The organism is Pseudomonas sp. DP-17 (genome assembly GCF_022380625.1).
Classification (GTDB): domain Bacteria; phylum Pseudomonadota; class Gammaproteobacteria; order Pseudomonadales; family Pseudomonadaceae; genus Pseudomonas; species Pseudomonas nitroreducens_A.
Window position 1 is genome coordinate 1 of the sequence record NZ_JAKSXG010000020.1, and the last position, 55,490, is coordinate 55,490.

49 protein-coding genes, 1 tRNA gene and 1 pseudogene (1 of these 51 running past the window's edge) are annotated in these 55,490 nt (G+C 65.1%); 23 read left to right on the plus strand and 28 right to left on the minus strand.

All coding sequences use genetic code 11. The features are described 5' to 3' along the window. Positions 1-109, plus strand: a 109-nt coding sequence (locus tag MJ122_RS28655; RefSeq protein ID WP_143972353.1) for an IS3 family transposase, incomplete at its 5' end; no start/stop codon positions are given. A 2-nt stretch (positions 110-111) separates the two neighbouring features. Here the strand turns inward: MJ122_RS28655 and MJ122_RS28660 are convergent. The 3 genes and pseudogenes from MJ122_RS28660 to MJ122_RS28670 form a co-directional block, all read right to left on the minus strand. Further along, positions 112-447: pseudogene (locus MJ122_RS28660) on the minus strand (restriction endonuclease); the annotation flags it as partial. 335 nt (positions 448-782) lie between these two features. Next, the gene (locus MJ122_RS28665; RefSeq protein ID WP_017516338.1) at positions 783-2,030 is read right to left on the minus strand and encodes a ribonucleotide-diphosphate reductase subunit beta; all 1,248 of its coding nucleotides are present in this window, start codon (positions 2,028-2,030) and stop codon (positions 783-785) included. A gap of 323 nt (positions 2,031-2,353) precedes the next feature. Next, on the minus strand, positions 2,354-5,242 hold the full coding sequence (locus MJ122_RS28670; RefSeq protein WP_088418110.1) for a ribonucleoside-diphosphate reductase subunit alpha: 2,889 nt from the start codon (positions 5,240-5,242) through the stop codon (positions 2,354-2,356). A gap of 797 nt (positions 5,243-6,039) precedes the next feature. Here MJ122_RS28670 and MJ122_RS28675 point away from each other — a divergent pair. The 6 genes from MJ122_RS28675 to modC all read left to right on the plus strand — a co-directional run bounded on the left by MJ122_RS28675 (position 6,040) and on the right by modC (position 11,706). Then, on the plus strand, positions 6,040-6,744 hold the full coding sequence (locus MJ122_RS28675; RefSeq protein WP_017516341.1) for a response regulator: 705 nt from the start codon (positions 6,040-6,042) through the stop codon (positions 6,742-6,744). A 3-nt stretch (positions 6,745-6,747) separates the two neighbouring features. After that, positions 6,748-7,308 (plus strand): GNAT family protein, encoded by a 561-nt coding sequence (locus MJ122_RS28680; RefSeq protein ID WP_088418112.1) that lies wholly within the window; start codon positions 6,748-6,750, stop codon positions 7,306-7,308. Next, the gene (locus MJ122_RS28685) at positions 7,305-8,930 is read left to right on the plus strand and encodes an ATP-binding protein (RefSeq protein ID WP_198771943.1); all 1,626 of its coding nucleotides are present in this window, start codon (positions 7,305-7,307) and stop codon (positions 8,928-8,930) included. Before MJ122_RS28680 ends, MJ122_RS28685 begins: the two co-directional genes overlap by 4 nt. 209 nt (positions 8,931-9,139) lie before the next feature. Beyond that, a complete protein-coding gene (modA, locus tag MJ122_RS28690) occupies positions 9,140-9,895 on the plus strand; it encodes a molybdate ABC transporter substrate-binding protein (protein ID WP_239747037.1) in 756 nt (251 codons plus the stop codon). A gap of 19 nt (positions 9,896-9,914) precedes the next feature. Beyond that, positions 9,915-10,595, plus strand: a complete 681-nt coding sequence (gene modB / locus MJ122_RS28695) for a molybdate ABC transporter permease subunit (protein WP_239747038.1) — start codon at positions 9,915-9,917, stop codon at positions 10,593-10,595. Positions 10,596-10,602: 7 nt separating this feature from the next. Then, positions 10,603-11,706 carry a molybdenum ABC transporter ATP-binding protein gene (modC, locus tag MJ122_RS28700; RefSeq protein ID WP_239747039.1) on the plus strand — a complete coding sequence of 368 codons (1,104 nt, stop codon included), beginning with the start codon at positions 10,603-10,605 and terminating at the stop codon, positions 11,704-11,706. A 161-nt stretch (positions 11,707-11,867) separates the two neighbouring features. Here the strand turns inward: modC and MJ122_RS28705 are convergent, their stop codons facing one another. Next, on the minus strand, positions 11,868-12,599 hold the full coding sequence (locus MJ122_RS28705; RefSeq protein ID WP_088418120.1) for a 4'-phosphopantetheinyl transferase superfamily protein: 732 nt from the start codon (positions 12,597-12,599) through the stop codon (positions 11,868-11,870). Positions 12,600-12,837: 238 nt separating this feature from the next. After that, positions 12,838-13,638, minus strand: coding sequence for a dienelactone hydrolase family protein (locus MJ122_RS28710; protein WP_088418122.1), 801 nt, complete (start codon positions 13,636-13,638; stop codon positions 12,838-12,840). Positions 13,639-13,837: 199 nt separating this feature from the next. Between MJ122_RS28710 and MJ122_RS28715 the strand changes: the two genes are divergently transcribed. Together MJ122_RS28715 and MJ122_RS28720 are read left to right on the plus strand one after the other, a co-directional pair. Next, a complete protein-coding gene (locus MJ122_RS28715; RefSeq protein WP_088418124.1) occupies positions 13,838-14,509 on the plus strand; it encodes a polysaccharide lyase family 7 protein in 672 nt (223 codons plus the stop codon). Then, positions 14,506-15,717 carry a lytic murein transglycosylase gene (locus tag MJ122_RS28720; protein ID WP_239747040.1) on the plus strand — a complete coding sequence of 404 codons (1,212 nt, stop codon included), beginning with the start codon at positions 14,506-14,508 and terminating at the stop codon, positions 15,715-15,717. Before MJ122_RS28715 ends, MJ122_RS28720 begins: the two co-directional genes overlap by 4 nt. A 249-nt stretch (positions 15,718-15,966) precedes the next feature. Here the strand turns inward: MJ122_RS28720 and MJ122_RS28725 are convergent, their stop codons facing one another. Genes MJ122_RS28725 through napE form a run of 6 tightly spaced genes read right to left on the minus strand, consistent with a single transcriptional unit; the run spans position 15,967 to position 20,546 of the window. Then, positions 15,967-16,566, minus strand: a complete 600-nt coding sequence (locus MJ122_RS28725; protein ID WP_239747041.1) for a cytochrome c3 family protein — start codon at positions 16,564-16,566, stop codon at positions 15,967-15,969. Positions 16,567-16,575: 9 nt separating this feature from the next. Beyond that, complete coding sequence (locus MJ122_RS28730; protein ID WP_017516462.1) at positions 16,576-17,070, minus strand: nitrate reductase cytochrome c-type subunit; 495 nt, start codon at positions 17,068-17,070, stop codon at positions 16,576-16,578. A gap of 10 nt (positions 17,071-17,080) precedes the next feature. Further along, positions 17,081-19,585 carry a nitrate reductase catalytic subunit NapA gene (gene napA / locus MJ122_RS28735; protein WP_141099347.1) on the minus strand — a complete coding sequence of 835 codons (2,505 nt, stop codon included), beginning with the start codon at positions 19,583-19,585 and terminating at the stop codon, positions 17,081-17,083. Further along, positions 19,582-19,890, minus strand: coding sequence for a chaperone NapD (locus MJ122_RS28740; protein ID WP_239747042.1), 309 nt, complete (start codon positions 19,888-19,890; stop codon positions 19,582-19,584). The genes napA and MJ122_RS28740 overlap by 4 nt, the downstream gene beginning before the upstream one ends. Then, positions 19,883-20,368 (minus strand): ferredoxin-type protein NapF, encoded by a 486-nt coding sequence (gene napF, locus MJ122_RS28745; protein WP_239747043.1) that lies wholly within the window; start codon positions 20,366-20,368, stop codon positions 19,883-19,885. Before napF ends, MJ122_RS28740 begins: the two co-directional genes overlap by 8 nt. A gap of 10 nt (positions 20,369-20,378) precedes the next feature. Continuing rightward, a complete protein-coding gene (gene napE, locus MJ122_RS28750; protein ID WP_026078721.1) occupies positions 20,379-20,546 on the minus strand; it encodes a periplasmic nitrate reductase, NapE protein in 168 nt (55 codons plus the stop codon). Positions 20,547-20,746: 200 nt separating this feature from the next. On the opposite strand from napE, the gene MJ122_RS28755 reads away from it, so the two are divergent. The 3 genes from MJ122_RS28755 to MJ122_RS28765 are packed head-to-tail and all read left to right on the plus strand — an operon-like array spanning position 20,747 to position 23,431. Then, positions 20,747-21,358: a hypothetical protein gene (locus MJ122_RS28755; protein WP_239747044.1), complete on the plus strand. Its 612-nt coding sequence runs from the start codon at positions 20,747-20,749 to the stop codon at positions 21,356-21,358. Between the two features lie 55 nt (positions 21,359-21,413). Then, on the plus strand, positions 21,414-22,091 hold the full coding sequence (locus MJ122_RS28760) for a response regulator (protein WP_088418136.1): 678 nt from the start codon (positions 21,414-21,416) through the stop codon (positions 22,089-22,091). Beyond that, positions 22,088-23,431, plus strand: coding sequence for an ATP-binding protein (locus tag MJ122_RS28765; protein ID WP_088418138.1), 1,344 nt, complete (start codon positions 22,088-22,090; stop codon positions 23,429-23,431). The genes MJ122_RS28760 and MJ122_RS28765 overlap by 4 nt, the downstream gene beginning before the upstream one ends. 119 nt (positions 23,432-23,550) lie before the next feature. Here the strand turns inward: MJ122_RS28765 and MJ122_RS28770 are convergent, their stop codons facing one another. Beyond that, positions 23,551-24,552, minus strand: a complete 1,002-nt coding sequence (locus MJ122_RS28770; RefSeq protein WP_088418140.1) for an AraC family transcriptional regulator — start codon at positions 24,550-24,552, stop codon at positions 23,551-23,553. Positions 24,553-24,917: 365 nt separating this feature from the next. Here MJ122_RS28770 and MJ122_RS28775 point away from each other — a divergent pair, with 365 nt between their 5' ends. After that, positions 24,918-26,219, plus strand: coding sequence for a dicarboxylate/amino acid:cation symporter (locus MJ122_RS28775; protein WP_017516453.1), 1,302 nt, complete (start codon positions 24,918-24,920; stop codon positions 26,217-26,219). A gap of 346 nt (positions 26,220-26,565) precedes the next feature. Here MJ122_RS28775 and MJ122_RS28780 read toward each other — a convergent pair whose 3' ends face one another. The 3 genes from MJ122_RS28780 to MJ122_RS28790 all read right to left on the minus strand — a co-directional run bounded on the left by MJ122_RS28780 (position 26,566) and on the right by MJ122_RS28790 (position 29,636). Beyond that, positions 26,566-27,957, minus strand: a complete 1,392-nt coding sequence (locus tag MJ122_RS28780) for an adenylate/guanylate cyclase domain-containing protein (RefSeq protein WP_017516705.1) — start codon at positions 27,955-27,957, stop codon at positions 26,566-26,568. A gap of 141 nt (positions 27,958-28,098) precedes the next feature. Beyond that, a complete protein-coding gene (locus MJ122_RS28785; protein WP_017516704.1) occupies positions 28,099-28,683 on the minus strand; it encodes an HD domain-containing protein in 585 nt (194 codons plus the stop codon). 149 nt (positions 28,684-28,832) lie between these two features. Further along, positions 28,833-29,636, minus strand: a complete 804-nt coding sequence (locus MJ122_RS28790; protein ID WP_088418146.1) for a helix-turn-helix transcriptional regulator — start codon at positions 29,634-29,636, stop codon at positions 28,833-28,835. Between the two features lie 213 nt (positions 29,637-29,849). Here MJ122_RS28790 and MJ122_RS28795 point away from each other — a divergent pair, with 213 nt between their 5' ends. Together MJ122_RS28795 and MJ122_RS28800 are read left to right on the plus strand one after the other, a co-directional pair. After that, positions 29,850-31,214 carry an APC family permease gene (locus tag MJ122_RS28795; RefSeq protein ID WP_088418148.1) on the plus strand — a complete coding sequence of 455 codons (1,365 nt, stop codon included), beginning with the start codon at positions 29,850-29,852 and terminating at the stop codon, positions 31,212-31,214. A gap of 15 nt (positions 31,215-31,229) precedes the next feature. Next, on the plus strand, positions 31,230-32,327 hold the full coding sequence (locus MJ122_RS28800; protein WP_239747045.1) for a P1 family peptidase: 1,098 nt from the start codon (positions 31,230-31,232) through the stop codon (positions 32,325-32,327). 238 nt (positions 32,328-32,565) lie between these two features. Here the strand turns inward: MJ122_RS28800 and MJ122_RS28805 are convergent, their stop codons facing one another. The 10 genes from MJ122_RS28805 to gcl all read right to left on the minus strand — a co-directional run bounded on the left by MJ122_RS28805 (position 32,566) and on the right by gcl (position 46,062). Next, positions 32,566-33,564, minus strand: coding sequence for a sulfate ABC transporter substrate-binding protein (locus MJ122_RS28805; protein ID WP_239747046.1), 999 nt, complete (start codon positions 33,562-33,564; stop codon positions 32,566-32,568). A 181-nt stretch (positions 33,565-33,745) separates the two neighbouring features. Then, entirely contained in the window at positions 33,746-35,410 is a 1,665-nt protein-coding gene (locus tag MJ122_RS28810; protein ID WP_239747047.1) for a mucoidy inhibitor MuiA family protein, read from the minus strand. A 184-nt stretch (positions 35,411-35,594) separates the two neighbouring features. Next, positions 35,595-36,842, minus strand: coding sequence for a serine/threonine transporter SstT (gene sstT / locus MJ122_RS28815; protein WP_088418156.1), 1,248 nt, complete (start codon positions 36,840-36,842; stop codon positions 35,595-35,597). 195 nt (positions 36,843-37,037) lie between these two features. After that, entirely contained in the window at positions 37,038-37,874 is an 837-nt protein-coding gene (gene dapF, locus MJ122_RS28820) for a diaminopimelate epimerase (protein WP_239747048.1), read from the minus strand. A 33-nt stretch (positions 37,875-37,907) separates the two neighbouring features. Then, a complete protein-coding gene (locus tag MJ122_RS28825; RefSeq protein WP_239747049.1) occupies positions 37,908-38,810 on the minus strand; it encodes an urea transporter in 903 nt (300 codons plus the stop codon). A 521-nt stretch (positions 38,811-39,331) separates the two neighbouring features. Beyond that, on the minus strand, positions 39,332-40,762 hold the full coding sequence (pyk, locus tag MJ122_RS28830) for a pyruvate kinase (protein WP_239747050.1): 1,431 nt from the start codon (positions 40,760-40,762) through the stop codon (positions 39,332-39,334). Continuing rightward, a complete protein-coding gene (locus tag MJ122_RS28835; protein WP_239747051.1) occupies positions 40,759-42,030 on the minus strand; it encodes a glycerate kinase in 1,272 nt (423 codons plus the stop codon). The genes pyk and MJ122_RS28835 overlap by 4 nt, the downstream gene beginning before the upstream one ends. Before the next feature lie 327 nt (positions 42,031-42,357). Then, positions 42,358-43,248, minus strand: a complete 891-nt coding sequence (locus tag MJ122_RS28840) for a 2-hydroxy-3-oxopropionate reductase (RefSeq protein ID WP_239747052.1) — start codon at positions 43,246-43,248, stop codon at positions 42,358-42,360. 119 nt (positions 43,249-43,367) lie between these two features. Beyond that, on the minus strand, positions 43,368-44,150 hold the full coding sequence (gene hyi, locus MJ122_RS28845) for a hydroxypyruvate isomerase (protein WP_239747053.1): 783 nt from the start codon (positions 44,148-44,150) through the stop codon (positions 43,368-43,370). Between the two features lie 136 nt (positions 44,151-44,286). Next, complete coding sequence (gene gcl, locus MJ122_RS28850; RefSeq protein WP_239747054.1) at positions 44,287-46,062, minus strand: glyoxylate carboligase; 1,776 nt, start codon at positions 46,060-46,062, stop codon at positions 44,287-44,289. Positions 46,063-46,419: 357 nt separating this feature from the next. On the opposite strand from gcl, the gene MJ122_RS28855 reads away from it, so the two are divergent. Next, positions 46,420-46,851: a heme-binding protein gene (locus MJ122_RS28855; RefSeq protein ID WP_017516475.1), complete on the plus strand. Its 432-nt coding sequence runs from the start codon at positions 46,420-46,422 to the stop codon at positions 46,849-46,851. Positions 46,852-46,962: 111 nt separating this feature from the next. On the opposite strand, the gene MJ122_RS28860 is transcribed toward MJ122_RS28855, so the two are convergent. Beyond that, positions 46,963-47,616, minus strand: coding sequence for a TetR/AcrR family transcriptional regulator (locus tag MJ122_RS28860; RefSeq protein ID WP_088418172.1), 654 nt, complete (start codon positions 47,614-47,616; stop codon positions 46,963-46,965). A 211-nt stretch (positions 47,617-47,827) separates the two neighbouring features. On the opposite strand from MJ122_RS28860, the gene moaA reads away from it, so the two are divergent. From moaA to MJ122_RS28890, 6 genes are all read left to right on the plus strand, one after another. Then, positions 47,828-48,823, plus strand: coding sequence for a GTP 3',8-cyclase MoaA (gene moaA / locus MJ122_RS28865; RefSeq protein WP_239747055.1), 996 nt, complete (start codon positions 47,828-47,830; stop codon positions 48,821-48,823). A 131-nt stretch (positions 48,824-48,954) separates the two neighbouring features. Beyond that, positions 48,955-49,719 (plus strand): transporter substrate-binding domain-containing protein, encoded by a 765-nt coding sequence (locus tag MJ122_RS28870; RefSeq protein ID WP_239747056.1) that lies wholly within the window; start codon positions 48,955-48,957, stop codon positions 49,717-49,719. Positions 49,720-49,828: 109 nt separating this feature from the next. Then, positions 49,829-50,314 carry a hypothetical protein gene (locus MJ122_RS28875; protein ID WP_088418176.1) on the plus strand — a complete coding sequence of 162 codons (486 nt, stop codon included), beginning with the start codon at positions 49,829-49,831 and terminating at the stop codon, positions 50,312-50,314. Between the two features lie 131 nt (positions 50,315-50,445). Then, positions 50,446-50,841, plus strand: a complete 396-nt coding sequence (locus MJ122_RS28880) for a PA2779 family protein (protein WP_239747057.1) — start codon at positions 50,446-50,448, stop codon at positions 50,839-50,841. An 11-nt stretch (positions 50,842-50,852) separates the two neighbouring features. Continuing rightward, positions 50,853-51,797: a PA2778 family cysteine peptidase gene (locus MJ122_RS28885; protein ID WP_239747058.1), complete on the plus strand. Its 945-nt coding sequence runs from the start codon at positions 50,853-50,855 to the stop codon at positions 51,795-51,797. 73 nt (positions 51,798-51,870) lie between these two features. After that, positions 51,871-52,848 carry a formate/nitrite transporter family protein gene (locus MJ122_RS28890; protein WP_239747059.1) on the plus strand — a complete coding sequence of 326 codons (978 nt, stop codon included), beginning with the start codon at positions 51,871-51,873 and terminating at the stop codon, positions 52,846-52,848. 34 nt (positions 52,849-52,882) lie between these two features. Here MJ122_RS28890 and MJ122_RS28895 read toward each other — a convergent pair whose 3' ends face one another. Further along, positions 52,883-54,166 carry an FAD-binding oxidoreductase gene (locus tag MJ122_RS28895; protein ID WP_088418182.1) on the minus strand — a complete coding sequence of 428 codons (1,284 nt, stop codon included), beginning with the start codon at positions 54,164-54,166 and terminating at the stop codon, positions 52,883-52,885. Positions 54,167-54,351: 185 nt separating this feature from the next. On the opposite strand from MJ122_RS28895, the gene MJ122_RS28900 reads away from it, so the two are divergent. Beyond that, positions 54,352-54,428, plus strand: a tRNA-Val gene (locus tag MJ122_RS28900). Between the two features lie 102 nt (positions 54,429-54,530). On the opposite strand, the gene MJ122_RS28905 is transcribed toward MJ122_RS28900, so the two are convergent. Beyond that, positions 54,531-55,490, minus strand: the 3' portion of a protein-coding gene (locus MJ122_RS28905) for a tyrosine-type recombinase/integrase (protein ID WP_239747060.1). The gene runs 183 nt beyond the window's last position; the window shows 960 of its 1,143 coding nt (coding positions 184-1,143); the start codon falls outside the window, past its right edge — the gene reads right to left on this strand; it ends in the stop codon at positions 54,531-54,533.

The following is a 55,490-nucleotide window of genomic DNA, read 5'->3' on the forward strand; positions in this document are numbered from 1 at the left end:
CGATTACATCGAGATGTTTTATAACCCCAAACGCCGGCACAGCAGCGCTATGCAGCTATCGCCAGTGGAGTTTGAAAAGCGCTATTTCCAAAGCTTGGAGAGTGTCTAGGAAAGCCGGGGCGATTCAGGCGCCTTGCCTGAGGCAGTGAAGAAGCTGTCGATGTCCTTCTTCTGGACTTTGTAGCCCTCGGCGTAGAGCTTGCACTGGATGGCATGGAACTCGCTCGTGCCCTGGGTGCGCGCGACCAGATCGATACCGGTGTCGCGACCGTCCAACCCCTGCTCCTTGGCCCAGTCGGCATACATCCATACCTTGTCGTAGAGATCTCTGTAAGTGGACTCGTTACGCAGATAGGTGACGATCAGCTCTTCGAAGTAGGTGCCTTTTTCACGCTCAGTGAGGGATGCAGTGCGATAGGTATCCAGTAGGAGATGGAGGGCGGTCATTTGAGAAAAATTCCTTTTACGATAGGCGTTGCTCTGACGCCAAATCGCAGCAGTCTAACAATCGTGGCAGATTGCTTCAGCCCAATGTGGGGCAAGAGTGGCGAGGGGCAGTGATTCTCATAAAAAAGGCCGGCGGGCTTTAGCCCGCCGGCCATTCGACTGCACCCTTTCACTCCATCCTTGGTAGCTACAAGGCTCTTGCTTGTTACACTCCAAACTCGTTTTGTAATCGCTTCGCCGTGAAGTGACTCAGTGCGTGCGCCTCGGGTGAGTGGCGACGTTTCACAATAAGTGAGTCAGTTTTACGCCTGAGTGAGATTGAGCGACTACTTCCGTCAGTCCCAGCTCAGCGCGCCGCCGGTCTGGTACTCGATCACGCGGGTCTCGAAGAAGTTCTTTTCCTTCTTCAGGTCCATGATTTCGCTCATCCACGGGAACGGGTTGCTGGTGCCCGGGTATTCCTCTTTCAGGCCGATCTGGGTCAGGCGGCGGTTGGCGATGAACTTGAGGTAGTCCTCCATCATCGCCGCATTCATGCCCAGTACGCCGCGCGGCATGGTGTCGCGTGCGTATTCGATCTCCAGCTGGGTGCCCTGGAGGATCATCTGGGTGGCCTCGTCCTTCATCTGGGCATCCCACAGGTGCGGGTTTTCGATCTTGATCTGGTTGATCACGTCGATGCCGAAGTTCAGGTGCATGGATTCGTCGCGCAGGATGTACTGGAACTGCTCGGCGGTGCCGGTCATCTTGTTGCGGCGGCCCATGGAAAGGATCTGGGTGAAGCCGCAGTAGAAGAAGATGCCTTCCAGTACGCAGTAGTAGGCGATCAGGTTGCGCAGGAACTGGCGGTCGGTCTCCGGGGTGCCGGTCTTGAACTCGGGGTCGGAAATCGAGCGGGTGTACTTCAGGCCCCAGGAGGCTTTCTTCGCGACCGAAGGAATCTCGTGGTACATGTTGAAGATTTCGCCTTCATCCATGCCCAGCGACTCGATGCAGTACTGGTAGGCGTGGGTGTGGATCGCTTCCTCGAAGGCCTGGCGCAGGATGTACTGGCGGCACTCGGGGTTGGTGATCAGGCGGTACACGGCCAGCACCAGGTTGTTGGCCACCAGGGAGTCGGCGGTGGAGAAGAAGCCGAGGTTGCGCATGACGATGCGGCGCTCGTCTTCGCTGAGGCCGTCCTTGCTCTTCCACAGGGCAATGTCGGCGTTCATGTTCACTTCCTGGGGCATCCAGTGGTTGGCGCAACCATCCAGATACTTCTGCCAGGCCCAGTCGTACTTGAAGGGTACGAGCTGGTTGAGGTCGGCGCGGGCGTTGATCATCTGCTTGTCGCCGACCTGTACGCGGGCGGCGGAGCCTTCCAGATCGTCCAGGCCTTCCTGGATGTCCAGGGCGTCGAGGGCCTGCTTGGCGCGGGCGACGGCGTCGGAGTCGTCGGCGGATACGGCGCGTGCTTCCTCGACGGAGCCTGCGGCGTCGGCGTCGAGTTTGTCAGCGTTCTGCGCGGCGGCCTGGGCGACGGCCGGGGCGGCCTTGGCTTCGGTGGCGTCTTCTTTGTCGAATTCGTCCCAGCTCAGCATGGGCTTCCTCTCCTGGTTCTGTGGGCTGCTCTGTGGCGGCCTGATGTCTGATGGCGTGGTGTGCACGCTAAGAGCTTGTGCGTCTTCCGTTCACGACGGAGGAGGCTGTTGTTCTTAGGGAGCAGGGGCCCTGAAGAGCCCCTCACCCTAGCCCTCTCCCAGAGGGAGAGGGGACTGTGAAACTGCGGAGTTCTGGCGGTGCCTCGGAGCGAGGCCGCGCTAGGCGCCGGGTAGGTCGGAGCCCCTGAGCGTACGACTGTACGTGATGGGGGCCGACCTGCCGGGCAACGACGCGCGGACCGTTCCGAGGACCGCTTACTCTTTTACTGGCAGGCTTCGCAGTCCGGGTTGTCGATGGAGCAGGCTTGCGGCACCGGAGCCGGTTGCGGCTCGGCGGCGGCGGCTTGCAGGCCATCGTTGCCACCCGCGGACACGGCGTTGAGCTTGCCGGTGTTGATGGTGGACTTCTCGGTGCTGGTGGCGGCCAGGGCACGGAGGTAGTAGGTGGTCTTCAGGCCACGGTACCAGGCCATGCGGTAGGTCACGTCCAGCTTCTTGCCCGAGGCGCCGGCGATGTAGAGGTTCAGGGACTGGGCCTGATCGATCCACTTCTGGCGGCGGCTGGCGGCGTCGACGATCCACTTGGTCTCGACTTCGAAGGCGGTGGCGTACAGGTCCTTCAGGTCTTGCGGGATGCGCTCGATCTGCTGCACGGAGCCGTCGTAGTACTTCAGGTCGTTGACCATGACCGGGTCCCACAGGCCGCGCGCTTTCAGGTCGCGAACCAGGTAGGGGTTGATCACGGTGAACTCGCCGGAGAGGTTCGATTTCACGTACAGGTTCTGGTAGGTCGGCTCGATGGACTGCGATACGCCGGTGATGTTGGCGATGGTCGCGGTCGGCGCGATGGCCATGATGTTCGAGTTACGGATGCCTTTCTGTACGCGGGCACGGACCGGAGCCCAGTCGAGGGATTCGGTGAGGTCGACGTCGATGTACTTCTGGCCACGGGCTTCGATGAGGATCTGCTGGGAGTCCAGCGGCAGGATGCCCTTGGACCACAGGGAGCCGTCGAAGGTCTCGTAGGCGCCGCGCTCGTCGGCCAGGTCACAGGAAGCCTGGATGGCGAAGTAGCTCACCGCTTCCATGGACTTGTCGGCGAACTCGATGGCCGCGTCGGAGCCGTAGGCGATGTGCTGCAGGTACAGCGCGTCCTGGAAGCCCATGATGCCCAGGCCGACCGGACGGTGCTTGAGGTTCGAGTTGCGAGCCTGCGGGACCGAGTAGTAGTTGATGTCGATAACGTTATCGAGCATGCGCACGGCGGTCTTCACGGTCTTCTCGAGCTTGGCGGTGTCCAGCTTGCCGTCGACGATGTGGTTGACCAGGTTGATCGAGCCCAGGTTGCAGACCGCGATCTCGTCCTTGTTGGTGTTCAGGGTGATCTCGGTGCACAGGTTCGAGCTGTGGACCACGCCCACGTGCTGCTGCGGGCTGCGCAGGTTGCACGGGTCCTTGAAGGTCAGCCACGGGTGGCCGGTCTCGAAGAGCATGGAGAGCATCTTGCGCCACAGGTCCTTGGCCTGGACGACCTTGAACACCTTGATCTTGTTGTACTCGGTCAGGGCTTCGTAATACTCGTAGCGCTCTTCGAAGGCCTTGCCGGTCAGATCGTGCAGGTCCGGTACTTCGGACGGGGAGAACAGGGTCCACTTGCCGTCGTCGAAGACGCGCTTCATGAACAGGTCCGGAATCCAGTTCGCGGTGTTCATGTCGTGGGTGCGGCGACGGTCGTCACCGGTGTTCTTGCGCAGCTCGAGGAATTCCTCGATGTCCAGGTGCCAGGTTTCCAGGTAGGCGCAGACGGCGCCCTTGCGCTTGCCACCCTGGTTCACGGCGACGGCGGTGTCGTTCACCACCTTCAGGAACGGAACCACGCCCTGGGACTTGCCGTTGGTGCCCTTGATGTAGGAGCCCAGCGCGCGCACCGGAGTCCAGTCGTTGCCCAGGCCACCGGCGAACTTCGACAGCATGGCGTTGTCGTGGATCGCGTTGTAGATGCCCGACAGGTCGTCCGGCACGGTGGTCAGGTAGCAGGAGGACAGCTGCGGACGCAGGGTGCCGGCGTTGAACAGGGTCGGGGTGGACGACATGTAGTCGAACGAGGAGAGCAGGTTGTAGAACTCGATGGCGCGAGCTTCACGGTCCTTCTCTTCGATGGCCAGGCCCATGGCCACGCGCATGAAGAAGACCTGCGGCAGTTCGAAACGGATGCCGTCCTTGTGGATGAAGTAGCGGTCGTACAGGGTCTGCAGGCCGAGGTAGGTGAACTGCTGGTCGCGCTCGTGGTTGATCGCGGCGCCCAGCTTGGCCAGGTCGAACTCTTTCAGCTTGCTGTCGATCAGCTCGAACTCGGCGCCTTTCTCGACGTAGGCGGCCAGGGCCTTGGCGTACAGGTCGGCCATCTCGTGGTGGGTGGCGCTGTCGGCCACGCCGAGGAAGCCCAGCGCTTCGGCGCGCAGGGTGTCCATCAGCAGGCGGGCGGTGACGTAGGAGTAGTTCGGCTCGCGCTCGACCAGGGTACGGGCGGTCATCACCAGGGCGGTGTTGACGTCCTTCTCGGCCACGCCGTCGTACAGGTTCTTCAGGGTCTCGCGTTCGATCAGGGCGCCATCGACTTCGGCCAGGCCTTCGCAGGCTTCGCGGATGATGGTCTGCAGGCGGCCCATGTCCAGCGGCTGGGTGCTGCCGTCGGCCTTGGTGATGCGGATGCTCGGGTGCGGCTGGGCGATGTCGCTGGCGCTGCCTGCGGTCTTGCGCTCGTTGGCACGGGCTTCGCGGTATATCACGTAGTCGCGGGCGACTTTCTGCTCGCCGGCGCGCATCAGGGACAGTTCGACCTGGTCCTGGATTTCTTCGATGTGGATGGTGCCACCGGAGGGCATGCGGCGCTTGAAGGTCGCGGTGACCTGTTCGGTCAGGCGGCGCACGGTCTCATGGATGCGCGACGAGGCGGCGGCGGTGCCGCCTTCCACGGCGAGGAACGCCTTGGTGATGGCTACGGTGATCTTGTCGTCGGTGTAGGGAACTACGGTGCCGTTGCGCTTGATCACGCGCAGCTGGCCGGGCGCGGTGGCAGCCAGATCCTGGGCGGATTCGGCGGCCTGCGGCGCGTTGGCCTGCGGGTTCTCGCGAGTGGTGTCGATTTGCATGGGTGGTTGTCTCCACGTTCTCGTAATGGGTTTGTTGCCGGCGCCAGGGGCGCCATCTCAAAAGCAAGGAGCGAAATAAAGAACAAAAAGAGCAGTCGCCCGCGGATGCAGCCGCAAGCTGGAATTCTTCTGGAACAGGGGGAGATGACCCGAAGCGCCTCCCTGGCCCGACTCGGGTGCCGGCTTTACGAGCCGGGACCACAATACCTAGTGGTGTTGAACGTTACGTTGCAACACCCGTACCGCATTTCCATCGACATGAATCGCTCCTTGCGGGCGGGGCCGCGTGGCACATCAGACCGTCTGGAATACGCTGTGGTGGAACCGGAGGAGCCGTGGAACAGGCTCGGGATTTCGACTTTCTTCTTGTGTCCGGTTCGCTGCTGTAACCCCAAGATGTAGGGGTCTACCGCAACGGGGATACAAGATAATGCGCTAAGGGGGTGTTTGCAAGGCGGGAGGTCGGGGAAAAGCTGTGGATAAAATGTGCATGGAATGTGGGTGAAGCGGGGTAACTCGCGCTATCCCTGATGCTGACTGCCTTTCACCGTTCGTCGTGGTTGGTGACAGATTTTTCACACGAGTCAGGGGCGCTGCGCGGGGAGGAACACTACCACAATATGTAGTGTTTCTATCGCAGCAACCCTTGACCTTTTTGCGCAATGCCGGTTTACGCCGCTGGCGTGCGGCCGCGCTGGCAATCTGGCTACAATGCCGGCCGCTTTTGCGGGCTCTCTACAGTCGCTCTCTATAGTAGGGTGGGGCCCGTGCTCGCTCATGGCGCATCAGGAGGCAAGGTGGAACAAGAAGCGCGCATTCTCATCGTCGAGGACGACCAGCGATTGGCCGAGCTGACCCAGGACTACCTGGAGAGCAACGGCCTGGCGGTGTCCATCGAGTCCCATGGCGGCAAGGCGGTGGAGCGGGTGCTGGCCGAGCGGCCGGATCTGGTCGTGCTCGACCTGATGCTGCCGGGCGAGGATGGGCTGTCCATCTGCAAGCGCCTGCGCCCGGATTACGACGGGCCGATCCTGATGCTCACCGCACGCACCGACGACATGGACCAGGTGCAGGGCCTTGAGATGGGCGCCGACGACTACGTGTGCAAGCCGGTGCGCCCGCGCGTGCTGCTGGCGCGAATTCGCGCCCTGCTGCGCCGCAGCGAGCCGGCCGAGGCCGCGCCGGCGCCGGGTGGCAAGCGCCTGACTTTCGGCAAGCTGGTGATCGACAACGCCATGCGCGAGGCCTGGCTGGACGAGCAGACCATCGAGCTGACCAGCGCCGAGTTCGACCTGCTGTGGCTGCTGGCGGCCAACGCCGGTCGCATCCTCTCCCGCGAGGAGATATTCAACGCCCTGCGCGGCATCGAGTACGACGGCCAGGACCGCTCCATCGATGTGCGCATCTCGCGTATCCGCCCGAAGATCGGCGACGACCCGATGCACCCGCGCCTGATCAAGACGGTGCGCAGCAAGGGCTACCTGTTCGTCGGGGAGCTCTGAGCCGTGAGCGCCGTGCAACCCTTCCCCGAGCTGCACGGCGAACGCTTCCGCCTGCGCGCCTTCACCGACGCCGACCAGCCGGCGGTGTTCCGCGCGCTGTCGCATCCCGAGGTGATCCGCTACTACGGCGTCTCCTATGCGTCGCTGGAAGCCACCCGCGAGCAGATGGAGTGGTTCGAGCGCATCCATAAGGAGCGCAGCGGCATCTGGTGGGCGATCTGCCGGCCGGATGCCCCCGAGGCTGTAGTCGGCGGCTGCGGCTTCAACAACTGGCAGCAGGAGCACCGTCGTCTGGAACTGGGCTACTGGCTGCTGCCCGAGCACTGGGGGCAGGGCGTGATGAGCGAATGCCTGCCGCTGATCTTCCGCCACGCCTTCCGCGACATGAACGTGCACCGCATCGAAGCCGAGGTGGAGCCGGCGAACCTTGCCAGCGGCCGTTTGCTGCTGCGCCAGGGCTTCACCCTGGAAGGCCGGCGCCGCGAGTGCGAGGTGAAGGACGGCGCGTTCCTCAGCCTGGACTGCTACGGGCTGCTCGCCCCGGCGGCAGAGCCCCGGCCATGAAGTCCATCTTCCTGCGCATCTACGGCGGCATGCTGCTGACCCTGGTGGCGGTCGCCGCGCTGGCGGTGCTGACCCTGCACCTGGTCAACGACGTGCGCGGCGAACGCTACCGCGAGGACCTGGCGCGCGGCACCTTCCGCCTGATGGCGGACGAGCTGCTGCCGATGAGCGAGGTGGACCGCAAGCGTGCGCTGAGCCAATGGAGCCGCCTGCTGGGCATACCGCTGAAACTCACCAGCCTGGACGCCCTGGGCATGGAAGGACGCAGCCGGGCGCGGCTGATGAACGACCAGGTGCTGGTGCAGGCCAGGGCGCCCCATGAAGTGCAGGTGATGACCCAGGTGAGCGCGGCGGAGGGGCTGGTTCTTGCCGGCGAGGTGGAGCAGGTCAGCGAGCAACTGGCGCGCGCCACCATCTACCTGCTGATGGACGAGCTCAAGCGCTACCCGGCCAGCGAGCAGCCCTACCACCTGGCGCGCATCGTCCGTGACAAGCGTTTCGGCTTCGAGGTGCATCTGCTGCGCCTGAAGGAGGTCGACCTGGACGACGACCAGAGCCGTCGGGTGGAGGAGGGCGATACGGTGATGGCGCTGGGCAAGGGCGGCGATTCGATCCGCGTGCTCTCGGGCATCCTCGACACGCCCTGGGTGCTGGAGCTGGGGCCGATCTACCAGATGAACCCCTACCCGCCGCAGTTGCTGACGATCATTGTGGTGGTCGCGCTGACCCTGATCGGCCTGACGCTCTACCTGCTCATCAGCGGCCTGGAACAGCGCCTGCGCGGCCTCGAATCCGCCGCCACGCGCATCGCCCGCGGCAGCCTGGATACCCGCGTGGAAGTGCGCGGCGCGGACTCCGTGGGGCGTCTTGCCGGGGCCTTCAACCACATGGCCGAGCAGTTGCACCTGTTGCTGACGGTGCAGCGCGAACTGGTGCGCGCGGTGTCCCACGAACTGCGCACGCCGGTGGCGCGGCTGCGCTTCGGGCTGGAGATGATCGAGTCGGCCGAGACCGACAAGGCGCGGCGCAAGTACATGGAGGGCATGGACGGCGACATCCAGGACCTCGACCAGCTGGTGGACGAGATGCTGACCTACGCGCGCCTGGAGCAGGGCTCGCCGGCGCTGAGCTACCAGCGCATCGAACTGGGCGCGCTGGTAGAGCAGGTGGTGTCGGAGATCGCCCCGCTGCGCCGGGAAATCACCGTCACCTGCGAGCCGGGTTCGCTGGTGCCGTTCGACCAGGGCAGCTGGATCGAGGCCGAGCCGCGCTACCTGCATCGCGCACTGCAGAACCTGATGACCAACGCGCTGCGCTACGCCGAAGGGCGGGTGCGGATCAGTTACCGGGTGAGCGTGGACCGCTGCCAGGTGGACGTCGAAGACGACGGACCCGGCGTGCCGCAAGCGCAGTGGCACCGGTTGTTCCAGCCGTTCTTCCGCGCCGATGACAGCCGCGCGCGGGTGACCGGCGGGCACGGGCTGGGGCTCTCCATCGTGCGGCGGATCATCCACTGGCACGGCGGCCGTGCGCAGATCGCCAAAAGCGAAGTGCTGGGCGGTGCCTGCTTCACGCTGATGTGGCCTCGCCGCCAGGCGCCGAAGGTCGACGACAGTATTTGACCTTTTGGTCAGGAAATGCAGAATGCTGCGCTGCTATCGCCGGCTGATGGCGAACCTGCCACGCCCTGATTTCTCGCACTGATATTGCTATCCCATGAGGGGTATTGCAGAGTCGCCGCTATCGTTATGTAATTTTTGTTATAGCGGGCGTGCAGGTGCTGTCATCGGCCGGGGCGACGCTTGAAAACAACAGCCACTGGAGCCTCAAGATGAAACACCGCTTCGCAAGCCTGTCCCTGCTGGTTGCTTCCTGTTTCACCCTGCACTCGGCGCTGGCCGATGAAGTGCAGGTGGCCGTCGCCGCGAACTTCACTGCGCCGATCCAGGCCATCGCCAAGGACTTCGAGAAGGCCACCGGTCACAGGCTGGTGGCCGTCTACGGCGCGACCGGACAGTTCTATACCCAGATCAGGAACGGCGCGCCGTTCGAAGTCTTCCTCGCCGCCGACGACAGCACGCCGAAGAAACTCGAGGCCGAGAAGGCAATCGTCCCCGGTTCGCGCTTCACTTACGCCATCGGCACCCTGGCGCTGTGGTCGGCCAAGGACGGCTACGTCGACGCCAAGGGCGACGTGCTGAAGAAGAACGACTACCAGCACCTGGCTATCGCCAACCCGAAAGCGGCACCCTATGGTTTGGCCGCCACCCAGGTGATCGACAAGCTCGGCCTGCAGGACAAGGTCGCCGGCAGGATCGTCGAAGGCCAGAACATCACCCAGGCCTTCCAGTTCGTTTCCACCGGCAACGCAGAGCTGGGTTTCGTGGCGTTGTCGCAGATCTACAAGGATGGCAAGGTGACCAGCGGTTCTGCCTGGATAGTCCCGGCCAACCTGCATGACCCGATCCGCCAGGACGCGGTGATCCTCAACAAGGGCAAGGACAATGCCGCCGCCAAGGCGCTCGTCGAGTACCTGAAGGGGCCTGAGGCCGCTGCGGTGATCAAGTCCTACGGTTACGAACTCTGACTCTCTGAAGGAACAGGCAATGCCCCTCACGCAGGAGGATTTCCTGGCCATCCGGCTCACCATCGAGCTGGCCGCCCTGAGTACCCTGATCCTCCTGCTGGTCGGCACGCCGATCGCCTGGTGGCTGTCGCGTACCCGCTCCTGGCTGAAAGGCCCGCTGGGGGCGGTGGTGGCGCTGCCGCTGGTGTTGCCGCCGACGGTGATCGGCTTTTACCTGCTGATCACCATGGGGCCCCATGGTTTCATCGGTCATGCCACCGAAAGCCTGGGCCTGGGACGCTTGCCGTTCACCTTCGCCGGGCTGGTGGTGGGCTCGGTGTTCTATTCGCTGCCTTTCGTGGTGCAGCCGTTGCAGAACGCCTTCGAAGCCATCGGCAACAAGCCGCTGGAGGCTGCCGCGACGCTGCGCGCGAGCCCCCTGGACACCTTTTTCTCCGTGGTCCTGCCGCTGGCCCGGCCGGGCTTCATCACCGCCAGCATCCTCGGCTTCGCCCACACGGTGGGCGAGTTCGGCGTGGTGCTGATGATCGGCGGCAACATCCCGGGCAAGACCCGCGTGGTGTCGGTGCAGATCTTCGATCACGTCGAGGCCATGGAGTACGCCCAGGCGCACTGGCTGGCCGGCGGCATGGTGATCTTCTCCTTCTTCGTCCTGCTGGCGCTCTACGCGAGCCGCCGCAGCCGTTCGGCCTGGGCCTGAGGTGGGCATGCCGCAAGAGCTTTCCGCACGCGCCATCCAGGCCCGTTTCCAGATCACCTATTCGGGCTTCAGCCTGGACGTCGACCTGCAATTGCCGGGCAAGGGCGTGACGGCGCTGTTCGGCCACTCCGGCTCCGGCAAGACCACCTGCCTGCGCTGCGTGGCAGGCCTGGAACGTGCGCCCGTCGGCCGGCTGGTGGTGAACGGCGAGGTCTGGCAGGACAGCGCCACGGGTGTGTTCCTGCCGCCGCACAAGCGGGCGCTGGGCTACGTGTTCCAGGACGCCAACCTGTTCGAGCACCTGTCGGTGAAGCGCAACCTCACCTACGGCATGAAGCGCGTGCCGCGTGACCGGCATCGTGTCGAGCTGGAACAGGCCGCGGAGTTGCTGGGCATCGGTCATCTGCTGGAGCGCATGCCGGGGCATCTGTCCGGTGGCGAACGCCAGCGTGTCGGCATCGCCCGCGCGCTGCTGACCAGCCCGCGCCTGCTGCTGATGGACGAGCCGCTGGCGGCGCTGGACCTCAAGCGCAAGGCGGAAATCCTGCCGTACCTGGAGCGCCTGCACGACGAGCTGGATATCCCGATTCTCTACGTCAGCCACTCGCCCGACGAAGTGGCGCGACTGGCCGATCACCTGGTGCTGCTGGACCAGGGCCGTTCCCTTGCCAGCGGCCCGGTGGTGGAAACCCTGGCGCGCACCGACCTGCCGATTTCCCACCTGGAAGATGCCGGCGTAGTGATCGACGGCCAGGTGCTGGGGTACCACGCCGACTATGGCCTGCTGACCTTGGCGCTGCCGCACTGCGAGCAGCGCATCCGCCTGGCACACGCGCCGATGGACAAGGGTAGGGCGCTGCGTATCAAGGTGCAGGCGCGGGACGTCAGCCTGAGCCTGGAGCCGGCGGCCCACAGCAGCATCCTCAACGTGCTGCCGGCAACCGTCGTCGAGATGGTGCCGACGGACAATCCGGCGCACCTGCTGGTGAGGCTGGACGTTTCTGGCACGCCGCTGCTGGCGCGGATCACCCGCTATTCCCACGACCAGCTCGGCCTGCATGCCGGCCAGTCGGTATGGGCGCAGATCAAGTCGGTGGCATTGCTGGGCTGATGCGCAGCGTCGTGCAGGAGCGGGCCCATGGCGCGCTCCTGCCGGTTGGGCTCCGGAGATAGGAGCGCTGGGGTTAGAGTGTGCCGGCCTGCGGTTGGCGGCGGATGACGCTGGCGCGTTGTGCACCCGGCGCAAGCGCAGGGCGGCGCGTTACGTGGCGGTCAGCCAGCTCGGCGGCTGTCCGTGATCGCGGGAATGGCGACGAGGCTCAGCAAACGGTCATCGAACAGGCTGAACTGCCCGGCGATCTCCTTGCCGTGGTGCCATTCCTCCGACAGGTCGGTGAGCAGGCGCAGCCGCGCGTTGCCGCCGGCGGACCAGCTCAGCAACTCGGCATGCTCGAAGTAGAAGCGCTTGCGCACCAGGGGGAAGAGCGCCTTGAACAGGCTCTCCTTGAGGGAAAAGGTGAGGGTGACCTGCAGCGCCGCCTGCCGTGGATCGAGACGTGCCAGCTCATCCGGCGTCAGGATTTCCCCGGCCAGTCGTTCCGCTCGTGCGCTTTCCAGGCGGTTCTCCACGTCCAGGCCCAGCCCGCGCCAGTGGCTGCTGCGCCCGACGATGGCCGCCGCCCAGCCGTCGCCGTGGGTGATCGAACCGCAGAAACCCGCCGGCCAGATCGGTGCGCGCTCGTCGTCGGTGCCCGGCACCCAGGCCGCCGAGCCGGCCGCCAGCAGGGCGGCGCGGGCGCAGAGGCGCCCGGCCAAATATTCGGCCTGGCGCTTGGCGACGGAGCGCTGGATGTTGGCCGGTGCCTCGACGCGGCTGAGGGAGAAGTCGCCGGCTTGCAGGCGCTGGCGGTCGAAGCGGGTACTGCGCAAGTGGCAGCCCGCCAGCGGCGTGGGCAGGGGCCAGTCGGCGTCGAGTGGAGTACAGAAATCGGGGAGGGCGGTCATGGGAGCATTCTGCCGCGCCAGAACGTGGCTCACCAGTCACGCGGCACTTACATTCGTTTGCAAACCTTCACCAAAGGCGTACGGATTCGTCTGACAAGCTTTGTCACACTGCACGCCGCGTTCCCAAGGGGACGCAGGTGAGGTTGTTGTTGGAGTGCCGCCAAGGCGGCTTCCAACCTTTACACTTGATTGAGTGCGGGAGCCCGAATGGGCTCCCGTTTTTTATTGCCCACCGTTTTCATTGCGCGTCAGGCTTTACGTCGAAGATCTCCTTGAAGAACGCCTGCAGGTCCGCCCAGGACTTCTGGTCGGCGGTCTTGTCGTAGCCCACGTCGAGGCCGTGGCCCTTGTGCTTGTCGGCGTCCGGGCTGGTGAAGCTGTGCTTGGCGCCGGGCTGGATCACCAGCTTGTAGTCGGCCTTGGCGTTGTCCATCTCGGTCTTGAAGGCGGCAACGCTCTCGGCCGGCACCAGGGTGTCGGCACCGCCGTGCTCGACCAGTATCTTGGCCTTGATCTGCCCTGGCTGCGCCGGCGTCTGGGTTGCCAGCACGCCATGGAAGCTGGCCACGCCGGCCAGCGGCAGGCCGGCGCGGGCCATGTCCAGCACCACCTTGCCGCCGAAGCAGTAGCCGATGGCGGCGATCTTGCTCGGGTCGGTCTGCGGCTGTTTCTTCAGCAGTTCCAGGCCCGCCTGGAAGCGAGCCTTGGCGGCGTCGGCATTCTTCAGTGCCTCGGCCATGAAGGCCTTGGCGTCGTTGGGGTGTTCGGTGTGCTTGCCGCCGCCGTACATGTCGATGGCCAGGGCGCTGTAGCCCAGTTCGGCGAGGTCGCGGGCGCGGCGCTTGGCGTAGTCGTTCAGGCCCCAGAACTCATGGACGACGATGACGCCGGGACGGATGCCGGACTTGGCGTCGTCGTAGGCGAAGTAGCCGATCATTTTCGTGCCGTCAGTGGATTCGTAGGGGATTTCCTGGGTCTTGATCGCGGCGGAAGCGCTGGCTGCGAAGGCGAACAGCAGCAGGGCGGTGAGCAGGCGCATGGTGTCTCTCCGTGGCATTGGCCGTGGCGATGGCGGAATCCAAGAAGATAGCCGGTGATGGGGAAAACGCCCGCGGGTTGTGCCCGCAGCCGCTCAAGGGCGCACTTGTCGGTCGAGATTCGGATAGCCGGATGAGTGAAAAGTCCGACAGCCTCGTCTACCCTTGCGTCCATGTCCTGACCCGCGAAGCGATAGGCCGATGTTGGACCTGAGCACCTGGAATCTGACCATTCCCCAACGCGGCCCGGCCGCGACCATTTCCACGGCAAAACTCGGCCGTGACTACCAGAGCCCATACTTCCGCCGCAGCGCCGATGGCGTGGAGTTCTGGGTGCCGGTGAACGGAGCCCATACCAGCGGCAGCGAATATCCCCGTACCGAGTTGCGTGAGACCCGGGCCGATGGCCGCCTGGTAACCTGGCGCTATCCGCTGGCGGAGAACCTGATGGTCGCTACCCTGCGCGTGGAGGCCGTGCCCTCCAGCCGGCGCATGGTGATCGGGCAGATCCACAGCAACGGCAGCGGCAGCGCCGAGGCCCTGCCGCTGGTCAAGCTGGTCTACCAGCAACGCCTGGACAAGGCGCGGGTACAGGCGCTGGTTCGCGATCGGCCGGACGACATCACCACGCGCACCTACACCGTCTATGACGGCATCCCCCTGGGCGATACCTTTACCTACCGGCTGGGCGTATCCAGCAGCGGAGTGCTGAGCGTGCAGGTCGAGAACGGCCAGGTCAGCCAGCAACTGGATACCCAGTGGGCCTACCAGGGCCTGTACTTTAAGGCAGGCCTCTACCTGCAGGACAATCGCGGGCCCGCCAGCGAAGGCGGGCGCGCCACCTTTACCGATCTGAGCATTCGACACCAATGAAGACTTCTTCCATCGCGCGCCGCGCTTCCCTGGCCTTGTCCCTGCTGTTGCCGGCGGCACTGGCGCAGGCAGCGCCGGGCGACGATTTCGGCTCCTGCCTGAACCGCCTGCAGGGCGCGGCCCAGGCCAAGGGCGTCAGCGCCGCCAGCTTCGCGCAGTTCACCAAAGGGCTGCAGCCGGACATGAGCGTGCTGCCGCTGCTCGACGCCCAGCCCGAGTTCACCACGCCGATCTGGGATTACCTGGCCGGGCTGGTGGACGAGCAGCGCGTCGCCGACGGCAAGGCGCGCATGGCCGAGCATGCCGACCTGCTGCGCAAGGTCGCCGCGCGCTATCAGGTCGACCCGGCCACGGTGGTCGCCGTGTGGGGCGTGGAGAGCGATTACGGCCGCATCACCGGCAAGCGCCCGCTGCTGGTATCGCTGTCGACGTTGTCCTGCTACGGGCGGCGCCAGTCGTTCTTCCAGGGCGAATTCATCGCCACCCTCAAGCTGCTGCAGCAGGGCGATATCCGCGACAGCGGCATCACCGGCTCCTGGGCGGGCGCCTTCGGCCAGACGCAGTTCATGCCGTCGACCTACGCGCGCATCGCCGAGGACTTCGACGGCGACGGCCACCGCGACCTGGTGGGCAGCACCGCCGACGCCCTGGCATCCACCGCCAACTATCTGCGCAAGGCCGGCTGGCGCGAAGGGCAGCCCTGGGGCTACGAGGTGAAGCTGCCAGCGGGCTTCGATGCCTCGCTGGCCGGGCGCACCAAGCGCCGCGCGCTGTCGGACTGGACCAGCCGTGGTGTGAAGCGCATCGATGGCAGACCGATCCCGAGCATCGATTCCAAGGCGGCCATCCTGTTGCCGGCGGGGGCCAATGGCCCGGCCTTCCTGGTGCTGCGCAACTACGACGCGATCTATTCCTACAATGCGGCGGAAAGCTATGCGCTGGCCATTGCCCTGCTGTCCGACCGCCTGCGCGGCGAGCCGGGGCTGAGCGCGCCATGGCCGACAGACGACCCGGGCCTGAGCCGGGCGCAGCGCAAGGAGCTGCAGGAACTGCTGATCCAGCGCGGCTACAACATCGGCCAGCCCGACGGCATGATCGGCGACGTGACGCGCAAGGCGATCCAGCAGGAGCAGAACAAGCGCGGCCTGACGCCGGCGGATGGGCGCGCGGGGCAGAAGATTCTGAAGGCGCTGAAGAGCGGGCAGTAGCTCCGTTCTGAGGACGCGAAGCCCCGGCACTGGCCGGGGCTTTTCGTTTGTGGCGAGCATTGATTCGCGAGCAAGCTCGCTCCTACGAATAGCTCGGGCGAGGCCGGAACCCGGCTGTAGGAGCGAGCTTGCTCGCGAACCGGTGAGTCTGGCGCCACCAGAAAGTCGATCGCGGACGAAGTCCGCTCCGACGCGGGGGCGGGCCCGGGTAGGAGCGGACGTTGTGCGCGATTGTGTGTCAGGCGCGGTTCATTGCCAGCCCTTCACCCCCGACATGTCCGGCAGGTGGTGGGCGATGCCCTTGTGGCAGTCGATGCAGGTCGCCGCGCCGGAGGCCAGGGCGGTGGAGTGCATCTGCCGCGCGCGCTGGCTCTGGCGGGTGAAGTCCATGAACTGGAAGTTGTGGCAGTTGCGGCACTCCAGCGAGTCGTTGGCCTTGAGTCGCGCCCATTCGTGCTCGGCCAGCTCGCGGCGGTGATCGAGGAATTTCTCGCGGGTGTTGATGGTGCCGAAGATCTTGCCCCAGACCTCCTTGGAAGCCTGCATCTTGCGCGCGATCTTGTCGGTCCACTTGTGTGGCACGTGGCAGTCCGGGCAGGTGGCGCGCACGCCGGAGCGGTTGCTGTAGTGAATGGTGTCCTTGAGCTCGACGAAGACGTTGTCGCGCATCTCATGGCAGGAGGTGCAGAAGGCCTCGGAGTTGGTCGCTTCCAGCGCGGTGTTGAAGCCGCCCCAGAAGATGATCCCGGCGATGAACCCGGCCAGCGTCAGGAAGCCCAGGCTGTAGTGCAAGCTGGGACGGCGCAGGACGTGCCAGTAGCCCGAGAGCCAGGCGAACAGAGCTTTCATGGCGCCTCCTCAGGGCTTGCCGGTCGACGTGCCGGCGGCCGCGTCGTGCTGGAGGATGGTGTCGATGTCCTCGAAGGTGTTGCCCACCAGCGGTTTCACGTCCTTCTGCGGCACATGGCATTGCACGCAGAAGTAACGCCGCGGAGCCACGGCGGCCAGTGGCTGGCCGTCGCGGTCCATGTAGTGGGTGATGCTGATCATCGGCGCCTGTACCCGCGCGCTGTTGGCGCGGCTGTGGCAGGACAGGCACTTGTTGCTGTTGGTGTCGATGCGGTAACCGACGATGGTGTGCGGGATGGTCGGTGGCTGCTCGGGATAGTTGCGCTCGCGGCGGATGTCCTTGTTCTCGTCGGTGGCCAGCGGCGGCGCCGGGCGGTCCTGGGTGAGGGTGCCACCCGGGCGGCGTCCGTCAGGAGCTGGGGCGTCCAGCGGGTAATTGACCTCGGCGGCCAGCGCCGGGAGGGCGAAAAGCAGCAGGAGCAGGGCAGGCAGTGTCGGTTTCATCGCGCGTTCCTCAGGCCAGGCTGACCAGTTCGATGCGCACCGCGCATTTCTTGTAGTCGGTCTGCTTGGAGATCGGGTCGGTGGCATCCAGCGTGACCTTGTTGATCAGCTTGTTGGCGTCGAAGAAGGGCACGAACACCAGCCCCTGCGGCGGCTTGTTGCGCCCACGGGTTTCGATGCGCGCGCGGATTTCGCCGCGCCGGCTGATGACTTTCACCTCGCTGCCGCGGCGCATCTTCAGGTCGCGCGCGTCGTCAGGGTGCATGTACACCACGGCGTCGGGCACCGCCTTGTACAGCTCGGGCACGCGCTGGGTCATGCTGCCGGTGTGCCAGTGCTCGAGCACGCGGCCGGTGGAGAGCCAGAACGGGTATTCCTTGTCCGGCGCTTCGGCCGGCGGCTCGTAGGGCAGGGCGAAGATGATCGCCTTCTTGTCCGGGTAGCCGTAGAACTGCAGTCCGCTGCCCTTGGCCACGTAGGGGTCGTAGCCTTCGCGGTAGCGCCAGCGGGTTTCCTTGCCGTCCACCACTGGCCAGCGCAGGCCGCGCGCCTCGTGGTAGGCGTCGAAGGGCGCGAGGTCATGGCCGTGGCCACGGCCGAAGCTGGCGTATTCCTCGAACAGGCCCTTCTGGATATAGAAGCCGAAGGCCTTGGCCTCGTCGTTCTCGAAGCCCTTGGCGATCTGCTCGCTGCCGAAGGCATCCACCTGGCCGTTCCTGAACAGCACCTCATAGAGCGTCTTGCCCTTGAGATCCGGCGCCTTGGCCAGCAGCTCGGCGGGCCAGACTTCGTCGGTGGTGAAGCGCTTGGAGAATTCCACCAGTTGCCAGAGGTCGGATTTCGCCTCGCCCGGCGCCTTCACCAGCTGGTGCCAGAACTGCGTGCGGCGCTCGGCATTGCCGTAGGCGCCTTCCTTTTCCACCCACATGGCGCTGGGCAGGATGAGGTCCGCAGCCTGGGCGGAGACGGTGGGATAGACGTCGGAGACGATCACGAAATTCTCCGGGTTGCGCCAGCCCGGCAGGACCTCCTGCATGATGTTCGGCCCGGCATGCATGTTGTTGCAGACCTGGGTCCAGTAGACGTTGAGCACGCCGTCCTTGAGCATCCGGCTCTGCTGCACGGCGTGGAAGCCGACCTTTTCCTGGAGGGTGCCGGCGGGCACCTTCCAGATCTTTTCGGCGGTCTCCCGGTGCTTGGGGTTGGTCACCACCAGGTCGGCTGGAAGGCGGTGAGCGAAGGTGCCCACTTCGCGGGCGGTGCCGCAGGCCGAAGGCTGGCCGGTGAGGGAGAAGGGGCTGTTGCCCGGTTCGCTGATCTTCCCGGTGAGCAGGTGGATGTTGTAGATCAGGTTGTTCGCCCAGACCCCGCGGGTGTGCTGGTTGAAGCCCATGGTCCAGAACGACACCACCTTGCGCTTCGGGTCGGCGTACAGCTCGGCCAGTGCCTTGAGGCGCTCGGCCGGGACGCCGCTTTCCTTGGCGGTGCGTTCCAGGGTGTAGGGTTTGACGAAGGCGGCGAACTCGTCGAAGCCGATGTCGCTCCAGGTGTTGGCCTTGTCCGCGTTCTTCGCCTGCTTCTCCAGCGGGTTGTCCGGCCGCAGGCCGTAGCCGATGTCCTCGGCGCCGTGGGCGAAGCGGGTGTGCTTGTCGACGAAGTCGCGGTTGACCGCGCCGCTTTCGATGATGTGGTTGGCGATGTAGTTGAGGATGTAGAGGTCGGTCTGCGGCTTGAACACCATGGGGATGTCGGCCAGATCGAAACTGCGGTGTTCGAAGGTGGACAGCACGGCCACCTTGACCTGGCCTGCACTCAGGCGGCGGTCGGTGACCCGCGACCAGAGCACCGGGTGCATCTCGGCCATGTTCGAGCCCCAGAGCACGAAGGTGTCGGTGGCCTCGATGTCGTCGTAGCAGCCCATGGGCTCGTCCATGCCGAAGCTGCGCATGAAGCCCATCACCGCCGAGGCCATGCAATGCCGGGCGTTGGGGTCGATGTTGTTGCTGCGCAGGCCGGCCTTGAACAGCTTGTTCGCTGCGTAGCCTTCCCACACCGTCCATTGCCCGGAGCCGAACATGCCCACGGAAGTGGGGCCCTTGGCCTTGAGCGCGGCCTTGAACTTCTCGGCCATGATGTCGAAGGCGGCGTCCCAGCTGATCGGCGAGAACTCACCCTGCTTGTCGAACTTGCCGTCCTTCATGCGCAGCAGCGGGCGCGTCAGGCGGTCGCTGCCGTACATGATCTTGGACAGGAAGTAGCCCTTCACGCAGTTGATCCCGCGGTTGACCTCGGCCTTGATGTCGCCGTGGGTGGCGACCACTTTGCCGTCGCGGGTAGCGACCATCACGCTGCAGCCGGTGCCGCAGAAACGGCAGGGCGCCTTGTTCCAGTCCAGGCGGGTCATGTCCGCCTCGGTGACCAGGTTGCTGGCGGAGCTCAGGATCGGCAGGCCGGCGGCGGCCGCGGCAATGGCGGCGGCGTTGGCCTTGGCGAACTGGCGGCGAGTCAGGTTCATCGGGCACCTCCGGCCTGGGCGAGAGCGGGTTCGGGTTCGACCTGCGGGGATTCGGGCGACTCGACGATCTCGTGGTAGATCAGCACCGCGTTGAGTACTCCGGGCAGGTTCTGGATGGCATTGAGGTTGTCGAGGATGCTGGCCTCGTGTTCGGCCTCCAGCACCACCACCAGCTTGCCCTGGGCGCTCTGCTGGTGAACTTCCAGGTTCGGCAGGCGCAAAAGGTTGGCCTTGACCGCTTCGAGCAACTCGGGCCGCGTGTGGATGATCAGGCTGGCAATCTGGACACTTTGCGGGTCAGGCATGGTGGGCCTCACGGTTGAGCAGGTGAATGGCGTGGCCGGGGCAGGGCGCAAGGCAAGCGCCACAGCCAGTACACAGGGCGGGATCGAGCACGGGTAGGGACGGGCCGCCCAGCTGCGGGCGGAAGCGGATGGCGCGCGGCTCGCAGGCGTCATCGCAACTGCGGCAATGGATGCCGGCGCGGGCCAGGCAGCGGTCGTCGATCTGCGCGCGCCAGGCAAAGGCCGGGCGGCCGAGGTCGAACAGTTGCGCCTCGCAGGACTGGGCGCAGTCGCCGCACAGGCTGCAACCGGCCTGGCTGAAGTCCAACTGCGGATAGCCGCCATCGCCCACTTTCAACACCTGCTCCGGGCAGGCGTCGATACAGGCGTTGCAGCGCGTGCAGCCTTCGAGGAATTCGCTGGCGGGGCCAGTCCACGGTGGTCGCCGGACCTCAGGCGCACCGCCCAGGCGCCGCAGCAGGGCGCGTCTTGCGAGCATGACGGCGGCCCTACGAGGGCGGGCCGGGTGGCCCCGCCACCAGCTGGTACATCCAGACGATGAAACCGTAGCCACCGACGATGGCCACAGAGAGCAAGGGGAACAGGCAGATCACCAGGAAAAGAAACAGTCGGGTTTCCTTGCCTTTTTCCGTGTCGGCTCCGGTCTTATCGGGCATTGGGTCAGCCTCCCGCCAACGTTTGGACATCAGCCTAGTCCTTGCTTCTTGTGTGGGCAAAATCCTACGTGCGTTATTCTTTTTTCATACAGCGTTTTCGTTCAGCGATGGTTCAGCGCTCCGACAGGTTCCGTTCAGAGCGCTCCTCGTAACCTTCTCCCCGTCAACACATTACGCAAATCCTTGACGGGAGAGTCCCCATGAAAGCCATGAAGAAAATCGCCCTCGCCACCGCCATCCTCGGTGCCAGCGTCGCCGCTACTGCCGCCAACGCCGCCGACACTTTCATCGGGATGACCTGGGGCGAAACCAGCAACAACATCCAGAAGTCCGACGCGTTGAACCGCAACCTCGGCAACCCGAAATTCGACAGCGTGATCAACAACAGCGGCACCTGGGGCGTGCGCGCCGGCCAGCAGATGGAACAGGGCCGCTACTACGTCACCTACGAAAACGTCTCCGACACCGAGAACGGCCTGAAGCTGCGCCAGCAGAACCTGCTCGGCAGCTACGACGCCTTCCTGCCGCTGGGCGACCAGGGCACCAAGCTGTTCGGCGGCGGCACCGCCGGCCTGGTCAAGCTGGAACAGGACTCCAAGGGCTACAGCCGCGACAGCGATGTGGGTTACGCCATCGGCGCCCAAGCCGGTATCCTCCAGGAACTCGGCAAGAACGCATCCGTAGAAGGCGGCTACCGTTACCTGCGTACCAACGCGAGTACCGAGATGAGCCCGCACGGTGGCAGCAAGGTGGGATCCCTTGACCTGCACAGCAGCTCCCAGTTCTACCTGGGCGCCAACTACAAGTTCTGACCGGTAACGCAACCGGGCCCGCGCGGCCCGGTTGCCTGACTCAGGGAGTGCGCGCATGAAACTGCTGGTGGTCGAAGACGAGGCGCTGCTGCGCCATCACCTGTATACCCGGCTCGGCGAACAAGGCCATGTGGTCGACGCCGTTGCCAATGCCGAAGAGGCGCTGTACCGCGCCAGCGAATACCATCACGACCTGGCGATGATCGACCTCGGGTTGCCCGGCATGAGCGGCCTGGACCTGATCCGCGAGTTCCGCAGCCAGGGCAAGACCTTCCCCATTCTCATCCTCACCGCTCGCGGCAACTGGCAGGACAAGGTCGAAGGCCTGGCCGCCGGTGCCGACGACTACGTGGTCAAGCCTTTCCAGTTCGAAGAGCTGGAAGCCCGGCTGAACGCGCTGCTGCGCCGCTCCAGCGGCTTCGCCCAGTCAAGCATCGAGGCCGGCCCGCTGGTGCTGGACATCAACCGCAAGCAGGCGCTGGTCGACGGCGAATCGCTGCAGCTGACCGCCTTCGAATACCGCATCCTGGAATACCTCATGCGCCATCACCAGCAGGTGGTGGCCAAGGAGCGGCTGATCGAGCAGCTCTACCCGGACGACGACGAGCGCGACCCGAACGTCATCGAAGTGCTGGTCGGCCGCCTGCGCCGCAAGCTGGAGAGCGCCGCAGGCTTCAAGCCGATCGATACCGTGCGCGGCCAGGGCTACATCTTCAACGAGTTGTGTAAATGATCCGCTCGCTGCGCCTGCGGCTGATGATCGGCGCGGCGATTCTGGCCGTGCTGTTCATGGCGGCGCTGCTGCCGGCTCTCCAGCGTGCGTTCAGCATTGCCCTGGAGAACGCCATCCAGCAGCGCCTGGCGGCGGACGTGGCGACCCTGGTGTCCTCGGCGCGCATCGAGGGAAATGTCCTGAGCATGCCCGAGCACCTGCCGGTGGAGGACTTCAACCTTCCCGAATCGAAGTTGCTGGGCTTCATCTACGACCAGTCCGGCAAGCTGGTGTGGCGGTCCACCTCGGCCCAGGACGAGAGCGTCGACTACTCGCCCAAGTACGACGGCATGATCGACGAGTTCACCCGCATCCGTGATCGCTCCGGCCAGGAGTTCTTCGTCTACGACGTGGAGATCGACCTGCTGGGCGGCCAGCGCGCGGCCTACAGCATCGTCACCATGCAGCCGGAGAGCGAATTCCGTGAACTGGTCAGCGGCTTCCGCGACCAGCTCTACCTCTGGTTGGGCGGCGCGCTGTTGCTGCTGCTTGGCCTGCTGTGGCTCGGACTCGGCTGGGGCTTCCGCTCCATGCGTGGCCTGCGTTCGGAGCTGGATCAGATCGAGACCGGCGACCGCGAGCGCCTCAGCGACGAGCACCCCGCCGAGATGCTGCGCCTGACCGACTCGGTGAACCGTCTGCTGGACAGCGAGCGTGCGCAGCGCGAGCGCTACCGCAACTCCCTGGGCGACCTCGCGCACAGCCTGAAGACGCCGCTGGCGGTGCTGCAGGGCGTCAGCGAAACCCTCGCCGACGAGCCGAAGAACCGTGAGCAGGTGCAGGTGCTGCAGACCCAGATCGAACGCATGAGCCAGCAGATCGGCTACCAACTGCAGCGCGCGACCATGCGCAAGAGCGGCCTGATCCGCCACCGCGCGGCCCTCGATCCGTTGCTGGACACCATCGCCGGAGCGCTGGACAAGGTCTACCGCGACAAGCGCGTGAAGCTGGAACGCGACATCCCGCCGGGCTTCTCCCTGCCGCTGGAGCAGGGCGCACTGCTGGAGATGCTCGGCAACCTGCTGGAGAACGCCTACCGCCTGTGCCTGACCACGGTGAAGGTCAGTGCGCGCAAGAATGGCCGGACGTTCGAGCTGATCATCGAGGACGACGGCCCCGGCGTGCCGGCCAGCCAGCGCGAACGCATCCTCAAGCGCGGCGAGCGGCTGGACACTCAGCACCCCGGCCAGGGCATCGGCACCGCGGTGGTGAAGGACATCATCGACAGCTACGACGGCGAACTGGCGCTGGAGGATTCCGCGTTGGGCGGCGCATGCTTCCGGATTCGCCTGCCGGGTTGAGGGCTGCTCTTTCGCTCCCGCAGGAGGGTGTGGAGCGAAGCGATACCCATCATTCGTGAGATGTCCAGGGCAGCATGGGTATCGCAAGCTCCACCCATCCTACGACAAGCCCGCAACCGTCACTCCCCCTGCTGCGCCCGGTAGGCCCCCGGTGTCAGCCCCGTCCATTTCTTGAACGCCCGGTGGAAAGCCGAGGGCTCGGAGAAGCCGAGCTGGTCGGCGATGTCCTGGATCGAGTGTTCGTCGCGCCCCAGGTAATAGATCGCCAGGTCGCGGCGCAGCTGGTCCTTGAGCTCCTGGAAGTTCGGCCCTTCTTCGCGCAAGTGGCGACGCAGGGTCTGCGGGCTCATGTGCAGTTGCGCGGCGACCTGTTCCAGGTCCGGCCAGCTGCGGCAGTCGCGGCCGAGCAGGCGGCGGATCTGGCTGGTCAGGCTGTCGCCGCCGTCGGGGCGGGCGAGCAGGTCGGCGGGGGAATCCTTGAGGAAATGCTTGAGCGTGCGCTCATCCTGCAGTAGCGGCATGTCCAGGTAGCGCGCCTGCAGCAGCAGGCTGGTGCTGCAGGCGGAAAAGCGGCGAGGGCAGGGGAACAGCAGGTCGTATTCGGCCTGGTGCTCGGGCGGTGGATAGCTGAAGGTGGCTTCCTCCAGGCGGATGCGCTGGCCGATCAGCCAACTGGCCAGCCGGTGCCAGATCAGCAGCAGGCTCTCGGTGAGGAAGTGATCCGGGTCGCGCAGGTGGGTCTCGTCCAGGGTCAGGCGGGCACTGTCGCCATCGCGCACCAGTTCGATCCGCGGGGCCTCCGGAAACAGCCCGTAGAACAGCGAGCCGCGTCCCAGTGCCTTCTCCAGCGTGCGGCAGTGGATAATCGCGTTGCACATCATGGCGAAAGTGCCGCGCTTGCTTGGCAGGCTGCCCAAGCCCATGTACTCGTCGTCCAGCGCTTCCCACAGGTGTTGCATCAGGCTGGTGAACTGCGAGGGATCGATCCGCGCGCGGGGTTCGTCGAGGATGACCGGGGCGATGCCGGCGTTGCGCAGCAGCGCCTGGACGTCCAGCCCCTTGCGCTGCGCCCCGCGAATGGCGGCGCGGACGAAATGGCTGGCAATGGTGCGTTCTCGCATGAGCGGTCCTTGTTGTCATGGCCGCGTGTCCAGGAATCGCGCGGTGAACCCCGATCGAACCTGATCGGAGTTCTACAATCTACGGTACGAAGACCGTGGCGGATACCCGCCAGAGGGTGGGAAACCCGCCAGCGAGAAGGCGGGAATCCGCCATTTCCAGGGTCTTCCGTGCCGCGACTTTTTACGGAAGGCATTGAATTTAAAGGGATTACGTATTTTTTAAAGGTCTGGCACAGCACTTGCGATATGCGCTCAAGGCCTGCCGTCTGGCATGCCCTGAAAACAAATTCTCCCATTGCAGGGAGATAACGCGTTCGGTGTTGTGTTTCCTCCGGGAAGCACTCGCCCGTGAGGACAGAGCTGCCATGACCAAGCAACCCTTCTACAAAAGCCTGTACGTGCAGGTACTGATCGCCATCGCCATCGGTATCGCGCTCGGCCACTTCTACCCCGACACCGCCAAGCTGATGAAGCCGCTGGGCGATGGCTTCGTCAAACTGATCAAGATGGCCATCGCGCCGATCATCTTCTGCACCGTGGTCACCGGCATCGCCGGCATGCAGAGCATGAAGGCCGTGGGCAAGACGGGCGGCATGGCGCTGCTGTACTTCGAGATCGTTTCCACCATCGCGCTGATCATCGGCCTGGTCGTGGTCAACGTCGTCCAGCCGGGTGCCGGCATGCACGCCGACGTCGCCACGCTGACCGCCGAAATGAACAAGAACGCGGCGCTCACCGGCTTCATCGCTTCGGGCGAGAAGCAGAGCACCATCGACTTCTTCATGAACGTCATCCCCAGCACCGTGGTCGGCGCGTTCGCCAACGGTGACATCCTGCAGGTGCTGTTCTTCTCCGTGCTGTTCGGCTACGCGCTGCACCGCCTGGGTGACTACGGCAAGCCGGTGTTCGAGTTCATCGATCGCATCACCCACGTGATGTTCAACATCATCAACGTGATCATGAAGGTCGCGCCCATCGGCGCCTTCGGTGCCATGGCCTTCACCATCGGCGCCTACGGCCTCGGCTCGCTGGTGCAGCTGGGCCAGCTGATGCTGTGCTTCTACATCACCTGCCTGCTGTTCGTGCTGATCGTGCTGGGCGGCATCGCCCGTGCCCACGGCTTCAGCATCCTGCGCTTCATCTCCTACATCCGCGAAGAACTGCTGATCGTGCTGGGCACCTCGTCCTCCGAGTCGGCCCTGCCGCGCATGATCGCCAAGATGGAGAAGCTGGGTGCCGACAAGAGCGTGGTCGGCCTGGTGATCCCGACCGGCTACTCGTTCAACCTGGACGGTACCTCGATCTACCTGACCATGGCCGCCGTGTTCATCGCCCAGGCCACCGATACCCCGATGGACATCACCCACCAGCTGACCCTGCTGGTCGTGCTGCTGATCGCCTCCAAGGGCGCCGCGGGCGTCACCGGTTCGGGCTTCATCGTGCTGGCCGCGACCCTGTCCGCCGTCGGCCACCTGCCGGTTGCCGGTCTGGCGCTGATCCTGGGTATCGACCGCTTCATGTCCGAAGCCCGCGCCCTGACCAACCTGGTTGGCAACGGCGTAGCCACCATCGTGGTCGCCAAGTGGTGCAAGCAGCTGGACGAGAAGACCCTGTCCGCAGAACTGGCCGCCGGGCCGGGCAACTCCGCTGAGCTGCAGCCTTCCTGACGCGCTATCCAACGAGCAATTCGGCCCGGTGAACGTGAAGCGCCGGAGCCTTTCCAGCCCGCTCATTTGAGCGGGCTTTTTTATGCGCGGGTGGTTGGCGCGGCGGCGTGTCTTTTGTAGGAGCGAGCTTGCTCGCGAATCGTTTCCCGGCAGCTCCGGAGTTGGGTGGGTTCGCGAGCAAGCTCGCTCCTGCAGTTGTGCCTTGGCTGCGTGCAGAGGGGACTGGGTTTTGCAGAGGAACCGCCGGCGCGCGTAGGAGCGGACTCTGTCCGCGATTGGCCGGGCGAGGGTGTGCATCAACGGGAAAAGCGCACGCAGCGGCGTGCGCTGACGAAGCGGAAACGGATCAGAGAATGATCTTGTCCTTGAGCTTCTCCGCCGCCTGCTGCAGCGCCTGGATGACCCGTTCCTTGTCGTAGTTCTGCACGTTGTTGGTGTCCAGGTACATGGAGAAGCCCGGCACCTCGTGCTCGACGAAGCTGGGGTTGGAGCCCAGGTCGCGGCGGAAGTCGACCACCTGGTAGATCTGCACCGGTTTGCTGAAGCCTTTCACGGCGATCTGGCCCTTGTCGCGGCACATCAGCACGTCCTTCACCAGCGAATAGGTCTCGTGGCTGATGAGGATCTCGCCGGCCTCGGCGGCGCTTTCCAGGCGGCTGGCGAGGTTCACTTCGCGGCCGATGATGGTGTAGTCCATGCGCGTATCGGCGCCAAAGTTGCCCACGGTGCAGTAGCCGGTGTTCAGGCCCATGCGCACTTCCAGCGGCTTGGTGATGCCCTGGGCGCGCCACTGCTGGCGCATGACCTTCATGTGCTTGCGCATGGCCACGGCCATGGACACGGCGGCCACGGCGTCCTTCTTCGCGCCCTGGGTGGCCGGGTCGCCGAAGAACACCATCACGCAGTCGCCGACGAACTTGTCGATGGTGCCGCCGTATTTCAGGGCGATCTTCGACATCTCGTTGAGGTAGTTGTTGAGCATGTCGGTGAGGGCTTCGGCCTCGAGTTCCTCGGACAGCTCGGTGAAGCCCTTGATGTCGGAGAAGAACACCGTGAGCTTCTTGCGCTGGGTCTCCAGGCGCACCGTGCGTTTGCCGCTGAAGATCGATTCCCACACCTGCGGCGACAGGTACTTGGCCAGGTTGCTGGCCAGGCGCGCGGCCTTTTCCTGCTCCAGGGTGATGTCCGAACGGGCCTGTGCCAGGCGCAGGCCCTGCTGGTGCACGAAGAAGGCGGTGATGCAGATGTACAGGGTGGAGAACAGCACGCTGACCAGTGCGACGATGCTCGGCGTCTGGCCCTTGTAGGCCGGTGAGATCAGCGCGGCGCTGAGTACGGCGGCGCTCAGCGCCACCAGCAGCGCCAGGCCCAGCGAACGCAGGCCGCCGATGATCAGTGCGGAGAAGGCAAGGATCAGCACCAGCATCAGGCTGGGCACCTCGGAGAAGCCCAGCAGCGTGGTGGCGATGCCGGCATGCAGGGCGTCGATGAACAGCAGCACCAGGCGGGTACGTTGTGGGTTGTCGCGCTTGAAGCGGCGGCTGACCTGCTGGGCGAGGTGCGGGTAGAGCAGGGCGTACGGAATCATCCAGAGGATGTCGTAGCCGAAGTACTTGGCGAAGGTGCCGGCGGTAATGGTCGCGGCAACGGCAATGTAGGCCAGCACGCGGGAATGGTATTCGCGCAGGGGGGCGGGGGTGAGCGGCGTGCTGGAGCGCTCAAGAACGTTAGGCTTCATGCGCAAGAAACTTCCCTGGTGTGCGTAGGCTTTTGGCCGATTGCGCGTCTGATTTTGGGAGGGATCTTATTCCATGCGCAGCCCCCGGGCCAGCGGCGGTTCGCCACTCTTCGTCGCGAACCGCCGGTCGCCCTGGGACCCTCAGGCCATGGTGCCGTCGGGCTTCTGGTAGATGGAGCGGCGGGGCTGGGCAAAGACCCGGCGCAGCATGGGTTCGAAGAACTCCAGGGGTAGCACTTCACCTTCCGGGTCGAAGGCGGCGGCGTCGTAGCGCGCACAGAATTCGATGGTCTGCTCGAACTGCGGGTGGTCCTTGAACTGCTCGCGCAGGTGCCGGTCCAGGCCCAGGTGATGGAAGAAGTAGTACCCCTGGAAGATCGCATGCTTCTCGATCATCCACAGGTTCTCCTCGCTGACGAACGGCTTGAGGATGGCCGCGGCGATGTCGGCGTGGTTGAACGAGCCGAGGGTGTCGCCGATGTCGTGGAGCAGGGCGCAGACCACGTATTCCTCGTCGCGGCCGTCGCGGTGGGCCAGGGTGGCGGTCTGCAGCGAGTGGGTCAGGCGGTCCACCGGGAAGCCGCCGAAGTCGCCGTCGAGCAGGCGCAGGTGGGCCAGTATCCGGTCGGGCAGGAGGGCCGCGTACTGGCCGAAGTCCTTGGCGATGATCGCCCAGTCCTCGGCGCTGCCGTCTTCCATGTGGGTGAAGTGGGCGCGTGCGTTCATCGGGCTGTCCTCTTGTGATTGTTGGAGGGGGACGGCACCAGTCTAGAAGCGCACGCCGTTGGCGGTAGTGTCCGTGCAGCGCCAGCGGGGTGTCCTGCTGGGCGCGAATGGCACGGCATCAGCCGCGCCCATGGACGGCCTGGGACCGCTCAGGGGTTCTGCGGGTCGTGCCCCAGCGACTGCAGGAACAGCGAGAACAGCTCCGGCTGCGAGGAGATGTCGAGCTTGTTGTACAGGTGGCGGCGGTGGACCTTGATGGTCTCCGGCGAGATCGCCAGGCGCTCGGCCATGGCCTTGGAGGAGTAACCCCGCAGGATCAACCGGGCAATCTCCAGCTCGCGCTCCGAGAGGACGCCGGCGCCGAACTGGCTCAGGGCATCGCGCACCTGTACCGCTACGCCGTCGCTGGTGCCGGGAAGCAGGCGCTGGCTGCGTTGCTGCCAATGCTGCTGCATCAGCGCCAGCACCCAGGGACAGAGCATCGCCAGCAGGCCGGTCTGCTCGCCATCGAACAACCGGCGCATACCCAGCGACAGTGACAGCGCACCCTGGCCGGGCAGCTGGAGGATGAACTGCACCTCGTCCTCCAGCACGTTGTCGTGGAAGTAGCTGAGGAAGTACTCGCTCTGGCGGAACTGGTCCGGGGCGATTTCCTCCAGCCGGTACAGCCCGCTGGGTACGCCCTCGCGGCACGCCTGGTAGAAGGGGTCGAGCTGGAACAGGCCGTCGAGGTAGATGGCCATGGCGGCCGGCCCGGCGGTGGGCTCTGCGTCGTATTCCTCCAGCGCCACCGGGGTACCGCTGGCCGGGTAGAACATCGCCAGGGCGTTATCGAACGGCAGCCACTGGTGCAGCAACAGGACCAACTGCTTCCAGAAGCGCGGCTGGCCGATCTGCTCGATGGCGCGGCCGAGGTTGGCGTGCATGCCGACCTCGCGGAACAGGGTGTGCATCGTCGGGGGTATCTCCGCAAGGGCGTGGCGTGGATTCGGCTCACGGTTTCCTCCTTTTACCCGGGCACCGTCAAGAGGGCGTAACCCCAAATGGTGATTGGCCGCCACCGGCGCCATGTCCAGACTGCACCCCACGCAGCGCCCCGCACAGAGGGCGCGACAAGGTCTTCGTTCCTGCCTCAGCCACCAATAACAACACGAGGAAACAACGATATGAGCGCTTCCCCTGCGCCAGCGAGCGCGCTCAAGCCCAGCCTGGGCGTGCTCGACGTGGTCGCCATCACCGTCTCGGCGGTGACCCCCGCCAGCTCCGTTTTCGTCATTGCTCCGTTCGCCATCCAGCAGGCCGGCAGTGGTGCCTTCCTGGCCTTCGTCTTCGCCGGCTTCCTGGCGCTGATGTTCGCCTGGTGCTACGCCGAGCTCGGCCGTGCCCACAGTTCCGCTGGTGGCGAGTACGTCTACGCCAAGCGCGTGTTCGGCGGCCTCGCCGGTTACGCCACCTTCCTCACCGTGCTGGTCTCGCTGCTGTTCATTCCGCCGGTACTGGCGACGGGCGCGGCGACCTACCTCAACAACGCCCTGGGAACGAACTTCGACACCCAGACCGTCGCCCTGGTGATAGTCGCCGCCAGCTACGTGCTGGGCATCCTCAACATCCGGGTCAACGCCTGGATCACCGGTGTGTTCCTGCTCTGCGAAGTGGCGGCGCTGCTGGTCATCGTGGTTCTCGGCTTCGGCCATGTCAGCCAGCCGGTGAGCGTGCTGGTGGACCCGCAGCATATCGACGGCGGGATACTGGCCGCCGCGCCCTGGGCGCTGGTGATCGGTGCCGTGGGCACCGCGCTGTTCTCCTACAACGGCTTCGGCGGTGCGGTGCTGCTGGCCGAGGACATGAAGTGCGGCGGGCGCAACGTACATCGCGCGGTGATCTGGTCGCTGGTGCTGGTGGTGGCGATCGAGATAGTCCCGCTGACCGCACTGCTGTTGGGCGCGCCTTCGCTCAAGGACATGATCGCCAGCCCCGATCCGGTCGGCTACCTGCTCACCGCCCACGGCAATGAAACGCTGTCGCGGCTGGTCAGCGCCGGCATCTTCCTCTCGGTGTTCAACGCCATCGTCGCCATCGTCATCCAGGTCGGCCGGGTGATCTTCAGCAGCGGCCGCGACGAGCTGTGGACGCCGCTGATGAACCGCGCCTTCACCCGCATCCACCCGCGCTGGGAATCGCCGTGGATCGCCACGCTGTTCCTCGGCGTGCCCTCGGCGGCGCTGAGCTTCAGCTCGAACCTGGCGGACCTGACCTCCTTCACCGTGCTGCTGCTGGTGATGGTCTACCTGGTGGTGGCGCTCTGCGCACTGTTCAGCCGCGTGCTGCGCCGCGACCGCGAGCACCCGTACCGCATGCCGCTGTGGCCGTTGCCAGCGATGCTGGCGGTGATCGGTGCCGGCTACCTGTTGCTCAACCTGCTACTGGACGCTTCCTCGCGGGACGTCATGATCATTGTCGGGATACTGGCCGTGTCGGTGATTCTCTACAGCACCTACGGCAAGCTCAGCCCGGCCTTCCAGAAGCTTTAACTGCAAGGAGTCCGCATGCGCGCTCGTCAACTCGGCATCACCCTCGGCCTGGGCACACCCGGCGAGTTCAACGCCATCACCGATGTCCCCGGCATCCGCGTCGGCCATAGCACCCTGATCGGCGAGCGCGATGGTCGCGCCGTGCGCACCGGGGTCACGGTGGTCCAGCCGCGCGAAGGGGTGGCGCGCCAGCAACCCTGTTTCGCCGGTTGCCATGTACTCAACGGCAACGGCGATGCTACAGGGCTGGAGTGGATCCGCGAGGCGGGCCTGCTGACCACGCCCATCGCCATCACCAACACCCACAGCGTGGGCGCGGTGCGCGATGCGTTGATCGCCGCCGAGCATGCCGAGCTGGCGGACCCGTCCGTCTACTGGTGCATGCCGGTGGTGATGGAAACCTACGATGGCCTGCTCAACGACATCTGGGGCCAGCACGTTGGCGCCGAGCAGGTGCGCGAGGCGCTGGCCGCGGCTGAATCCGGCCCGGTACGGGAAGGCCCGGTGGGCGGCGGCACGGGGATGATCTGCCACGAGTTCAAGGGCGGCATCGGCACTTCCTCGCGCAAGCTGCCGGCGGAGCAGGGTGGCTGGACTGTGGGCGCACTGGTGCAGGCCAACCACGGCCAGCGCCGTGAACTGCGCGTGGATGGTTACCCGGTGGGTCGCCATCTGGGCGATCTGCCGTCGCCCTTCGCCCAGCAGGGCACGCCGGGCATGGGCTCCATCGTGGTGATCCTCGCCACCGACGCGCCACTGTTGCCGCACCAGTGCCAGCGCCTGGCGCAGCGCGCCTCGCTGGGGATCGCCCGTACCGGCGGCGGGACGGACGACTCCAGCGGCGACATTTTCCTCGCCTTCGCCACCGGCAACCGCGACCTGCCGCCGGCGGACTACGGGCGCAAGAACCTGCCGCTCGCCACGGCGTTGGAGATGGTCAACAACGACCATATCTCGCCGTTGTTCTCAGCCGCTGCCGAGGCGGTGGAGGAGGCCATCGTCAACGTGCTGCTGGCCGGCCAGGACATGCGCACCGATGATGGCGTGCGGGTGCCTGCCCTGACTGGGGAGCGGCTGCTGGCGGCATTGCGCGAGGTCGGTTGGAAGGGATGACGTGGTGCGTTCGGAGGATGGCGTGGAGCGAAGCGATACCCATCGATTGGCCCGGTGCCGATGCAGCATGGGTATCGCTGCATTCCACCCATCCTACGAGTCTCGCGAATGGATTCCCCGGCGATTCCGTTGCTGAGCGGGCTCGCGAGCAAGCCCGCTCCTGCACGCAGATGCTGTGCCATGAAAAAAGCCGGGGCTGCTGGGCAGCTCCGGCTTTTGACTTTCCCGTACCCGTGAATCAGTTCGGGGTGTAGATCTGGTCGAACACGCCACCGTCGGCGAAGTGGGTCTTCTGCACGGTGCGCCAGTCGCCGAAGGTCTTCACCACGGAGAAGAAGTCCACCTTCGGGAAGCGGTCGGAGAACCTGGCCAGCACCTGCGGGTTGCGCGGGCGCAGGTAGTTATTGGCGGCGATGGTCTGGCCTTCGTCGGACCACAGGTACTTCAGGTAGGCCTCGGCTTCGGCGCGGGTGCCTTTCTTGTCGACTACCTTGTCGACCACGGCCACCGGCGGCTCGGCTTCGGCGGAGACGGTCGGGTAGACCACTTCGAAGCCGCCACGGCCGAACTCGCGGGCGATCATCTCGGCTTCGTTCTCGAAGGTCACCAGCACGTCGCCGATCTGGTTCTGCATGAAGGTGGTGGTTGCTGCGCGGCCGCCGGTATCCAGTACCGGGACGTTCTTGAACAGCTGGGCGACGAATTCCTTGGCCTTGGCTTCATCGGCGCCATGTTTCTGCGCGTAGCCCCAGGCGGAGAGGTAGGTGTAGCGGCCATTGCCCGAGGTCTTCGGGTTCGGCACCACGACCTGGATGCCCGGCTTGACCAGGTCGTCCCAGTCCTTCAGGCCCTTGGGGTTGCCCTTGCGCACGATGAACACCGTGGCGGAGGTGAAGGGCGCGCTGTCGTTCGGCAGGCGGGTCGCCCAGTCCTTGGGCACCAGGCCGCCGTTGTCGGCCAGGGCGTCGATATCGGTGGCCTGGTTCATGGTGATGACGTCGGCCGGCAGGCCGTCGATCACCGCGCGGGCCTGCTTGCTGGAGCCGCCGTGGGACATCTGGATGGTGATCTTCTCGCCTTTCTCGGCCTGCCAGTGTTTCTGGAAGGCGGCGTTGTAGTCCTTGTAGAAGTCGCGCATCACGTCGTAGGAGACGTTGAGCAAGGGCTGGGCGGCCTGGGCGGCGGTGGCCAGGGCGAGGCCGGCGGCCAGCAGCGAGGCGCTGAACAGACGTTTCACGAGCAGTTCCTTTTGGCAGTGTTGTTGGGTAGCGATTATGCCGACAGGTTATATGCCACTTAAATACTTAAAGGCTATTTGCTTATGCGGGCAGCAGTGGTCTGCCCGATACCCATGCACTGTACAGAAAGCGCTTGCCGGCAGCCTGGCAGGCCTGCCGGGCAATGACCGCCCCGGGCCCTCAGTCCAGCCCGCTGACGTCCAGCTCCTTGGGATACTCCACGCTGAACTTGAAGGTGGTGCTGCGCTTCTCGCCCGGTTTCAGCTGCCAGTCCCACAGCAGCTTGCCGTCGTCCTCGCGGGCAGCGGACTGGCCTTCTGGCTCCAGCAGGGCAACCTTGATCTGCTCGTTGCGCGAGACCGGCAGCTGGTCCTTGAACTGCAGGCGCTGCTCGGTCTTGTGGTTGTTCTGCGCGTCGATGCGGAACTCGTAGGTGACGCGTTTGCGCCCGCCGGTGAGGCCGGTGTAGTCGGTGTAGCGGTTGACCAGCTTGCGCTTGATTGACATGGCCTCGTCGCCGCCCAGGGCCAGCTCGAAGGTCTCGCCCGGCATCACCGCGCGCAGCTGGCCGCTGGCGACGAAGGTGTTGCCCAGGTAGGTGTTGAGCGTGCCTGGCAGCAGCGGGTAGTCGCTGGCGTTGCGGGTGTCGGCCTGCAGGTAGGCGGCTTCGCGCAGCGACGGCGTGGCCAGGTAGCGGAAGGTTGCTGGCAGCTTGAACTGGGCGATGGCGACCTTCTGCGAGCTGCCGTCGCTGTTCAGCGTGGCGCGGGTCGGAATGTGGAAGGAGGCGCTGGTGGTGGCGCCACTGACTTCGGCGACGGCGACGGGCATCTCCGCCATCTCCGCCAGGGAGCCGGCCATGGCCATCTCGTCGGCAGCAAAGCGCTGGGCCTTCTTCGCCTCCAGCGCCACCATCGGCGCAGCTGGCGCCGGCGCGGGCCGTGCGGCCATTACCGCGCGCGGATCGACGGTGTCGACGAACCATGGCGAGAGCGCCGGTACGCTGCTGCCCAGGTTGGGGCGGGCGGTGGACAGGGTGAGGTCGACGTCGGTCCAGTCCTCGCCGCTGCTCTGCCGGACGATGCCCTGGTAGGTCATCTCGATCTTGTCCTCGCCGTCGCGCAGGCGGGCGTCGTAGGCCGGGCGCCAGGAGGCGTCGTAGAGCGTGTAGCTGAGCTGCAATTGGACCTGCGCGGGCTTCTCCAGCGCCACGCGCAGGATTGCGCGCTTGTAGTGGGTGCCGTCCCCGGCCAGGTGGCTGCGCTGGTTCTCCAGCTCCTGCTTGCGCTGCTGCAGCTCCTCGTTCTGCTGGTCGAGCTTGCGCTGCTCGTCGAGGATGCGGCCCAGGTTGCCCTCGCTCATCTGCAGCAGGCTCTTCAGCTCGTCGATGCTCGGCAGGGCCTGGTTCTTGCCCGGCTTGGTGCTGCTGGTCTGGATGTCGGCGAGGAACTGCTTCTGGTTTTCCAGCACGCTGCCACGGTCGCTGATCTCCCGTTCCTGCCGCTCAAGGTCGCGCAGCTGCGCGTCCAGCTGTTGCAGGCGGTTGTCTTCGGACGGAGGCGACACCTGCGGCGCACTGCTGACGTCGAGCAGGGTCGCGGCTGCGCTGGCGCTGAGCGAGGCCTGCAGGCTGTTGTCGTCGATGCGCAGGGGCAATTGCTCCAGCGCGATCTCGTGCTGGCCGGCGGGCAGTTGCAGGGTGGCGGTGCGGGTGACGATGGCACGGTCGGTATAGACGGTCACCGCGCTGATACGGCTGTCGGCCACCTGCGGCGCGGCCAGCAGCGAGGGACTGGCCAGCGCGCCGGCCATGGCGAGTATCAGAGGATGGAATCGAAAGGGCATGTGCTCACCTCGCGGCCTGGAAGGCGGCCGGCACTGCGGAACGCCACCATGGCGTCCGTCCATGCTGCTTGTGACGAAGCGGGCGGGAGGAACGGGTTGAGCGGGGGAAGGACGCGCCGGGATGGCCGACGAACGGTGAATTCTGCGGGAGGGAGCCGGGGCGTGGTTCGCCCCGGCGGGAGGATCAGGCGCGTTCGCCAGCCTGCGGCTCGTCCATGTCGCCCTCGGCCATGCAGGCCGCGGCGGTGAACAGCACGTCGGTGGAGGAGTTCAGCGCGGTCTCGGCCGAATCCTGCAGGATGCTGATGACGAAGCCCACCGCCACGACCTGCATGGCGATTTCGCTGGAAATGCCGAACAGGCCGCAGGCCAGCGGGATCAGCAGCAGCGAGCCGCCGGCCACGCCGGAAGCGCCGCAAGCGCACAGCGAGGCGACGACACAGAGCAGCAGGGCGCTGGGCAGGTCGATGGCAATGCCCAGGGTGTTGGCTGCCGCCAGGCTCAGCACGCTGATGGTGATGGCGGCGCCGGCCATGTTGATGGTGGCGCCCAGCGGGATGGACACCGAGTAGGTGTCTTCATGCAGGCCCAGGCGCTCGCACAACTGCAGGTTGACCGGGATGTTGGCCGCCGAGCTGCGAGTGAAGAAGGCGGTGACACCGCTTTCGCGCAGGCAGGTGAACACCAGTGGGTAGGGATTGCGGCGCAGCTTGACGAAGACGATCAGCGGATTGATCACCAGGGCCACGAAGAGCATGCAGCCCAGCAGGACGGCGAGCAGGCGCACGTAGCCCAGCAGCGCATCGAAACCGGACTCGGCCAGGGTGCTGGCGACCAGGCCGAAGATGCCCAGCGGGGCGAACGCGATGACCACGCGGACGATCAGTGTCACGCCGTTGGCCAGGTCTTCGACCATCTCGCGAGTAGCGGGGCGTGCGTAGCGCAGGGCGATGCCCAGGCCCACGGCCCAGCCGAGGATGCCGATGAAGTTGGCTTCCAGGAGCGCCTTCACCGGATTGCTGGCGATACTGAACAGCAGGGTATTGAGCACCTCGCCGATGCCGCCGGGGGGCGTGGCGTCCGCCGCGGCTGCGGCCTTGAGTACCAGGGTGGAAGGGAAGGCGAAGCTGGCGGCTACCGCGACCAGTGCGGCCGCGAAGGTGCCCAGCAGGTACAGCAGCAGGATTGGGCGGATGTGCGTGCGTTGCCCTTGCTTGTGATTGGCGATGGAGGACATCACCAGCACCAGTACCAGGACCGGGGCCACAGCCTTCAGTGCCGAGATGAACAGGTTGCCGAGCAGGCTGACGGCGCGGGCCGCTTCCGGCCAGACCAGGGCCAGGGCGATGCCCAGCAGCATGCCGATGAATATGCGCATGACCAGGCTGGTGCGCTGGAGTCGCTGCAGGAGAGTGGGAGCTGGAAGAGTCATGACGTCTTTCGCTGCGTAAATGAGGGGAACGCACCCGTGGCCGGATGCGGAAGGGGGCGGATTATGCCGTCTGCATCCGGGAAATGCGCGGTTACCCGTCGATTGAGCTACTCGGCGGACGTTACGCCGCAGTGTGGGCGAGCGTGGGCGGACCGGCATTGATCCATGCCGGTTGCCTTGGGAAAAGGCGGCAACTCAGCCGAGGTCGGCGAAGGCTTCCGGGTCCAGGTCGATGCCGGCGACCCGCTGCACGGCGCCGCGCATGGTCACCTTAAAGTCGTCCTCGACCCGGATTTCCAGGCGACCGCCGGCCAGGTGCAGGTCAATGTGCTCGTCACACAGGCCGAGCTTGCGCGCCACCGAAGCGGCGGCACAGCTGCTGGTGCCCGAGGACAGCGTGTAGCCGGCGCCGCGTTCCCAGATTTCCACGCGCAGCGCGTTGCGGGACAGCCACTGGACGAACTGCACGTTGCTGCGCCTGGGGAACAGTGGATGGTTTTCCAGTAGCGGGCCGAGGCGACAGGCCAGCTCGCGGCTGGTCTGTTCGACGAACACCACGCAGTGCGGGTTGCCCATGGATACGGCGTTGATCTTCAGCGCCACGCCGTCGATTTCCAACGGATAGTCCAAAGCCTCAGGGGCATCGATCAGTACCGGAATCCGCGCACAGGCGAACTCGGCACGGCCCATGGACACCTCCACGGTACGGCCCTCGTCGTCCACCTGGCTGGTGACGATGCCACCGGCGGTGACGATGTCGAAGGCTTTATCCGCCACCAGCCCGCAGTCCCAGAGGTAGCGGGAGAAGATGCGCAGGCCGTTGCCGCTCTTCTCCGCTTCGGAGCCGTCGGGGTTGAGGATGCGCAGGCCGAAGGCGGCATCGCTGTGGTTCGCCACCAGGATGCCGTCGGAGCCGACGCCGTGGTGGCGGTCGCAGACACGGCCGATCTGCGCGGCGGTCAGGGCGAACGGTGCGTCGCCCGCGTAGACCAGGTAATCGTTGCCCAGGGCCTGGTATTTCACGAAGTTCATCGGTGCGATCCGTCGCCGCAAAAGGGCCCTCGACTATACACGCGGGCCGCTGTTTTCCCTTCGCGGATCGGACAGCAGGGCTTCCAGCGCGCGCTGGCCGAGGATCACCAGCCAGCAGGCGAGGATGAAGGGCGCGGTGAAGGCGGGCAGGCCGATCAGCGCGAAGCAGGGTTGCAGCAGCACGGCCAGGACGATGCCGCACAGCGGAGCCAACGGACTGCGGGATCGCAGCGACAGGGCGATACCGGCCAGTGCGCCGTTCAGGCCGAGCAGACCGGCCTGGGCCGCGACGGCGGGCAGGTCCAGCAGCGGCGCCAGGGCCAGTGCGCCGGCGGCACCCGCCAGCGCCCAGAAGGCCGCGCGACGATCCGCCAGCAACAGGCCGAGGGCGATGGTCAGGCCGGCCAGCGGCTCGCCGAGGAAGATCACTTCGCCGAAGCCCAGTGCGGAGGAGTCCAGCAGCGGGTTCACTGTCCCACACGACAGGCAGGTGGCGCCGGCCGCCGGCACCAGGCCGATGGCCTTGCCCAGCGCGCTGGACACCCAGCCCAGCAGCACGAAGGCCGAGGTGTAGACCGGCAGGCCGAAGCGCCGGCGTGACTGGCGCAGCAGCACCGCCTGCACCGCGACGCTGGTGAGGATGGCGGCGACGCAGAGCATCACCAGCCCCAGGGACCATTGGAACAGGAAGGGCAGCAACAGGCCGATGAGGATCGGGTTGTAGTCGTGCAGGCCAGCGTCGATGTCTGTCTGCGGCTCACGCACGAAGCGCGCGGTGAGCGGGCCGAGCAACGCACCGAGTAGCGCGCCGGGAAGCAGTTGCGGCGCGGACCAGGCGATGGTCAGCAGCAGGATCAGGCCGAAACGGGCGTCGGCCTGCAGGTAGATCTGGCCGAAGCCGATCAGCCGGGTGGAGACGTATTTGTTCAGGGGCATTTGGGATCTGGGCAGTTGAAAGTGACTCCGCAGCGCCTCGTTGGGTGTAGGGCATCGGGGCCCCATCGGCGGGCGCTGCGTGAGACTCTTGTGACGCCGCCATACGGGGCGGCGCCACGGGTCTGGAAAAAGAAAAGAGGCTGTCCGCGGGATCACCGCGAACAACCTCGAAAATCCATGGCCAGCATTGGGAGTTGCTGCGTGGGGGCCATGGACCGACAAGCATTCGGTGCTCATGTTTCTGCTGCTGAACTCGTCAGTAGCAAGGTCAAACCCGGACGGACGGGGACGCGGCCCCGTATTCCCGGCCCCGTCCGTCCGGGAGTGACTCGGTGCGGAGGCACGCGGTATGGCGTGGCTCCTGAACTCGTTTGCCCTCTCCCCAGCCCGTCCCGCTAGCGCGAGAGGGGGCTTGAGTGGCCGGAGGCGGACACCGGCGTCACCGGCGGTGCCGAACTGCCCCCTCTCCCTTCGGAGCGGGGCGCGCAGCCAGGGTTGGGGAGAGGGCTTTCAGGCCTGCATTAAACCTCCAGCGCCGGCGCCACCGTCTCGATCCGCAGCATGTTGGTGCTGCCCGGCTGGCCGAAGGGCACGCCGGCGGTGATCACCACGGTATCGCCACGGCGCGCCATGCGCTGGGCCAGGGCGATGTCCAGGGCGGTGGAGCAGATCTCGTCGACGTGGGCGAGCTGCGCGTTGACCACCGAATGGACGCCCCAGGCCACGGTCAGGCGGCGGGCGGATTTCAGTTGCGGGGTGAGACTGAGGATCGGTGCCTTGGGCCGTTCGCGGGAGGCGCGCAGGGTCGAGGCGCCGGACTCGGTGTAGTTCACCAGCACCGCCACCGGCAGGATGCGGCTGATCCGGCGGATCGCGCAGCTGATGGCGTCGGAGACGGTGGCGTCCGGTTCCGGGCGGTTGATTTCCAGCGTCGCCTGGTAATCCGGCTCGGCTTCGACCTGGCGGATGATCTTCGCCATCATCTCCACGGATTCACGGGGGTATTGGCCCGAGGCGCTCTCGGCGCTGAGCATCACGCAATCGGCGCCTTCGCTGACGGCGTTGGCCACATCGGTTACCTCGGCGCGGGTCGGCGCCGGGGAGAAGCGCATCGATTCGAGCATCTGCGTCGCCACCACCACCGGGCGGCCGAGCTGGCGGCAGACCTGGATGATGCGCTTCTGGATGCCCGGCACGCTCTCGGCCGGCATCTCCACGCCCAGGTCGCCTCGGGCGACCATGATCGCGTCGGAGAGGCGGGCGATGGCTTCGATGGACTGCACCGCCGAGGGCTTCTCGATCTTGGCCATGAGGAACGCCTTGTCGCCGATCAGTGCGCGGGCTTCCTCGATGTCTTCCGGGCGCTGCACGAAGGACAGGGCGACCCAGTCCACGCCCAGCTCCAGGCCGAATTCCAGGTCACGGCGGTCCTTGGCGGTCAGCGGGCTGAGCTTGAGCACGGCCTCGGGTACGTTGACGCCCTTGCGGTCGGACAGCTCGCCGCTGTTCATCACGCGGGTCTCGATGGCATCGCTGTGGGCGTTGAGCACCTGCAGGCGAATCTTGCCATCGTCCAGCAGCAGGCTCATGCCCGGCTCCAGCGCCTGGATGATTTCCGGGTGGGGCAGCATGACACGCTGCTGGTCGCCCGGTGCGTCGTTGAGATCGAGGGTGAAGGTCTGGCCCTTCTCCAACTGCACCGCGCCTTCGGAGAAACGACCCACGCGCAGCTTCGGACCTTGCAGGTCCATGAGGATGCCGATGGGGTAGTTCAGTTCGGCTTCCACTTCCCGCACCCAGGCGAAACGCTGGGCGTGGTCGCTGTATTCGCCGTGGCTGAAGTTCAGGCGGAACAGGTTGGCGCCGGCTTCCACCAGCGCGCGGATGTCGTCGCGGTTTTTGATCGCCGGGCCCAGGGTCGCGAGGATTTTTACTTTCTTGTCAGGAGTCATTTGTCGTTCTCGAGGACCAGGATGGCGCGGAAGTCGTTGACGTTGGTGCGGGTCGGCCGGGTGATCACCAGGTCGCCCAGTTCGGCGAAGAAGCCGTAGCCGTTGTTGTTGTCGAGCTCGTGCAACGGGTTCAGGCCGGCCTTGAGGGCGCGGCTGTAGCTGCATGGGCTCATCAGGGCACCGGCGTTGCTTTCCATGCCGTCGATGCCGTCGGTGTCCCCCGCCAGGGCCCAGATGTTCGGTTCACCCTTGAGGTCGGCGGTGAGGCTGAGGAGAAACTCTGCGTTGCGTCCGCCACGGCCATTGCCGCGCACGGTCACGGTGGTCTCGCCACCGGAGAGGATCAGGCACGGCGCCTTCAGCGGCTGGCCATGCTTGCGAATCTGCCGGGCGATGCCCGCGTGGACCTTGGCCACCTCGCGGGACTCGCCTTCCAGGTCGCCCAGGATCAGTGTCGGGATGCCGGCGGCTTCAGCCTTGGCAGCCACCGCGTCGATGGAGTGCTGGGGCGTGGCGATCAGCTTGAAGTGGCTGCGCGACAGGCATTCGTCACCGGGTTTGACGGTCTCCGAGCGCGGGTCTTCCAGCCAGGCGCGGACGTTCGCCGGGATGTCGATGGCGTAGCGCTTGAGGATCGCCAGGGCGTCGGCCGAGGTGGTCGGGTCGCCCACGGTGGGGCCGGAGGCGATCACCGTGGCCTCGTCGCCGGGCACGTCGGAAATCGCGTAGGTGTACACGCTGGCCGGCCAGCAGGCGCGTGCCAGGCGGCCGCCCTTGATGGCGGAGAGGTGCTTGCGTACGCAGTTCATTTCGCTGATGGCGGCGCCGGATTTCAGCAGGGCCTTGTTCACGCTGCGCTTGTCGTCGAGGCTGATGCCTTCGGCCGGCAGGGCGAGCAGCGCGGAGCCGCCGCCGGAGAGCAGGAAGATCACCCGGTCGTTCTCGGACAGGCCGCTGATCAGCTCCAGCACGCGGCGTGCGACGCGTTCGCCGGCATCGTCCGGCACCGGGTGCGAGGCTTCCACCACTTCGATGCTGCGGCACTCGGCTCCGTAGCCATAGGGCGCGACCACCAGACCCTGGACCTCACCTTTCCAGTGCTTCTCGGCGACTTCGGCCATGGCGCCGGCAGCCTTGCCGGCGCCGATGACGATGGTGCGGCCGCCCTTGTCGGTGGGCAGGTGCTGCGCCAGTACCTGGGCCGGATGCGCGGCGGCAATGGCGGTGTCGAACAGCTCGCGCAGGAAGGCGCGTGGGTCGAGGCTCATGACAGGCTCCCGTGATTCTTCTTGTGGTGTATCCATGGCTCAGTCGCCTTCGCAAAAGGAGACTCAGCGATGGATTCGAACGCCCCGGCCGGCGAGGCCGTGATTCCCTCCGGCCGGGTGTTCGAGTCGCTTTGCAGCGTGGCGGGCGAAGCCACTCCCATAACTTCGCCCGTCACCTTGCTTCGTGGCGGATAACGCCGTTGGCGTTATCCGCCCTACGCCTTGCTCTGCGCAGGATGGGGGGAGCCTGCGATACCCATCACCCAGCAGCGGTGCCGGGATCGATGGGTATCGCTGCGCTCCACGCCATCCTACGAAGGTGCTTCTTCAGTCCTTGCGGATGGAGAAGTTGGCCATGTGCTCCAGGCCCTTGATCAGGCCGGAGTGGTCCCAGTTGCTGCCGCCGATGGCCGCGCAGGTGCTGAACACCTGCTGGGCGTTGGCGGTGTTGGGCAGGTTCAGGCCCAGTTCGCGAGCGCCGGCCAGGGCCAGGTTGAGGTCCTTCTGGTGCAGGCTGATGCGGAAGCCCGGATCGAAGGTGCCTTTGACCATGCGCTCGCCGTGCACTTCGAGGATGCGCGAGGAGGCGAAGCCGCCCATCAGCGCTTCACGCACCTTGGCCGGATCGGCGCCGTTCTTCGCGGCGAACAGCAGGGCTTCGGCGACGGCCTGGATGTTCAGGGCGACGATGATCTGGTTGGCCACCTTGGCGGTCTGGCCATCGCCATTGCCGCCGACGCGGGTGATGTTCTTGCCCATGGCCTGGAACAGCGGCAGGGCGCGTTCGAAGGTGTTCGGGCAGCCGCCGACCATGATGCTCAGGGAAGCGGCCTTGGCACCGACTTCACCGCCGGAGACCGGGGCGTCCAGGTACTGCGCGCCGGTGGCCTTGATCTTCTCGGCGAAGGTCTTGGTGGCGGTGGGGGAGATCGAGCTCATGTCGATCACCACCTTGTTCGGGCCCACGCCTTCGGCGATGCCGTCCTTGCGGAACAGTACGTCTTCCACCTGCGGGGTGTCCGGGACCATCACGATGATGAACTCGGCTTCCTGGGCGACTTCCTTGGGGTTGGCCAGGGCGACGGCGCCGCCGTTGGCCAGCTCGGCGGGAGCGGCATCGTGGTGGGTGGAAACGAAGATCTGGTGACCGGCTTTCTGCAGGTTCAGTGCCATGGGCAGGCCCATGATGCCGGTGCCGATGAATCCGATTTTGGCCATGAGGAATTCTCCTGGTTGTTCTTGTTGGGCATTCGGCTCCCTGCGTACCCAGGGAGTCGATGTGCAGGCCGTAGGATGGGTATCGCTGCGCTCCACGCCATCCAACGAAGTGAGTCGGGTCACACCACGTTGTGGCTCTTCAGCCAGCCGAGGCCGGCTTCGGTAGTGGTCTTGGGCTTGTATTCGCAGCCGACCCAGCCGCGGTAGCCGATGCGGTCCAGGTGGTCGAACAGGAAGCGGTAGTTGATCTCGCCGGTGCCCGGCTCGTGGCGGCCGGGGTTGTCGGCCAGCTGCACGTGGTTGATCGAGGCGAGGTTCTTCTCGAGGGTCCGCGCCAGGTCACCTTCCATGATCTGCATGTGGTAGATGTCGTACTGCAGGAACAGGTTGGCGCTGCCGACCTTCTCGCGGATGTCCTGGGCCTGCTTCGTGGTCTGCAGGTAGAAGCCGGGAATGTCGATCGTGTTGATCATTTCCATGACCAGCTTGATGCCCGCGGCTTCGAGCTTTCCGGCCGCGTACTCCAGGTTGTTCAGGAAGGTGTTCTCGATGGTCGCGCAGTCGTAACCCTGCGGGCGGATGCCGGCCAGGCAGTTGACCTGGGTGTTGCCCAGGACCTTGGCGTAGGCGATGGCCTTGTCGACGCCGGCGCGGAATTCCTCGACGCGGTCCGGGTGGCAGGCGATGCCGCGCTCGCCTTTCGACCAATCGCCCGCCGGAAGGTTGAACAGCACTTGCTCGAGCTTGTTGGCGTCCAGGCGGGCCTTGATCACCTCGGCCTCGACGTCATACGGGAAGAGGTACTCGACACCGCTGAAACCGGCGCGCGCGGCGGCTTCGAAACGGTCGAGGAAGTCCACCTCGGTGAACAGCATGGACAGGTTGGCGCAGAAACGGGGCATGGGGTCACTCCTGTTGAACGGGTGGTGCGTGGTGCTCGGCTTCTTCAAGTAAGAGAGCAGGGGGTGGGGGACTCTCCGCCAGGAAATGTCCACCCCCAGCTCCTCCCCGCAGGGAGGAGTCGTTCGGTCCGGCTGATCAGTCGAGCAGCGAGATGGCCGTCGGCGCGTCGACACCTTTCAGGGCCAGCTCTTCGAACTCGTTGACCGCGTTGATCTCGGTACCCATGGAGATGTTGGTGACGCGCTCCAGGATGACCTCGACCACCACCGGTACACGGTGCTGCTGCATCAGCTCGCGAGCCTGGGCGAAGGCCGCACCGATCTGGTTCGGGTCGAACACGCGGATCGCCTTGCAACCCAGGCCTTCCACCACCGCGACGTGGTCCACGCCGTAGCCGTTGAGTTCCGGGGCGTTGACGTTGTCGAAGGCCAGCTGCACGCAGTAGTCGATCTCGAAGCCGCGCTGCGCCTGGCGGATCAGGCCCAGGTAGGAGTTGTTCACCAGCACGTGGATGTACGGCAGGTTGAACTGCGCACCGGCGGCCAGCTCTTCGATCATGAACTGGAAGTCGTAGTCGCCCGACAGCGCGACGACCTGACGGCTCGGGTCGGCCTTGACCACGCCCAGGGCTGCCGGAATGGTCCAGCCCAGCGGGCCGGCCTGGCCGCAGTTGATCCAGTGGCGCGGCTTGTAGACGTGCAGGAACTGCGCGCCGGCGATCTGCGACAGGCCGATGGTGCTGACGTAGCAGGTGTCCTTGCCGAAGAACTCGTTCATCTCTTCGTAGACGCGCTGCGGCTTGACCGGCACGTTGTCGAAGTGGGTCTTGCGCTGCATCGTGCGCTTGCGCTCGCGGCAGGCCTCGACCCAGGCGCTGCGGTCCTTGAGCTTGCCGGCGGCCTTCCACTCGCGGGCGACTTCCAGGAACACGTCCAGGGCGGAGCCGGCGTCGGAAACGATGCCCAGGTCCGGGGTGAACACGCGGCCGATCTGGGTCGGTTCGATGTCCACGTGAACGAACTTGCGGCCCGCGGTGTAGACGTCGACGGAACCGGTGTGGCGGTTGGCCCAGCGGTTGCCGATACCGAACACCATGTCCGATTCCAGGACGGTGGCGTTGCCGTAGCGGTGCGAGGTCTGCAGGCCGCACATGCCGGCCATCAGCGGGTGGTCGTCCGGGATGGTGCCCCAGCCCATCAGGGTCGGGACCACCGGCACGCCGGTCAGCTCGGCGAATTCCACCAGCTTGTCGGAAGCATCGGCGTTGATGATGCCGCCGCCGGCGCAGATCAGCGGACGCTCGGCGTCGTTGAGCAGGGCCAGGGCTTTCTCGGCCTGGGCGCGGCTGGCCTTGGGCTTGTTCACCGGCAGCGGCTCGTAGGCGTCGATATCGAATTCGATCTCGGCCATCTGCACGTCGAATGGCAGGTCGATCAGCACCGGGCCGGGACGGCCGCTGCGCATTTCGAAGAAAGCCTTCTGGAAGGCATAGGGCACCTGGCCCGGCTCCAGCACGGTGGTCGCCCACTTGGTGACCGGCTTGACGATGCTGGTGATGTCCACGGCCTGGAAGTCTTCCTTGTGCATGCGCGCACGGGGAGCCTGGCCGGTGATGCAGAGGATCGGGATGGAGTCGGCGGAGGCCGAGTACAGGCCGGTGACCATGTCGGTGCCGGCAGGGCCGGAGGTGCCGATGCACACGCCGATGTTGCCGGCGTTGGTGCGGGTATAGCCCTCGGCCATGTGCGAGGCGCCTTCCACGTGGCGGGCCAGGACGTGATCGATGCCACCGAGTTTCTTCATGGCCGCATACATGGGGTTGATGGCGGCGCCCGGTACGCCGAAGGCGGTATCCACGCCTTCGCGACGCATGACAAGTACGGCAGCCTCGATTGCTCTCATTCTGGCCATATTTTGTTCCTCGGTTCTTATACTGATTGTGTACAAAAGTTGAGGCGATTCTAGGCAGGCAATTCGATGGAGGTCAAGACGGGTTGTATACGAGGGACTGAGTGGTCATTTTTTGTTAAAAGCCTTCTATTTCGAGGCTTTCGACGAAAACCTGAACGCTGGGTCAAACTATCGTTTGAAAAAATGTATACAAAAATAGATATGAATTGTCCTTTTCAGTTGCTTTGGGTGAGACCTTCGGCTACTAGATTGCGTACAGATTTCTGATACGCGTGTGCGCAGCTTTGACATCTACGCGCGGCGTCGCCCCGGCTTATCCACCTTGATCGGTCTTATCAACTTGAAGAGGAAAACCTCATGAGCACCCTGAATCTGGAAACCGCACTGGACATCACCCGCCACGCCCTGGTCGCCAGCCGCGAGCTGTCCACTGCACCGCTGACCATTGCCGTGCTGGATGCCGGCGGGCACCTGTTGAGCCTGCAACGCGAGGATGGCGCGAGCATGCTTCGCCCGCAGATCGCCATCGGCAAGGCCTGGGGCGCGGTGGCGCTGGGCAAGTCGTCGCGCGTGCTGGCGGCGGACGCTCAGCAGCGCCCGTCGTTCATCGCCGCGGTGAACACCTTGGCGCAGGGCAACGTGGTGCCCGCGCCGGGCGGCGTGCTGATCCGCAATTCGGCCAATGAAGTGATAGGCGCCATCGGTATCAGCGGCGATGCCTCGGACATCGACGAGCAATGCGCGATCCGTGGCGTGCAGGCGCTGGGCCTGGTCGCTGACGCGGGCTGAGTCAGGAAGGGAAGGGCGCGCAGATCACCGCGCGTCACTCCTACGCGTTTCCGCGGCACCAGTAGGATGGGTGGAGCGAAGCGATACCCATGCGGCAGCGGTTGAAAACCGTTAGATCGACAACGGCCGCAAACGCCCCTGCGGCTTGTGCTCTCCACCATTGTCCGGCGCGGTGCCACGCAGTACCAGGCGGGTAATGGTATCGGTGGCCGCCTCGAAGTCCGCGTCGCTCAGGCTGGTCTTGCCGGTGACAATGGAAATCTGCCAGTCGAAATCGGCGTAGGTCTGGGTCGCCGCCCAGATGGTGAACAGCAGGTGGTGCGGGTCCACCGGCGCCAGCAGGCCGCGGTCGATCCAGCTCTGCAGGCAGGCGATATTGCGCTGCGCCTGTGCGTTCAGCTCATCCAGATATTCCTTGGGCAGATGCGGCGCACCGTGCATCAGTTCGCTGGCGAACACCTTCGACGCGTGCGGCAGTTCCTGGGAAATCTTCACCTTGGAGCGGATGTAGGCGCGCAGCGCCTCGCTTGGCTCGTCGTCCTCGCGGAACGGCGCGGAGGCCTGCAGCAGCGGCTCCACGACGCTTTCCAGCACGCAGCGGTAGAGATTTTCCTTGGACTGGAAGTAGTAGTAGACGTTGGGCTTGGGCAGCCCGGCGCGAGCGGCGATGTCGCTGGTCTTGGTCGCCGCGAAACCCTTCTCGGCGAATTCTTCGCTGGCTGCGCGAAGGATGAGGCGACGGTTACGCTCGCGAATGCTGGTCATTGGCTGGTCTTCTTTCTTTTATTGCTGTTGTCACAGAACAGAGCCGGGCATGGTAGCACCGGGCTCTCGGCCCCCTCAACTTGGGGCTCTCGCGGTACTTACGAGCAATTTCCTGACTCGTGGGTCGATTTTGTGTGTACAGCGGCGGTGTTCTAGGGTATTTCTAGCGCACTTTCGTTCGGCGCCTGCCATCCGGAACTTCCCACTGCCCATGTCCGATTCCCAGTTGGTCGACCCCTTCGGTCGACGCATCACCTACCTGCGCCTGTCGGTCACCGACCGCTGCGACTTCCGCTGCACCTACTGCATGAGCGAAGACATGCAGTTCCTGCCGCGCGACCAGGTGTTGAGCCTTGAGGAGCTCGAAGCCGTCGCCGACGCCTTCATCGGCCTGGGCGTGAAGCGCATCCGCATCACCGGCGGCGAGCCGCTGGTGCGCAAAGGGCTGACCGGTCTGCTGGCCAGGCTGGGCGCACGCCCGGAGCTGGACGATCTGTCCATCACCACCAATGGCTCGCAACTGCGCGAGCGCGCGGCCGAGCTGCGTGCAGCAGGCGTGCGCCGGCTGAATATCAGCCTTGACTCGCTGCGCCGCGAACGCTTCGCCGCCTTTACGCGCTCCGACAAGCTTGAGCAGGTGCTCGACGGCATCGACGCCGCCCGCGAGGCCGGCTTCGAGCGCATCAAGCTCAATGCCGTGGTCCAGAAGGGCCGCAACGACGACGAAGTCTGCGACCTGGTGGCCTTCGCCCTGGAGAAGGGCATCGACATCAGTTTCATCGAGGAGATGCCGCTGGGCAGCGTCAGCAGCCATGAGCGAAAGCAGACGCTGTGCAGCAGCGACGAAGTTCGCGCGCAGCTCGCCGAGCGCTGGCAACTGCTGCCCACGCCTGAACGTAGTGGTGGTCCATCGCGCTACTACCGCATCGACGGCTACGCCAGCCGCATCGGCTTCATCTCGCCGCACAGCCACAACTTCTGCGGCGACTGCAATCGGGTGCGAGTGACTGCTGAGGGCAAACTGGTGCTCTGTCTCGGCCACGAAGGCGCACTGGACCTGCGCCAGTTGCTGCGCGATCACCCCGGCGACAGCGCGCGCCTGCGCGAAGCGCTGATGCAGGCGTTGCAGCTCAAGCCCGAACGCCATCATTTCGAAGCCGACCAGCAGGTTCAGGTACTGCGCTTCATGAGCATGACCGGTGGCTGAGTCCGCCACGGCGGGCTCCCGGCCCGCCTGACAGAACAAGAACAACAGGTAACAAGGAGAGTCGTTTGAAGCTCAAGGCATTCGGCTGCGCGCTTGCCAGCATCCTTTTCAGCGGTGTTTCAGGTGTCGGTATGGCCCAGACCTACGTGGTCGGCGTCGAGAATCTGCCATTCGCACCGCACTACAGCACCGACGCGCAGGGCAATTACCAGGGTTTCGCCCGCGAGGCGCTGGACCTGTTCGCCAGCAGCGTCGGCATTACTCTGCAATACCGCCCGCTGCCGGTGGATGCACTACTGCCGGCACTGCTTTCCGGGCAGGTCGATTTCAAGTACCCGGACAACCCCAACTGGGCGCCTGGGCAAAAGGCCGGCACGACCCTGCGCTACAGCCAGCCGGTGGCCGAGTATGTCGATGGTGTACTGGTGGCGCCGGAGCGTCTGGGGAAGGGGCTCGCTGCCCTGAAGCGCCTGGCGCTGGTGGAGGGCTGGACGCCGCGCGGTTACGAGCAGCCGGTGCAGTCGGGGCAGATTACCCTCGCGCCCAGCGCCGACCTCAAGCAGATGATCCACGCCGCGCTGAAGAAGCAGGCCGACGGCGCTTATTTCAACGTGGTGGTCGCCACTTTCTACCTGGACAATATCCGCGCGAAACCGGGGGCGCTGGTGTTCGATCCTTCGCTGCCGCACACGCGCAGCGCCTTCCATCTCTCCACGCTGAAGCAGGGCGAACTCGTCGAGCGCTTCGACCGCTTTCTCGTCGATCACGCCGAGGAAGTGGCCGCGCTCAAGGCCAAGTACGGCGTCGAGGCGAATCTGGATTCCGAGCACCTGGGCGTCGAGCAATGGAAAGTGGATTTCCTCGAGCGCCAGAAAGCCAAACAGAAGTCGCCCTGAGCCGCTGGATTCCCTAGAATCGCCGCTGCCGTTTGCGCGCCAGCCGTAGGGAGGATGAAGTGCGCCGCGCTGTGATCTTCCTTTGCTGCCATTGTCTGCCGGAGCCGGCATGAGCGAGCTCCGGATTCCTCTGCACGAAGGCGCGCTGGTCTGTCCCGGTTTCCGCATCCAGACCCAGCCTGAACCTTCGCTGGCCATCGATGGGGATCTGCTCTGGGCGCTGGAGCAGCCCCAGTGGTCCCCCTTGGCTGTGTCGCTCAAGGAGCGTGACGGCGCGCTGTGGATCACACCGTTGCCACTGGCGCGCCAGGCTGGATTCGACCCGCAACGGGTGATCGGCTGGCGCGACGAACCGGTGCGCATCGAGCAGCCCGACGGCATCGAGGATGCCGAAGCCGCCATTCACTGGTGGCGCGGCGGCGCGCTCGAGGATGTGCGCGGGCGTGTCAGCCACCACCCCTGGGGTCGCCTGCTGCGACTCGAAGGTCCGGGTATCGGCCCCGAGCACATTCTCTTTCCCCGTGGTTTCGCCTGCGTCTACCTGGGGCATCTGGATGCCGACTGGCGCCAACTGCGCTTCGAACTCTTTTCCTGAGCTGTAATCTCACTAGATAGCGGCCCTGCGGTTGGCGCCGATGTGGCGGGAGCGTGGCGGTCGGTTGTCTCGCGTGCGAGCGGCCCGCATCTCCTGCTTAGTGCATGCAGTCCATGATGAGGTGACCCAGAATGACCATAACAAGACGGGTGAAAAGCCTTGCAGCAGTCCTGGTGTTCGCGCAGTTGGGTGTGGTTGCGGAAGTCCCGTTGGCCCAGGCCGCCATGGTGGGTACTGGCGAGGTGCTTCAGGCGCAGCAGCAACAGGTCGACCGCGAGCAACTGCTGAAGATGCTTGATGACCAGGGTGTGCAGAAAAAGCTGCAGTCCATGGGCGTCGAGCGCAGCAAGGTCGAGCAGCGCATCAGGAGCCTGTCCAACGAGGAGCTGGCGCAGTTCAACCAGCAACTGGACCAGGCGCCTGCTGGCGGCATCATCGGCATCATCCTGTTGTTCCTGTTGATCTTCGTGATTACCGACCTGCTCTGCATCACCCATATCTTCACCTTCGTGAGGTGCCAACGTTGAGGCGTTGGGCCATGGCCGTCGCGCTCGCGGCGGCCGTGGCACTCGGCGGCTGTGCGCAGGCGCCGAAGTTGCCATCCAGCGTGGACGCGTTGCCGGAACGGGTGGAACTGAGCGAGGTACAGTTCTTCCCGCAGCAGGAATTCCAATGCGGCCCGGCTGCGCTGGCGACCATGCTCAATCAGCGCGGCATTCGCGTGACGCCGCGCGAGCTGAAGGATCGGGTGTTCATTCCCGGGCGCGAGGGCAGTCTGCAGGTGGAGCTGGTGGCGGCCGCGCGTGAGAAGGGCATGCTGGTCTATCCGCTCAAACCGCGACTGGAGAACATCCTCAGCGAAGTCGCAGCGGGCAATCCGGTGCTGATTCTGCAGAACCAGGGGCTCGATTGGCTGCCGGTCTGGCACTTCGCGGTGGTCGTTGGATTCGACCGCACCCGTCATGAACTGATCCTGCGTTCGGGTATCACCGAGCGTCTGCTGATCGACTTCACCGCCTTCGACCTGACCTGGAAACGCAGCCAGCGCTGGGCAGTGCTGACCGTTCCGGCGGATCGCCTGCCGGCCACCGCGGAGCCGACGGCCTGGTTGCGGGCCGCACATGACCTGGAAGAAACCGGCCAGCCGGCCCTGGCGGAGCAGGCCTATCGATCCGCCACCCGCGCTTGGCCACAGGAGTCGCTGGGGTGGTTTGCACTGGCCAATGCGCGCTACACGGACGGTAATCTGGGTGATGCCGAGCAGGCTTTGCGTCGCAGTGTGGGTGCAAGGCCGGCATTTGCCGCGGGCTGGTTCAACCTGGCCAACGTGCTGGGCGAGCGCGGCTGCCCGCGGGAGGCCGATTCGGCAGCCAGTTGTGCGCGGCAACTGGCGCCGGACGATACGCGCTTCTCGCAGAAAGTGGGCGGTCCGGCGAAGGCAGGCTCCCGTTGCGAGGCAGTGCCTGCCTGCCCCGCCAACTGATGCGCAAGGTTTCCTGAACCGAAGCGGGGAGGGCGTAGCCTAACTCTGCAATGCCCCCAGCGAGGTGCCTTGCATGGCTACGGAAAAACAACCGGCGCGCGGCGCAGCCCAGCCGCGCGGACGGGCCGTCACTGACAAGCAGAAGACACGCCACGAAGCCGCGGCTGATGGCGAGGCGAGAAAATCCAAGGCGGACAGCGACACGGCGGATGATCTCTCCGCCGAGGAGCGACGCAAGGTCGAAAAGAGCCAGCCGCCACGGCCGCTGGTGCTGCACGAAGTCATCCGCCTGCAGGGTAACCACGAGCTGGACCGGACGCTGGCGGCGCTCTGGTGGTCCGCATTGTCGGCGGGGCTGACTATCGGGTTGTCGCTGATGGCCATGGGGCTCTTCCGCGCGCGCCTGCCGGATCACGACATGGCGGTGATCACCACCAGCCTTGGCTATCCGGTCGGTTTCCTGGCCATCATTCTCGCGCGTCAGCAACTGTTCACCGAAAACACCCTGACGGCGGTGCTACCAGTGATGAGCGAGCCGACGCTGGCGAAGTTCGGCCAGTTGCTGCGGCTGTGGTCGGTGGTGCTGGCGGGCAATATCGTCGGCGCATTGTTGTTCGCCTACGGCATGCTGCACCTGCCGATCTTCGATACCAAGGCCGACCAGGCCTTCCTCGAGATCGGTCGCGAGGTGATGGAGAACGACCACTGGCAGATGTTCTCCAAGGGCATCGTTTCCGGCTGGATGATCGCCACCATGGTCTGGCTGGTGCCGGCCGCGGAAAACGCCAAGGTCTGGATCATCTTCCTGGTCACCTACCTGATGGCACTGGGCAGCTTCAGCCATATCGTGGTGGGCACCTGCGAGGTCGGTTATCTGATGTTTGCCGGGGAGGTCGCGGCCTCCGGATTCATCCTGGATTTCGCCCTGCCGACCCTGGCGGGCAACATCGTCGGCGGTAGCCTGATCTTCGCGCTGATGAGCCATGCCCAGGTGCGCAGCGACAGCTCGTCGCCGCCAGAGAAAATCCCGGAAAAGAAAACGGCGCCCTGAGGCGCCGTTTTTTCGTGCGGTATGAAGCGAGGCGTCAGATGCCCAGCTTGTCGCGCAGGGTGTAGTACCAGGCGCCGATTGCGGAGAACGGTACCTGGAACAGGCGGCCGCCCGGGAAGGGGTAGTGCGGTAGGGTGGCGAAGGCGTCGAAACGCTCGGCTTGACCACGCAGCACTTCGGCCAGCAGTTTGCCTGCCAGGTGGGTGTAGGTCACACCGTGGCCGGAGCAGCCCTGGGAGTAGTAGATGTTGTCGCCGATTCGGCCAACCTGCGGCAGGCGCGACAGGGTCAGCAGGAAGTTGCCGGTCCAGGCGAAGTCGATCTTCACGTTCTTCAGCTGAGGGAAGACCTTGAGCATCTTCGGACGGATGATCGCCTCGATGTTCGACGGATCGCGCGCACCGTAGACCACGCCACCACCGAAGATCAGGCGGTTGTCGCCGGTCAGGCGGTAGTAGTCGAGCAGGTAGTTGCAGTCTTCGACGCAGTAGTCCTGCGGCAGCAGAGACTTGGCGAGGTCAGCGCTCAGCGGCTCGGTGGTGATCACCTGGGTGCCGCAAGGCATGGACTTGGAGGCCAGCTCCGGCACCAGGCCGCCGAGGTAGGCGTTACCGGCTACCACGATGAACTTGGCCTTCACGCGGCCTTGCGGGGTGTGCACGACCGGGTTGGCGCCACGGTCGATCTTCACGGCAGGGGACTGTTCGTGGATCACACCGCCCAGGGATTCCACGGCCGCGGCTTCGCCCAGGGCGAGGTTCAGCGGGTGGATGTGGCCGCCGCTCATGTCCAGCATGCCACCAACATAGCTGTCGGTGCCGACGACTTCACGGATGCGCTTGGCGTCCATCAGCTCGAGCTGGGTATGGCCGAAGCGCTCCCACAGCTTTTTCTGCGACTCCAGGTGACCCATCTGCTTGGCGCTGAGGGCTGCAAATACGCCGCCGTCCTTCAGGTCGCACTGGATGTTGTACTTGGCGATACGGTCGCGAATGATGCGGCCGCCTTCGAAGGCCATGTCGCCCAGCAGTTTCGCCTGCTTGGCGCCAACGGTACGTTCGATGACGTCGATATCGCGGCTATAGCTGTTGACGATCTGGCCGCCATTGCGGCCCGACGCGCCGAAACCGACCTTGGCGGCCTCCAGCACGGTGACCTTGAAACCGTTTTCCAGCAGGAACAGGGCGGTCGACAGGCCGGTGTAGCCTGCGCCGATCACGCAGACATCGGTTTCCACCTCGCCCTGCAGTTCAGGACGGGCCGGGACCGGGTTGGCCGAAGCTGCATAATAGGAGGAGGGGTAGGAAGTGTGCGGCATAATGCACCTGTGTTTGTTATTTTTTACGAGATGTGCGGATGCTACCTGAGTCGAATCTGCCCGGCAATTGCCCGTGCAAAATAATTTACGGACGGTCGAACATAAAAAAATTCACTTTTTCAGTGGCTTAGCGAAAAAAGTGCTTGACGCTTCAAGTTGATCGCGTAGAATGCGCCCCACACGACAGGCACATAGCTCAGTTGGTTAGAGCACCACCTTGACATGGTGGGGGTCGTTGGTTCGAGTCCAATTGTGCCTACCAAACAAACCCGCTTCTGGCGGGGCTTAGAGGGCGATCCGAAAGGGTCGCCCTTTTTGTTTTTGCAATATTTTTTCCAAACCTTTGCAAAACGACAGTCGCGGCCTAGAGCTTCAGGTCGGCGCGCACCCTTTGATACTCGATCGCCTTCTCTTCGTGTCCCTCCTGATAGTAGGTCGTCATCTCGCCGTCGGCGTGGCCCATCAGCGCCTGTACGTACTCGGTGGGGAAGTTCTGCTTTTCATATAGCCAGGAGCCTAGCGCGCGCAGTTCGTGCACTGTTGGCCGCGCTCGCTTATCGGTGATGTGGTTGTACGCCCCGCAGTCGTCCCTGGCCTTGGTGAACTGCTTCGAGAGGTAGTCATCGGTGACCGCACTCCAATGGAGCTTCGCTTCCATCTGGTCCCGCCGGCGGCGTTTCGGCATGTAGCACAGCAAATATGGGCTGGCGATCGGTGTGCTAAGGCACTCGGACACCACCTGGCGCAGGTCGGAGCCCATCTCTATCTCCAGGTGGATGGGCGTTGCGTAGTTCTCTGTCTTGCCGGTGGAGATGCGGATAGTGTTCTTCGCCATATCCACGGCCGAGCGCTCCCACGTCACCAAGTCCTCCCGGCGTTGCAGGCTCAGCAGCGCCAGGCGAATGGCTCGTTTCAGCCAATCCGGTGTGGTGTTCGCTGACAGGATTTTCTGAACACCCTCGAGCGTGTGCCGCTGGCGCACCTTCTCTGCCTCCTGCTTCACCAGGGTGAGTTCAGCGAAGTTGCGCTCGGCCAAGCCTTTGGCCGCTGCGAAGTCGAAGATCTGCACCCAGAGAGTGCGATGCTTCGTGTAGGCGTTGTTGTGGAACTGGTCCAGGTAGGCGGCTATCTCCAGAACGTCGATCTGGCCGAACATGCGGCTGCCGAGGTCCTTCTTGTAACGCTCCAGCTTGTAACCCGCTTCCTCTCGGGTGCTGTCGGCCAGGCGCCTCAGTGCCAGCCACTCCTCGTTGAACCTATCAATTACTGCCGCCACTGTCGGGGCTTTCTCGCCCGTCAGTACTTCGAGCAAGTCTCCGTCGTT

What these genes read in the sequence shown, in the direction of transcription:
- MJ122_RS28665 (WP_017516338.1), bottom strand. Translation starts at nt 2,030, where the DNA reads ATGCTGAGCTGGGACGAATTCGACAAAGAAGACGCCACCGAAGCCAAG.
- MJ122_RS28670 (WP_088418110.1), bottom strand. Translation starts at nt 5,242, where the DNA reads ATGCAAATCGACACCACTCGCGAGAACCCGCAGGCCAACGCGCCGCAG.
- MJ122_RS28685 (WP_198771943.1), top strand. Translation starts at nt 7,305, where the DNA reads ATGAAGTCCATCTTCCTGCGCATCTACGGCGGCATGCTGCTGACCCTG.
- modA (WP_239747037.1), top strand. Translation starts at nt 9,140, where the DNA reads ATGAAACACCGCTTCGCAAGCCTGTCCCTGCTGGTTGCTTCCTGTTTC.
- modB (WP_239747038.1), top strand. Translation starts at nt 9,915, where the DNA reads ATGCCCCTCACGCAGGAGGATTTCCTGGCCATCCGGCTCACCATCGAG.
- modC (WP_239747039.1), top strand. Translation starts at nt 10,603, where the DNA reads ATGCCGCAAGAGCTTTCCGCACGCGCCATCCAGGCCCGTTTCCAGATC.
- MJ122_RS28705 (WP_088418120.1), bottom strand. Translation starts at nt 12,599, where the DNA reads ATGACCGCCCTCCCCGATTTCTGTACTCCACTCGACGCCGACTGGCCC.
- MJ122_RS28710 (WP_088418122.1), bottom strand. Translation starts at nt 13,638, where the DNA reads ATGCGCCTGCTCACCGCCCTGCTGCTGTTCGCCTTCGCAGCCAGCGCT.
- MJ122_RS28715 (WP_088418124.1), top strand. Translation starts at nt 13,838, where the DNA reads ATGTTGGACCTGAGCACCTGGAATCTGACCATTCCCCAACGCGGCCCG.
- MJ122_RS28720 (WP_239747040.1), top strand. Translation starts at nt 14,506, where the DNA reads ATGAAGACTTCTTCCATCGCGCGCCGCGCTTCCCTGGCCTTGTCCCTG.
- MJ122_RS28725 (WP_239747041.1), bottom strand. Translation starts at nt 16,566, where the DNA reads ATGAAAGCTCTGTTCGCCTGGCTCTCGGGCTACTGGCACGTCCTGCGC.
- MJ122_RS28730 (WP_017516462.1), bottom strand. Translation starts at nt 17,070, where the DNA reads ATGAAACCGACACTGCCTGCCCTGCTCCTGCTGCTTTTCGCCCTCCCG.
- napA (WP_141099347.1), bottom strand. Translation starts at nt 19,585, where the DNA reads ATGAACCTGACTCGCCGCCAGTTCGCCAAGGCCAACGCCGCCGCCATT.
- MJ122_RS28740 (WP_239747042.1), bottom strand. Translation starts at nt 19,890, where the DNA reads ATGCCTGACCCGCAAAGTGTCCAGATTGCCAGCCTGATCATCCACACG.
- napF (WP_239747043.1), bottom strand. Translation starts at nt 20,368, where the DNA reads ATGCTCGCAAGACGCGCCCTGCTGCGGCGCCTGGGCGGTGCGCCTGAG.
- napE (WP_026078721.1), bottom strand. Translation starts at nt 20,546, where the DNA reads ATGCCCGATAAGACCGGAGCCGACACGGAAAAAGGCAAGGAAACCCGA.
- MJ122_RS28755 (WP_239747044.1), top strand. Translation starts at nt 20,747, where the DNA reads ATGAAAGCCATGAAGAAAATCGCCCTCGCCACCGCCATCCTCGGTGCC.
- MJ122_RS28760 (WP_088418136.1), top strand. Translation starts at nt 21,414, where the DNA reads ATGAAACTGCTGGTGGTCGAAGACGAGGCGCTGCTGCGCCATCACCTG.
- MJ122_RS28765 (WP_088418138.1), top strand. Translation starts at nt 22,088, where the DNA reads ATGATCCGCTCGCTGCGCCTGCGGCTGATGATCGGCGCGGCGATTCTG.
- MJ122_RS28770 (WP_088418140.1), bottom strand. Translation starts at nt 24,552, where the DNA reads ATGCGAGAACGCACCATTGCCAGCCATTTCGTCCGCGCCGCCATTCGC.
- MJ122_RS28775 (WP_017516453.1), top strand. Translation starts at nt 24,918, where the DNA reads ATGACCAAGCAACCCTTCTACAAAAGCCTGTACGTGCAGGTACTGATC.
- MJ122_RS28780 (WP_017516705.1), bottom strand. Translation starts at nt 27,957, where the DNA reads ATGAAGCCTAACGTTCTTGAGCGCTCCAGCACGCCGCTCACCCCCGCC.
- MJ122_RS28785 (WP_017516704.1), bottom strand. Translation starts at nt 28,683, where the DNA reads ATGAACGCACGCGCCCACTTCACCCACATGGAAGACGGCAGCGCCGAG.
- MJ122_RS28790 (WP_088418146.1), bottom strand. Translation starts at nt 29,636, where the DNA reads ATGCACACCCTGTTCCGCGAGGTCGGCATGCACGCCAACCTCGGCCGC.
- MJ122_RS28795 (WP_088418148.1), top strand. Translation starts at nt 29,850, where the DNA reads ATGAGCGCTTCCCCTGCGCCAGCGAGCGCGCTCAAGCCCAGCCTGGGC.
- MJ122_RS28800 (WP_239747045.1), top strand. Translation starts at nt 31,230, where the DNA reads ATGCGCGCTCGTCAACTCGGCATCACCCTCGGCCTGGGCACACCCGGC.
- MJ122_RS28810 (WP_239747047.1), bottom strand. Translation starts at nt 35,410, where the DNA reads ATGCCCTTTCGATTCCATCCTCTGATACTCGCCATGGCCGGCGCGCTG.
- sstT (WP_088418156.1), bottom strand. Translation starts at nt 36,842, where the DNA reads ATGACTCTTCCAGCTCCCACTCTCCTGCAGCGACTCCAGCGCACCAGC.
- dapF (WP_239747048.1), bottom strand. Translation starts at nt 37,874, where the DNA reads ATGAACTTCGTGAAATACCAGGCCCTGGGCAACGATTACCTGGTCTAC.
- MJ122_RS28825 (WP_239747049.1), bottom strand. Translation starts at nt 38,810, where the DNA reads ATGCCCCTGAACAAATACGTCTCCACCCGGCTGATCGGCTTCGGCCAG.
- pyk (WP_239747050.1), bottom strand. Translation starts at nt 40,762, where the DNA reads ATGACTCCTGACAAGAAAGTAAAAATCCTCGCGACCCTGGGCCCGGCG.
- MJ122_RS28835 (WP_239747051.1), bottom strand. Translation starts at nt 42,030, where the DNA reads ATGAGCCTCGACCCACGCGCCTTCCTGCGCGAGCTGTTCGACACCGCC.
- MJ122_RS28840 (WP_239747052.1), bottom strand. Translation starts at nt 43,248, where the DNA reads ATGGCCAAAATCGGATTCATCGGCACCGGCATCATGGGCCTGCCCATG.
- hyi (WP_239747053.1), bottom strand. Translation starts at nt 44,150, where the DNA reads ATGCCCCGTTTCTGCGCCAACCTGTCCATGCTGTTCACCGAGGTGGAC.
- gcl (WP_239747054.1), bottom strand. Translation starts at nt 46,062, where the DNA reads ATGGCCAGAATGAGAGCAATCGAGGCTGCCGTACTTGTCATGCGTCGC.
- MJ122_RS28855 (WP_017516475.1), top strand. Translation starts at nt 46,420, where the DNA reads ATGAGCACCCTGAATCTGGAAACCGCACTGGACATCACCCGCCACGCC.
- MJ122_RS28860 (WP_088418172.1), bottom strand. Translation starts at nt 47,616, where the DNA reads ATGACCAGCATTCGCGAGCGTAACCGTCGCCTCATCCTTCGCGCAGCC.
- moaA (WP_239747055.1), top strand. Translation starts at nt 47,828, where the DNA reads ATGTCCGATTCCCAGTTGGTCGACCCCTTCGGTCGACGCATCACCTAC.
- MJ122_RS28870 (WP_239747056.1), top strand. Translation starts at nt 48,955, where the DNA reads ATGGCCCAGACCTACGTGGTCGGCGTCGAGAATCTGCCATTCGCACCG.
- MJ122_RS28875 (WP_088418176.1), top strand. Translation starts at nt 49,829, where the DNA reads ATGAGCGAGCTCCGGATTCCTCTGCACGAAGGCGCGCTGGTCTGTCCC.
- MJ122_RS28880 (WP_239747057.1), top strand. Translation starts at nt 50,446, where the DNA reads ATGACCATAACAAGACGGGTGAAAAGCCTTGCAGCAGTCCTGGTGTTC.
- MJ122_RS28885 (WP_239747058.1), top strand. Translation starts at nt 50,853, where the DNA reads ATGGCCGTCGCGCTCGCGGCGGCCGTGGCACTCGGCGGCTGTGCGCAG.
- MJ122_RS28890 (WP_239747059.1), top strand. Translation starts at nt 51,871, where the DNA reads ATGGCTACGGAAAAACAACCGGCGCGCGGCGCAGCCCAGCCGCGCGGA.
- MJ122_RS28895 (WP_088418182.1), bottom strand. Translation starts at nt 54,166, where the DNA reads ATGCCGCACACTTCCTACCCCTCCTCCTATTATGCAGCTTCGGCCAAC.